This is a genomic window from Mannheimia haemolytica, assembly GCF_004342115.1.
Lineage (GTDB): Bacteria > Pseudomonadota > Gammaproteobacteria > Enterobacterales > Pasteurellaceae > Mannheimia > Mannheimia haemolytica.
In genome coordinates, this window is the sequence record NZ_SMAC01000023.1 from 1 (window position 1) to 48,768 (window position 48,768).

52 protein-coding genes and 1 other RNA gene are annotated in these 48,768 nt (G+C 40.5%); 42 read left to right on the forward strand and 11 right to left on the reverse strand.

Features of this window, described 5'->3' with window-relative positions; genetic code table 11:
• The first annotated feature begins 148 nt into the window (after positions 1-148).
• From EDC41_RS09095 to EDC41_RS09115, 5 genes are all read left to right on the forward strand, one after another.
• Positions 149-613 carry an enoyl-CoA hydratase gene (locus tag EDC41_RS09095; RefSeq protein ID WP_115262411.1) on the forward strand — a complete coding sequence of 155 codons (465 nt, stop codon included), beginning with the start codon at positions 149-151 and terminating at the stop codon, positions 611-613.
• 604 nt (positions 614-1,217) lie between these two features.
• Positions 1,218-1,596: RNase P RNA component class A (gene rnpB, locus EDC41_RS09100), an RNA gene on the forward strand.
• Positions 1,597-1,656: 60 nt separating this feature from the next.
• Positions 1,657-2,295 (forward strand): DUF1007 family protein, encoded by a 639-nt coding sequence (locus EDC41_RS09105; protein WP_020824099.1) that lies wholly within the window; start codon positions 1,657-1,659, stop codon positions 2,293-2,295.
• Positions 2,286-3,272 (forward strand): nickel/cobalt transporter, encoded by a 987-nt coding sequence (locus EDC41_RS09110; protein WP_006252847.1) that lies wholly within the window; start codon positions 2,286-2,288, stop codon positions 3,270-3,272. Before EDC41_RS09105 ends, EDC41_RS09110 begins: the two co-directional genes overlap by 10 nt.
• A gap of 104 nt (positions 3,273-3,376) precedes the next feature.
• Positions 3,377-4,822, forward strand: coding sequence for an alanine/glycine:cation symporter family protein (locus EDC41_RS09115; RefSeq protein WP_006250751.1), 1,446 nt, complete (start codon positions 3,377-3,379; stop codon positions 4,820-4,822).
• A 70-nt stretch (positions 4,823-4,892) separates the two neighbouring features.
• Here the strand turns inward: EDC41_RS09115 and sucD are convergent, their stop codons facing one another.
• The 5 genes from sucD to znuC all read right to left on the reverse strand — a co-directional run bounded on the left by sucD (position 4,893) and on the right by znuC (position 12,355).
• Positions 4,893-5,762: a succinate--CoA ligase subunit alpha gene (gene sucD, locus EDC41_RS09120; protein ID WP_006249166.1), complete on the reverse strand. Its 870-nt coding sequence runs from the start codon at positions 5,760-5,762 to the stop codon at positions 4,893-4,895.
• 8 nt (positions 5,763-5,770) lie between these two features.
• On the reverse strand, positions 5,771-6,928 hold the full coding sequence (gene sucC, locus EDC41_RS09125) for an ADP-forming succinate--CoA ligase subunit beta (protein WP_006250752.1): 1,158 nt from the start codon (positions 6,926-6,928) through the stop codon (positions 5,771-5,773).
• Between the two features lie 292 nt (positions 6,929-7,220).
• Positions 7,221-8,450 carry a 2-oxoglutarate dehydrogenase complex dihydrolipoyllysine-residue succinyltransferase gene (gene odhB, locus EDC41_RS09130; protein WP_006249164.1) on the reverse strand — a complete coding sequence of 410 codons (1,230 nt, stop codon included), beginning with the start codon at positions 8,448-8,450 and terminating at the stop codon, positions 7,221-7,223.
• A 102-nt stretch (positions 8,451-8,552) separates the two neighbouring features.
• The gene (gene sucA / locus EDC41_RS09135; protein ID WP_006250754.1) at positions 8,553-11,366 is read right to left on the reverse strand and encodes a 2-oxoglutarate dehydrogenase E1 component; all 2,814 of its coding nucleotides are present in this window, start codon (positions 11,364-11,366) and stop codon (positions 8,553-8,555) included.
• Between the two features lie 164 nt (positions 11,367-11,530).
• Positions 11,531-12,355 carry a zinc ABC transporter ATP-binding protein ZnuC gene (gene znuC, locus EDC41_RS09140; protein WP_006249162.1) on the reverse strand — a complete coding sequence of 275 codons (825 nt, stop codon included), beginning with the start codon at positions 12,353-12,355 and terminating at the stop codon, positions 11,531-11,533.
• 146 nt (positions 12,356-12,501) lie between these two features.
• On the opposite strand from znuC, the gene mepM reads away from it, so the two are divergent.
• The 10 genes from mepM (at position 12,502) to EDC41_RS09190 (ending at position 22,089) form a co-directional block, all read left to right on the forward strand.
• Positions 12,502-14,031, forward strand: coding sequence for a murein DD-endopeptidase MepM (gene mepM, locus EDC41_RS09145; protein WP_006250755.1), 1,530 nt, complete (start codon positions 12,502-12,504; stop codon positions 14,029-14,031).
• Between the two features lie 9 nt (positions 14,032-14,040).
• Positions 14,041-14,724 (forward strand): bifunctional protein-disulfide isomerase/oxidoreductase DsbC, encoded by a 684-nt coding sequence (gene dsbC, locus EDC41_RS09150; RefSeq protein WP_006249160.1) that lies wholly within the window; start codon positions 14,041-14,043, stop codon positions 14,722-14,724.
• An 84-nt stretch (positions 14,725-14,808) separates the two neighbouring features.
• On the forward strand, positions 14,809-16,530 hold the full coding sequence (gene recJ, locus EDC41_RS09155) for a single-stranded-DNA-specific exonuclease RecJ (protein ID WP_006250756.1): 1,722 nt from the start codon (positions 14,809-14,811) through the stop codon (positions 16,528-16,530).
• A gap of 168 nt (positions 16,531-16,698) precedes the next feature.
• The gene (locus tag EDC41_RS09160) at positions 16,699-17,505 is read left to right on the forward strand and encodes an OmpA family protein (protein ID WP_006250757.1); all 807 of its coding nucleotides are present in this window, start codon (positions 16,699-16,701) and stop codon (positions 17,503-17,505) included.
• 87 nt (positions 17,506-17,592) lie between these two features.
• Positions 17,593-18,411 carry a pyridoxal phosphatase gene (locus tag EDC41_RS09165; protein ID WP_006249157.1) on the forward strand — a complete coding sequence of 273 codons (819 nt, stop codon included), beginning with the start codon at positions 17,593-17,595 and terminating at the stop codon, positions 18,409-18,411.
• A gap of 2 nt (positions 18,412-18,413) precedes the next feature.
• A complete protein-coding gene (narQ, locus tag EDC41_RS09170; RefSeq protein ID WP_006250758.1) occupies positions 18,414-20,105 on the forward strand; it encodes a nitrate/nitrite two-component system sensor histidine kinase NarQ in 1,692 nt (563 codons plus the stop codon).
• Positions 20,106-20,155: 50 nt separating this feature from the next.
• A complete protein-coding gene (locus tag EDC41_RS09175; protein WP_006250759.1) occupies positions 20,156-20,674 on the forward strand; it encodes a GNAT family N-acetyltransferase in 519 nt (172 codons plus the stop codon).
• A 42-nt stretch (positions 20,675-20,716) separates the two neighbouring features.
• Positions 20,717-21,316 (forward strand): RdgB/HAM1 family non-canonical purine NTP pyrophosphatase, encoded by a 600-nt coding sequence (gene rdgB / locus EDC41_RS09180; protein WP_006250760.1) that lies wholly within the window; start codon positions 20,717-20,719, stop codon positions 21,314-21,316.
• On the forward strand, positions 21,313-21,633 hold the full coding sequence (locus EDC41_RS09185; RefSeq protein WP_006250761.1) for a YbjQ family protein: 321 nt from the start codon (positions 21,313-21,315) through the stop codon (positions 21,631-21,633). Before rdgB ends, EDC41_RS09185 begins: the two co-directional genes overlap by 4 nt.
• A gap of 3 nt (positions 21,634-21,636) precedes the next feature.
• Entirely contained in the window at positions 21,637-22,089 is a 453-nt protein-coding gene (locus EDC41_RS09190) for a YcgN family cysteine cluster protein (RefSeq protein WP_006249152.1), read from the forward strand.
• Between the two features lie 40 nt (positions 22,090-22,129).
• Here the strand turns inward: EDC41_RS09190 and lpcA are convergent, their stop codons facing one another.
• Positions 22,130-22,711, reverse strand: a complete 582-nt coding sequence (gene lpcA / locus EDC41_RS09195; protein WP_006249151.1) for a D-sedoheptulose 7-phosphate isomerase — start codon at positions 22,709-22,711, stop codon at positions 22,130-22,132.
• A gap of 308 nt (positions 22,712-23,019) precedes the next feature.
• Here lpcA and EDC41_RS09200 point away from each other — a divergent pair, with 308 nt between their 5' ends.
• The 5 genes from EDC41_RS09200 (at position 23,020) to EDC41_RS09220 (ending at position 28,727) form a co-directional block, all read left to right on the forward strand.
• On the forward strand, positions 23,020-23,979 hold the full coding sequence (locus EDC41_RS09200; protein ID WP_006248209.1) for a sigma 54-interacting transcriptional regulator: 960 nt from the start codon (positions 23,020-23,022) through the stop codon (positions 23,977-23,979).
• Positions 23,972-25,723, forward strand: a complete 1,752-nt coding sequence (locus EDC41_RS09205) for an ABC transporter substrate-binding protein (RefSeq protein WP_006252843.1) — start codon at positions 23,972-23,974, stop codon at positions 25,721-25,723. Before EDC41_RS09200 ends, EDC41_RS09205 begins: the two co-directional genes overlap by 8 nt.
• Before the next feature lie 2 nt (positions 25,724-25,725).
• Positions 25,726-26,691 (forward strand): ABC transporter permease, encoded by a 966-nt coding sequence (locus EDC41_RS09210; RefSeq protein WP_020824095.1) that lies wholly within the window; start codon positions 25,726-25,728, stop codon positions 26,689-26,691.
• On the forward strand, positions 26,678-27,571 hold the full coding sequence (locus EDC41_RS09215) for an ABC transporter permease subunit (protein WP_006250763.1): 894 nt from the start codon (positions 26,678-26,680) through the stop codon (positions 27,569-27,571). Before EDC41_RS09210 ends, EDC41_RS09215 begins: the two co-directional genes overlap by 14 nt.
• A gap of 70 nt (positions 27,572-27,641) precedes the next feature.
• Positions 27,642-28,727, forward strand: a complete 1,086-nt coding sequence (locus EDC41_RS09220) for a peptide ABC transporter ATP-binding protein (protein ID WP_020824094.1) — start codon at positions 27,642-27,644, stop codon at positions 28,725-28,727.
• An 8-nt stretch (positions 28,728-28,735) separates the two neighbouring features.
• Here EDC41_RS09220 and EDC41_RS09225 read toward each other — a convergent pair whose 3' ends face one another.
• Complete coding sequence (locus EDC41_RS09225) at positions 28,736-28,966, reverse strand: YceK/YidQ family lipoprotein (RefSeq protein ID WP_006248204.1); 231 nt, start codon at positions 28,964-28,966, stop codon at positions 28,736-28,738.
• A gap of 129 nt (positions 28,967-29,095) precedes the next feature.
• Between EDC41_RS09225 and leuB the strand changes: the two genes are divergently transcribed.
• The gene (gene leuB, locus EDC41_RS09230) at positions 29,096-30,178 is read left to right on the forward strand and encodes a 3-isopropylmalate dehydrogenase (RefSeq protein ID WP_006250766.1); all 1,083 of its coding nucleotides are present in this window, start codon (positions 29,096-29,098) and stop codon (positions 30,176-30,178) included.
• 86 nt (positions 30,179-30,264) lie between these two features.
• Here leuB and msrB read toward each other — a convergent pair whose 3' ends face one another.
• Complete coding sequence (gene msrB, locus EDC41_RS09235; RefSeq protein WP_006248202.1) at positions 30,265-30,660, reverse strand: peptide-methionine (R)-S-oxide reductase MsrB; 396 nt, start codon at positions 30,658-30,660, stop codon at positions 30,265-30,267.
• Between the two features lie 224 nt (positions 30,661-30,884).
• Here msrB and gap point away from each other — a divergent pair, with 224 nt between their 5' ends.
• Positions 30,885-31,889: a type I glyceraldehyde-3-phosphate dehydrogenase gene (gap, locus tag EDC41_RS09240; RefSeq protein ID WP_006248201.1), complete on the forward strand. Its 1,005-nt coding sequence runs from the start codon at positions 30,885-30,887 to the stop codon at positions 31,887-31,889.
• A 775-nt stretch (positions 31,890-32,664) separates the two neighbouring features.
• On the opposite strand, the gene EDC41_RS09245 is transcribed toward gap, so the two are convergent.
• Together EDC41_RS09245 and EDC41_RS09250 are read right to left on the reverse strand one after the other, a co-directional pair.
• A complete protein-coding gene (locus tag EDC41_RS09245) occupies positions 32,665-33,705 on the reverse strand; it encodes a phage portal protein (protein WP_061888613.1) in 1,041 nt (346 codons plus the stop codon).
• A gap of 8 nt (positions 33,706-33,713) precedes the next feature.
• Entirely contained in the window at positions 33,714-35,516 is a 1,803-nt protein-coding gene (locus EDC41_RS09250; protein WP_061888614.1) for a terminase ATPase subunit family protein, read from the reverse strand.
• Positions 35,517-35,665: 149 nt separating this feature from the next.
• Here EDC41_RS09250 and EDC41_RS09255 point away from each other — a divergent pair, with 149 nt between their 5' ends.
• The 12 genes from EDC41_RS09255 to EDC41_RS09305 all read left to right on the forward strand — a co-directional run bounded on the left by EDC41_RS09255 (position 35,666) and on the right by EDC41_RS09305 (position 41,596).
• Positions 35,666-36,493, forward strand: a complete 828-nt coding sequence (locus tag EDC41_RS09255; protein ID WP_006252839.1) for a GPO family capsid scaffolding protein — start codon at positions 35,666-35,668, stop codon at positions 36,491-36,493.
• A 13-nt stretch (positions 36,494-36,506) separates the two neighbouring features.
• Positions 36,507-37,535 (forward strand): phage major capsid protein, P2 family, encoded by a 1,029-nt coding sequence (locus tag EDC41_RS09260; RefSeq protein WP_006250769.1) that lies wholly within the window; start codon positions 36,507-36,509, stop codon positions 37,533-37,535.
• A gap of 9 nt (positions 37,536-37,544) precedes the next feature.
• On the forward strand, positions 37,545-38,234 hold the full coding sequence (locus EDC41_RS09265; RefSeq protein WP_061888615.1) for a phage terminase small subunit: 690 nt from the start codon (positions 37,545-37,547) through the stop codon (positions 38,232-38,234).
• 111 nt (positions 38,235-38,345) lie between these two features.
• Positions 38,346-38,861, forward strand: a complete 516-nt coding sequence (locus EDC41_RS09270; protein WP_006248195.1) for a head completion/stabilization protein — start codon at positions 38,346-38,348, stop codon at positions 38,859-38,861.
• Positions 38,858-39,070 carry a tail protein X gene (locus EDC41_RS09275; protein ID WP_006250771.1) on the forward strand — a complete coding sequence of 71 codons (213 nt, stop codon included), beginning with the start codon at positions 38,858-38,860 and terminating at the stop codon, positions 39,068-39,070. Before EDC41_RS09270 ends, EDC41_RS09275 begins: the two co-directional genes overlap by 4 nt.
• A gap of 5 nt (positions 39,071-39,075) precedes the next feature.
• Positions 39,076-39,282 (forward strand): HP1 family phage holin, encoded by a 207-nt coding sequence (locus tag EDC41_RS09280; RefSeq protein ID WP_006250772.1) that lies wholly within the window; start codon positions 39,076-39,078, stop codon positions 39,280-39,282.
• Positions 39,275-39,841: a lysozyme gene (locus EDC41_RS09285; protein WP_006252831.1), complete on the forward strand. Its 567-nt coding sequence runs from the start codon at positions 39,275-39,277 to the stop codon at positions 39,839-39,841. Before EDC41_RS09280 ends, EDC41_RS09285 begins: the two co-directional genes overlap by 8 nt.
• Positions 39,838-40,293 carry a hypothetical protein gene (locus EDC41_RS09290; protein WP_006248210.1) on the forward strand — a complete coding sequence of 152 codons (456 nt, stop codon included), beginning with the start codon at positions 39,838-39,840 and terminating at the stop codon, positions 40,291-40,293. The genes EDC41_RS09285 and EDC41_RS09290 overlap by 4 nt, the downstream gene beginning before the upstream one ends.
• On the forward strand, positions 40,187-40,417 hold the full coding sequence (gene lysC, locus EDC41_RS14135) for an Rz1-like lysis system protein LysC (RefSeq protein ID WP_353080625.1): 231 nt from the start codon (positions 40,187-40,189) through the stop codon (positions 40,415-40,417). The genes EDC41_RS09290 and lysC overlap by 107 nt, the downstream gene beginning before the upstream one ends.
• Before the next feature lie 24 nt (positions 40,418-40,441).
• Positions 40,442-40,663: a TraR/DksA family transcriptional regulator gene (locus EDC41_RS09295; protein ID WP_006248194.1), complete on the forward strand. Its 222-nt coding sequence runs from the start codon at positions 40,442-40,444 to the stop codon at positions 40,661-40,663.
• The gene (locus tag EDC41_RS09300; protein WP_061888616.1) at positions 40,660-41,145 is read left to right on the forward strand and encodes a phage tail protein; all 486 of its coding nucleotides are present in this window, start codon (positions 40,660-40,662) and stop codon (positions 41,143-41,145) included. The genes EDC41_RS09295 and EDC41_RS09300 overlap by 4 nt, the downstream gene beginning before the upstream one ends.
• On the forward strand, positions 41,138-41,596 hold the full coding sequence (locus tag EDC41_RS09305) for a phage virion morphogenesis protein (protein ID WP_061888617.1): 459 nt from the start codon (positions 41,138-41,140) through the stop codon (positions 41,594-41,596). The genes EDC41_RS09300 and EDC41_RS09305 overlap by 8 nt, the downstream gene beginning before the upstream one ends.
• Positions 41,597-41,646: 50 nt before the next feature.
• Here the strand turns inward: EDC41_RS09305 and EDC41_RS09310 are convergent, their stop codons facing one another.
• Positions 41,647-41,925, reverse strand: coding sequence for a hypothetical protein (locus EDC41_RS09310; RefSeq protein ID WP_006248191.1), 279 nt, complete (start codon positions 41,923-41,925; stop codon positions 41,647-41,649).
• 38 nt (positions 41,926-41,963) lie between these two features.
• On the opposite strand from EDC41_RS09310, the gene EDC41_RS09315 reads away from it, so the two are divergent.
• The 8 genes from EDC41_RS09315 to EDC41_RS09350 form a co-directional block, all read left to right on the forward strand.
• Positions 41,964-44,876 carry a tape measure protein gene (locus EDC41_RS09315; protein ID WP_115262406.1) on the forward strand — a complete coding sequence of 971 codons (2,913 nt, stop codon included), beginning with the start codon at positions 41,964-41,966 and terminating at the stop codon, positions 44,874-44,876.
• Positions 44,877-44,937: 61 nt separating this feature from the next.
• Positions 44,938-45,117 carry a hypothetical protein gene (locus EDC41_RS09320; protein WP_006250778.1) on the forward strand — a complete coding sequence of 60 codons (180 nt, stop codon included), beginning with the start codon at positions 44,938-44,940 and terminating at the stop codon, positions 45,115-45,117.
• Positions 45,110-45,397, forward strand: a complete 288-nt coding sequence (locus tag EDC41_RS09325) for a type II toxin-antitoxin system RelE/ParE family toxin (RefSeq protein ID WP_062627916.1) — start codon at positions 45,110-45,112, stop codon at positions 45,395-45,397. Before EDC41_RS09320 ends, EDC41_RS09325 begins: the two co-directional genes overlap by 8 nt.
• Before the next feature lie 128 nt (positions 45,398-45,525).
• Positions 45,526-46,131, forward strand: a complete 606-nt coding sequence (locus EDC41_RS09330) for a phage baseplate assembly protein V (protein WP_006248188.1) — start codon at positions 45,526-45,528, stop codon at positions 46,129-46,131.
• Entirely contained in the window at positions 46,131-46,466 is a 336-nt protein-coding gene (locus tag EDC41_RS09335) for a GPW/gp25 family protein (RefSeq protein WP_006250780.1), read from the forward strand. The genes EDC41_RS09330 and EDC41_RS09335 overlap by 1 nt, the downstream gene beginning before the upstream one ends.
• On the forward strand, positions 46,463-47,380 hold the full coding sequence (locus EDC41_RS09340; RefSeq protein WP_061888619.1) for a baseplate assembly protein: 918 nt from the start codon (positions 46,463-46,465) through the stop codon (positions 47,378-47,380). Before EDC41_RS09335 ends, EDC41_RS09340 begins: the two co-directional genes overlap by 4 nt.
• Positions 47,367-47,906, forward strand: a complete 540-nt coding sequence (locus EDC41_RS09345; protein WP_061888620.1) for a phage tail protein I — start codon at positions 47,367-47,369, stop codon at positions 47,904-47,906. The genes EDC41_RS09340 and EDC41_RS09345 overlap by 14 nt, the downstream gene beginning before the upstream one ends.
• Before the next feature lie 2 nt (positions 47,907-47,908).
• Positions 47,909-48,768 (forward strand): phage tail protein (locus tag EDC41_RS09350; RefSeq protein WP_165876902.1); only part of this gene is annotated, 860 nt, incomplete at its 3' end.

A 48,768-nucleotide genomic window follows, 5' to 3' on the forward strand; every position in this document is an offset into this window, starting at 1 on the left:
ATTGCTGCAATTCTGCAAGCCGAAAACCACAATCATACCATTGCTCGCCAGCACAAGGCGGCTTTAGAGCAAGCTGAAAATCCGCTTGAATATGATTATTCGGCGGGGTGGACGAAAACTTATGCTGATTATTTAGAGGAGCAAGCTAATGTATAAAGTCTATTTAGCACTTTACAAAGGCTCGGGTGGTAGCCTATATGACTATTTCACAGATTGGTTAATTCGCAAAGCCACTAAAGGCAAATATTCGCATTGCGAAATAGCAGTACAAAAGAGTGAGACTAAAGACCACTATCACAGAGAAGTGTGGTATGAGTGCTACAGCTCCAGTCCTCGTGACGGTGGAGTAAGACAAACTGTGATTAACCTTGACGATGGCAAATGGGATTTAATTGAGCTGCCAAACGTACACGAGCAACAAATTAAAGCCTATTTCGCCGGCACAAAAGGCAAGCCTTATGACTGGCGAGGCGTGTTTGGGATTGTATTGGGGATTAAACAAAAGCGGGATAAGTACTTTTGTTCGGAGTGGTGCTTTAACTTAATTAAGCAAAGCGATGAGGGATGGAGATTTAGCCCTAATCAGTTGGCAGCAATTTTCAAAAAGAGATAAAAAATGAAGAAAACTTTAGTGGCATTAGCTGTTGCTTTTTTGGCTTCAGCAACCCAAACTAAACAGCAAGTAAGCATTTGAGGGAGCAGAGCGAATAGTTGTTAATACCTACAAGTTATAGCGGTCAGTATGAGGATAATATGGTTTATAAATTCTAAAATTTAAACGCCCTTTAATGATGATTTAAAGGGCGTAAATTTTATTTATTTGTTTCGGTCATCTTACTTAAAATCAATGATAAGTTGGTTTGCTTAACTCTAACCAATTCAGCTAGGTTTCTGCGGCAACCATTTGGGCACCCAAATATTTTGGAGGGTAATTTGGAGGTCTAAAAAATAGGCTGGTTAAAATTTGAGTTTCGGAAAAATATAGGTGGTTTCGGAAAAATAAAATAAACTGATTAAATAACACATTGATTTTATTGGAAAATTTTAGGTGCTTTTTAATTGGTTCACTTAGACTTCAAACGTGCGTAATTTTTACGAGTGAATTAAAGCGAAGAGGATTAAGTTTTTAAATGAACTTAATCCTTTTTTATTTTGCCATAATAACTACAAGCGGTTATTTCCTTGCAATTTTTTGCGAAAGCATTATACTCTAGTGCTGAGTTGGTTAGGCAATCGCTGGTTTATTGAAGCCTCTAAATTCGTGAAAACGTAAACTGGGGGACAAGTAAACGAGAGGAAAGTCCGAGCTACACAGGGCAGAGTGCCGGATAACGTCCGGGGGGCGTGAGCCTACGACCAGTGCAACAGAGAGCAGACCGCCGGCTTTGTCGGTAAGGGTGAAAGGGTGCGGTAAGAGCGCACCGTGTGGGTGGTAACATTCCACAGCAGGGTAAACTCCACTCGTAGCAAGACCAAATAGGAACTCAATCGGTGGCCCGCTGAGAGTTCGGGTAGGTTGCTTGAGCGTATGTGTAAATGTACGTCTAGAGGAATGATTGTCCACGACAGAACTCGGCTTATCGACCAACTCACTAAATTCTTGAAATGCGAACAGGGGGAACTTGTTCGCTTTTTTATTTTATAGTGAAAGTAAATATGAAATTTATTAAGACGATTATCACGTTAATTGCATTATATTCAATGCCAGTTTTTTCTCACCCACATTCATTTGTTGATTTGAAAACGAATGTTATTGTGGAAGGCTCAATGTTGAAATCTTTCCAAATGGAATGGATGCTAGATGAAATTGCTTCTTCTGAGTTAATTTATGAAGTGAAAAATAGCCAAGATAAAGAAAAAACTCAGCAGAATATCACTGCAGAAATGGTGCAAACCGCATTGCAAAATCATTATTTTAGCACCTTATATGATAGTCAAAATCAGCCGATAAAATTTACGACAAAGCCCACAGCGACTCGCTTTGAAATCAAGAATAACAGAGTGATTTTTTATATTACTTTTCATTTAGCTAAACCTCACGAATTAAAGCAGAGTAAAGTGAGATTCTATACTTATGAACCGAGTTATTATATTGCGATGGAATATAATCGCCCTGCTGATGTCAATATCAGTAATGCAAGTTGTAAAGCAACATTGGTGCAACCTCAAGTAGATAGTAAGTTACGCTTATATGCTTCCGGTTTGGATAAAAACCAATCACCGGATATGCCTGAAAATGGAGATTACTCTCTTGGTGTCCAATTTGCTCAAAAAGTGGAGATTATATGCGATTAAAAGCAACATATTGGGGAATGATAGTGATAGGATTTTTGAGCCTATTTGCTCTTTATCAGCTTTATCCAATGATATTGTTTAAAGTGATGGAATGGCAAAAAAACTTTAATTTACAGCTTTCCGCTTCGCTCAATGAATTAGCTGAAAATCAAAGTAAAGCCGGTATTACCTTAGTATTTATTAGTTTTTTATATGGAGTATTTCACGCAGTTGGGCCTGGTCACGGAAAATTTATTCTGAGCAGTTATCTTTCTTTTGAAAAAACAAAATTAAATCAGGCGATGAAAATCACTTTTGCCTCAGCATTGGTGCAGGGCTTAGTGGCAATTTCATTGGTGACGGTGATTGTGGTGATTTTTACTCTCTCTCGCCAATATTTTAATTTAGCCCTAAAATGGGTTGAGCGGGGGAGCTTTGGTTTGATGATCTTGTTCGGCATTTACTGGTGTTACCAGGTGTATCGAACGGTGAACAGAGCGCGAAAGCCTATCATTAAATCCATTCGTATTTCGCAAAAAAAAGCTGGAAAATTACCGCTTGTCACGCAGAAAGGGCATATTCATACCGAAAATTGTAGCTGTAGGCATAAACATTTACCGACTTCAAATGAAATGCAACAAGTGAGAGATTGGAAAGCACAGCTGATGTTGGTATTAAGTATTGGCTCAAGGCCTTGCTCTGGCGCTATTCTTGTTTTATTTCTTTCTTATACGCTCAATCTCTATGCTTGGGGGGTTATTTCAGCATTAGCTATGGCAGTAGGAACAGGGCTGACTTTAAGCTTATTTGCTTATCTTGTTATCATTGCGAGAAATAAGGCAGTTAAGGTTAGCCAATGGTATTTTTCAGCTCAAATTAATCGAAATATCGTTTGGATATTAAAATTTACACTTGGACTCGCATTAATTCTATTTGGAATGGTATTATTTCACAGTAGTTTCATTGATGCTGGTACAGGCGTTTTTTTCAAACGCTAAATTAATAAGTTATTAAAAATTTTTATTAAAAGTATTAAAAAAACTTTTTAAAAATATTAAATCGGTTACAATGTGGAAGTTTTATTTTCAATTAAGAGGTCTTTATGGATTCAATTATTCTATTTTTTGAGAGTGTACTGACTTGGATTGTGAACACAATCGACGGTCCACTTTGGGATGTAACGATTATCCTATTGCTCGGTGCAGGGTTATTTTTCACTCTTACAACAGGTTTTGTCCAGCTGCGTCTTCTTCCGCAAAGTTTACGTGAAATGTGGGGAGGACGTTCTACGGAAGGGAAATCATTAACTCCGTTCCAAGCCTTTACTACTGGATTAGCCAGCCGTGTTGGGGTTGGTAATATTGGTGGGGTAGCTACTGCAATCGCTTTGGGTGGGCCGGGTGCGGTATTCTGGATGTGGATTACCGCCTTAATGGGAATGAGTTCCGCCTTTGCTGAGTCTTCACTGGCTCAGTTGTATAAAACCAAAGATCCAAACGGAATGTTTCGTGGTGGGCCAGCCTATTACATCACTCGTGGTTTAAAACTGCCTTCTCTTGCTATTGCTTTTGCAGTGACGCTTATCTTCACCTTTGGTTTTGCTTTTAATGCTGTGCAATCTAACTCTATTGTGGAAGCAACCAAAAATGCGTGGGATTGGAACCCAGTCTACGTAGGCATGACATTAGTGGTGATTACAGGGTTAATTATTTCTGGAGGGGTCAAGCGTATTGGTAAAGTTTCTGCTCAAGTTGTTCCAATGATGGCATTATTCTACTTGATTATTGCAGTAATTATTTTAGGTATGAATATTGAAAAAGTGCCAAGTATAATCTCTTTAATTATTGAAAGCGCCTTTGATTTTTCTGCTGCTGCAGGTGGAATGTTTGGAGCATTGGTATCCAAAACTATGCTAATGGGGATTAAACGTGGCTTGTTCTCAAACGAAGCTGGTATGGGATCTGCACCAAATTCTGCAGCGACTTCTGATGCGAAACACCCGGCAAGTCAAGGCTTAATTCAAATGTTGGGCGTATTTGTAGATACAATTGTAGTCTGTACTTGTACTGCAGTGATCATTCTTATGTCAAATAACTATGGTGGTGAAACTTTAAGAGGTATTTCACTTACTCAAAGTGCGTTACAATTCCATTTAGGTGAATTTGGTTTACACTTTTTAGCATTTGTGATTTTACTGTTTTGCTTCACATCCATTATCGGTAACTATGCTTATGCAGAAACTAATATCCGCTACATTAAAAACAGTCCGTGGTTTGTGTGGGGATTCCGTGCCATCGTTTTATTCTTTGTGTACTTCGGTGCAGTAAGAGACGGAGGGATTGTATGGGCATTTGCCGATACAGTGATGGCATCAATGGCGGTAATTAACTTGGTGGCTATCTTAATTCTTGCTCCGATTGTCTGGATTATTTTAAAAGACTATCTTCGCCAAGTGAAAAGTGGCAAAGAGCCAGTGTTTAGAATTGAAGAACATCAAGACCTTATCCATAAAGGTGTTGACCCATTAATTTGGAAATCGAAAGAGTAATTTAATAGCAAAAAAACAAGCGGTCATATTTACAAAAAAATGGGTAAATATGACCGCTTGAACTTTTAGTTTAGCCTAAAATTTTTCTAAGAGCTGAACCGATTTCGGCTAAACTTCTGACGGTTGTCACACCGGCATCTTCAAGGATTTTGAATTTTTCATCGGCGGTTCCTTTGCCGCCACTGATAATCGCACCGGCGTGTCCCATTCGTTTGCCTTTTGGTGCGGTGACACCGGCAATATAGCTGACTACAGGCTTGGTGACATTTTCTTTGATGAAAGCTGCCGCTTCTTCTTCGGCAGAGCCGCCGATTTCACCAATCATCACAATGGCTTCAGTTTCAGGATCGTCTTGGAACAGTTTTAAAATGTCAATAAAGTTAGATCCCGGAATCGGATCGCCACCGATACCGACACAAGTAGATTGACCAAAGCCTTCGTCAGTTGTTTGTTTAACTGCTTCATAGGTTAAAGTACCCGAACGAGAAACAATACCGATATTGCCTTTTTTGTGGATATTGCCCGGCATAATGCCGATTTTGCACTCATCAGGGGTAATCACACCCGGGCAGTTCGGACCGATCATTCGCACGCCGGTTTGGTTTAGACGTTGTTTAACTTGTAGCATATCCAAGGTTGGAATGCCTTCAGTAATACAGACAATTAGTTGGATGCCGGCATCAATGGCTTCTAAAATAGCATCTTTACAGCCGGGAGCCGGAACGTAGATAACGGTTGCAGTTGCACCGGTTGCTTCTACCGCTTCGCGTACGGTGTTGAAAACCGGTAAGCCTAAATGGGTTGTGCCACCTTTATTCGGCGAAACTCCGCCGACTAATTGTGTGCCATAAGCAAGGGCTTGTTCGCTGTGGAAAGTACCTTGTCCGCCGGTGAAACCTTGGCAAATTACTTTTGTGTTTTTATCAATTAAAATCGACATTTTTCCTCCTAATTTGCAGATTTTACCGCTAATTCAGCCGCTTGTTTTAATGATGATGCCGCTAGAATACTCAGCCCGCTATTGGCTAAAATCTCACGCCCCTGTGCGGCATTAGTGCCTTCTAAACGCACAATAACAGGCACATTCACGACTTCGTTTACAGCAGCAATGACGCCATCAGCAATCAAATCGCAGCGGACGATACCACCAAAAATATTGACTAACACGGCTTTCACATTCGGATCAGATAAAATCAATTTAAAAGCTGCTGCTACACGCTCTTTGGTTGCACCACCGCCAACGTCTAAGAAGTTAGCCGGTTTACCACCATAAAGTTTGACGATATCCATCGTCCCCATTGCCAGCCCCGCACCGTTTACCATACAGCCGATATTGCCATCTAGTGCAACGTAGTTGAGATTCCATTTTTCCGCTTCAGCTTCACGTTCGTCATCTTGCGATGGGTCTTGCAACTCTTTAAGTTCTGGGTGGCGGTAGAGAGCATTGCTGTCAATCGACATTTTTGCATCTAAGCAGAGTAGTTGCCCTTCTTTAGTGATGACAAGTGGATTTACCTCTAATAAAGCTAAATCTTTTTCAACAAATAGGTTAGCCAGTTTCACGAAAATATCCGCAAATTGTTTAACTTCATCACCTTTCAAGCCTAATTTAAATGCTAATTCACGCCCTTGATAACCCTGCCCACCGGTGAGTGGGTCAATTACCGCTTTGTGAATTAATTCAGGGGTTTTCTCCGCTACTTCTTCAATATTCATACCACCGGCACTTGATGCCATAAAAATCACTTTTTGAGCGGAGCGATCAACCACTGCACCTAAGTACAATTCACGGTCGATATTGCAGGTTTCTTCTAAATATAAGGTATTAACCGGTTGCCCATTAGCATCGGTTTGGAAGGTAACTAAGCGTTTGCCGAGCCATTTATCGGCAAATTCACGCACTTCGGCTTCATTGCGAACCAGTTTCACCCCGCCGGCTTTGCCACGCCCACCAGCGTGAACTTGGCACTTTATCGCCCATTGTTCACCTTGTAGTTGTTTAATTGCCTCAACGGCTTCCTCTGCCGTTTTGCAAGCAATCCCTTGGCTTACGGGAAGCCCGTATTGTTTGAATATTTGTTTTGCTTGATATTCGTGTAGATTCATAGAGTTTCCTCGTTTGGTTTTTTTTATGTTACTTTTCTTTGCTTGTGCAAAGAAAAGTAACCAAAAGAAAGCACACCCTGCTTCGCCACTTTCTTCGCTTAGTTTGAATTTGCTTGACGGAAAAATTTATAACTCGCTTGCCTTGTAAGCTCAAACACTAAATTTTTCCTACAAATTCAAAGTCGCTCAGGTGGCTCAGAAGGGAACTCAAATAGAGCGTTTATCGGATTTTGTCAAATTTTATTAAAAACAGACCGCTTGTAGCTAAAAGTACAAGCGGTCATATTTTCGATTAAATTTCCAAAAGAAGACGGGTTGGGTCTTCTAATAACTCTTTAACTGCCACTAAGAAACCGACAGATTCTTTACCGTCAATTAAACGGTGGTCATAGCTTAAGGCTAGGTACATCATCGGGCGGATCACTACTTGTCCGTCAATGGCGACAGGGCGGTCTTTAATAGCGTGCATACCCAAAATCGCACTTTGTGGCGGGTTGATAATTGGGGTGGACATTAATGAACCGAATACCCCGCCGTTGGTGATGGTAAAGTTACCGCCGGTTAAGTCTTCAACGGTTAATTTGCCGTCACGCCCTTTTTCGGCAAGTTCTTTAATTTTCTTCTCAATATCTGCCATACTCATTTTGTCGCAATCACGCAACACAGGTGTGACTAAGCCTCGTGGGGTAGAAACCGCAATGCTGATGTCGAAATAGTTATGATAAACCACATCATCGCCATCAATGGAGGCATTGATTTCAGGGTAGCGTTTTAATGCTTCAACCACGGCTTTAATGTAGAACGACATAAAGCCTAAACGCACACCGTGTTGTTTTTCGAATTTTTCGCCATAGGTTTTGCGTAAATTCATAATTGGTTGCATATCCAGCTCGTTAAAAGTAGTGAGCATTGCAGTGGTGTTTTTTGCCTCTAGTAAGCGTTCGGCAATACGTTTGCGGAGTCGTGTCATCGGCACACGTTTTTCGCTACGGCTGTTAAATGCTACAGTGCTAACGGTGTTTTGGCTGGTTGCAGACCCTTTTACTTGGTTGATTTGCACTCGTTTGGCAATCTCTTTTTCAATATCTTCGCGGGTGATTCTGCCGCCTACACCACTGCCTTGAATATCAGCGGCTTGTAAGTCGTGTTCGGCTAATAAACGGCGAATCGCAGGCCCTTGATCATCAGCGTTCGCGTGGCTGTTTTCAATTGCTGCGTGTTTGCGGTCTGATGGCGTGGATTCTGTTTTTTGCTCAATAGTTGCAGAGCTAATATCACCGGCTTTAGCTACTACTAATTTACCCAGAGATTGCTTGGATACAACAGTAGCACCTTGTTCTTGGGTAATTTCTGCAAGAATACCATCGCTTGAAGCCGGTACTTCTAAAACGACTTTGTCTGTTTCAATTTCGACTAAAATTTCATCACGTTTTACATTGTCGCCCACTTTTTTATGCCAAGTGGCAACGGTCGCATCGGCAACAGATTCGGGTAAATCGGGGGTTAAAATTTCAATGGTCATAACTTATTCCTTTTTTCGAGAGAGTTTTAAAACTCCGACAGCGTAAATTGTAAAATTTGGTTAAAAGTGAACCGCTTGTAGGGCGTATATACGCCCATTTTATTATTCAGCGATCGTTAAAGCATCTTCAACAAGTTGTTTTTGTTGTTTTGCGTGTAACGATGGATAACCCACCGCCGGTGAAGCAGAAGCCGGTCTGCCTGCGTAAGTTAATTTTGCATCTTCCGGCAGAGAAGCCTCAAAATTGTGCTTGCTGCAATACCACGCACCTTGGTTTAGTGGCTCTTCTTGACACCAGACAAAGTCTTTAACGTGAGCGTAAGGCTCGAGAATTTGTTGCATTTCTTCAAGTGGGAACGGGTAGAGCTGTTCGATACGAATAATGGCAACGTCCGTTTGGTTATTTTCACGGCGTTTTTCAATTAAGTCGTAGTACACTTTACCCGAACACATCACCACACGTTTGACTTGTTTAGGATCGATATTATCGAGCTCGCCAATCACATTTTGGAATGAACCGTTAATCAATTCATCAAGAGATGACACCGCAAGTGGGTGGCGTAGCAATGATTTTGGTGTGATTGCAACCAATGGGCGACGCATTTTGCGGATCGCTTGACGGCGTAACATATGGTAAACCTGTGCCGGTGTTGATGGCACGCAAACTTGAATATTTTGCTGAGCACAAAGCTGTAAATAGCGTTCCACTCGGGCAGAGGAGTGTTCCGGCCCTTGACCTTCATAGCCGTGTGGTAATAACATCACTAAACCGCACATTCTGCCCCATTTTTGTTCGCCTGAGCTGATAAATTGGTCGATAACAATTTGAGCTCCGTTAGCGAAATCTCCAAATTGAGCTTCCCAAATGGTCAGTGTTTTCGGGTCGGTAGTGGCAAAGCCATATTCAAAGGCGAGTACCGCTTCTTCAGAGAGTACGGAATCCCATACTTGGAAACGCCCTTGATTGGCGTGCAGTTGAGTAAGTGGCACATAGCCTGTTCCATCATTTTGGTTATGGATTACCGCATGGCGATGGAAGAAAGTGCCACGTCCGGCATCTTCTCCTGAAAGGCGAACATGTGTGCCTTCGTCTAACAAAGTAGCGTATGCCATTGTTTCAGCCATACCCCAGTCGAATAATTTCTTGCCTTCATACATCTCTTTGCGATCAGTGTAGATCTTTTCAACCCGAGAATGAGCTTTAAGCGAAGCCGGATATTCGCACACCCGTTTGGCAATGGTTAAGAATCGTTCTTCAGGGAATTTACTTTCGTATAGGGCAGTCCAGTCGTAATTGAGATATTGTAGCCAATCGACCGCTGCCATATCCATTTCACGCCATTCCGGCACAACGCATTCGCCGTTGTCTAAGGCATCACGATACAGGTTTAACATCTCGATTTCTTGCTCGTTGGTTAAAACACCTTCGGTAATTAAACGATCCGCATAGACTTTGCGAGGTGTCGGGTGTTTTTTGATGATGCTATACATCATCGGCTGAGTTGCTAAAGGCTCATCGGCTTCATTATGACCGTGACGACGGTAAGAGATTAAATCAATAAAAATATCACGTTTAAATTTAGTACGATATTCCACAGCCATTCTCGCTGCAAAGGCAACAGCTTCCGGATCATCACCATTAACGTGAATAATCGGTGCCTGAATCATTTTGGCAATGTCGGTACAAAATTCGGTGGAGCGGGTGTCATTTGGGTTAGAGGTGGTAAATCCGATTTGGTTGTTGATCACAATACGGATAGTGCCTCCTACTTTATAGCCACGAGCATTTGCCATATTTAAGGTTTCTTGCACTACACCTTGCCCTGCCACTGCAGAGTCACCGTGAACGGTCACCGCAAGCACCTTTTCGTGTTCGGTATCACGCATACGTTCTTGTCTTGCACGCACTGAGCCGATTACCACCGGGCTAACAATCTCTAAATGCGATGGGTTGAAAGCAAGGGTAAGGTGAACGTTTTTATCATCTACGGCAAAGTTTGAGGAGAAACCTTGGTGGTATTTCACATCGCCCGTGCGGCTTTCATCAGCGTGTTTGCCGGCAAATTCATCAAACAATTCTGCCGGGCGTTTACCAAATACGTTCACTAACATATTCAAACGACCACGGTGTGCCATACCTAAAACCACATCGGTCATACCTTGACGGGAAGCGTGGCGGATAATTTCTTTCATCATCGGAATAAAGGCATCACTGCCTTCCAATGAGAACCGTTTTGCCCCCGGGAATTTTGCCCCTAAGTAACGCTCTAAACCATCGGCAGCGGTCAATTCGCTTAATAAATTCAGTTTTTCTGCTTTGGTGAACAGCGGTTTGTTTAGCACGCTTTCCATTTTGGCTTGAAGCCAGTTGCGTTGTTCAATATCTTGAACGTGCATAAATTCTAAACCAATAGGCCCTAAATAAGTTTCTTTTAGGGCTTTATCCAGTTCGCTGAGCTTCATTGTGTCTTTATCATAGACATAGCGACCGACCGTAAAAGTTTCGTTGAGATCTTCATCGGTGAAGCCGTGATATTTGTAGTCCAATTCAGGCACGCTGGAGGTTTTCCAACGGTAATAGTTAATTGGGTCTAGTTTTGCCTCTAAATAGCCACGGAAACGGTGAGCGTTAATCCATTGCAGTAAGCGAACTTGTTTCGCCCCTGCTTCTGGGTCAATAATAGTGACGGATTGAGGTTGCTGTTCACGGGCTAATTTACGGAAATAGTCACGAATAGGGGTGTGAGCTTGTTCAAATTGGGGAGTTTTAGGAAATGAATCAAAGATGTTTCTCCAGCTTTCATCAACATTTGCTGGATTTTCTAGATACTGTTCATAAATTTCTTCTATATAAGATTGGTTTGCACCGCCTAATGCAGATGATGCAAGCCAATCATCAAAATGTGTATATTGCATAAAGACCTGACCTGTTTGTGGTATGAAATCACGCCCTTATTATACTCCAATTTAAGCAAATAAAATGTGAAGTAAGTCTGATTTTTAGATAAATCTTGTGCTGCAAGCGGTTATTTTTAGCATTATTTTTACAAATTTTAAACATTTGGTAAAAAGGACGCCTATCAGTGCTCACAACTACATTCACCAAGGCAGATATCGCCATGTAAATTATGGTGATGGTTATGTTTATGTGAATAAAATGCAACATTACGTGCAAATTGGTCGCCAAAAAAATGGATAAAGCTCGGATCGTGTGTAATGACTTCGGGGCTTCCGGCACAACAAATATGTTTATTGATGCAAAGCACTTCATCTGTATTCGCCATCACAATATTTAAGTCGTGTGAGACCATTAAAATAGCACAGTTAAGGAGATCCCTTGTTTTATTAAGTAATTGATAGAGTTCGGTTTGGCCTATAATATCAACGCCTTGCATTGGTTCATCTAACACTAAAAGTTGCGGACGATCTAAAATTGCCCGAGCCAGCAATACACGTTGAAGTTCACCACCCGATAATTTTTGCATACTATTTTCAGTGAGATGGGTAATAGAAAACAGATCTAGTGCTTGGTTAATCATTTCTTTGGTAGTATGTGGTTTTAGCGCAAGAAATCGATAAACAGTAATGGGCATCGAGGGTTCTAAATGCAATTTTTGTGGTACATAGCCAATTTTGAGTCCTTTTTGATGAATAACCTTTCCTTTATTTGGGCTAAGTAATTTTAGCAAAATTTTAAGCAGGGTAGATTTTCCTCCACCATTTGGCCCGACTATCGTCGTGATAGAGTTAGGATAAATAGATAAATTAATATTTTGTAATGCTTTTTGTCCATTGAAAGACACTTCAATATTCTCAAGAGAAACCAGTGATGTCGCGGATAAATTCTGTTTGAATAGTTCAAATGTAGTGGTATTTAGATTCGGTTTAAGATGATGGATTTTCATTGATATAAAAAAATTAGGGGTATTGAGTTAAAATTAGCTGATTTTTCGTGTTGTGACAATAGATTAAATGAATTTTTTCTTGGTAAAATAGTCTACTCAGAAAAATATGTAAATTTTAGTAAATTTTAAAAATAGCGGGATATATTTTGCAACATGTAATTTTAGCGAGAGATCGTAAGCGACATAAAAAACATTTTAAGATTGCGGTTTTCTTATTAGCGGTATTTAGTCTATTTGTTGGTATTGTTCTCGCACTAAAAGATCAATCCTCAATCAATAATACATCTTCACAGGAAGATATTATTGCCATTGATAAACAGGAAAAATATCAGAGTATCAACACTAATTTGGCGGAAAATAATACTCTCCATCAGGAGCAACATTCCAGTTTTATTAATTATGTGACTGATTTACTGACTCAGTCGGCATTAGTAATCGAACATGACGACGAAATTGTTGATGATCAAACAGCGACTTCTTATGAAGATGAATTAGTTGGGCAAGACGATGAAGTAGAAGAAGGGATTGAAACGGTTGAAAATCAAGTTCCTGGGGAAAAACTCCCAGAAGAAGCTGAAAAGGCATTAGAAGATTTACTTGATGTGGCTGATCAAGCACTACGAATTCAAAACCAATTCAGTTATACCGTAGCTCGAGGCGATAAACTTAAAGATGTATTAGAGCAATCAGGCTTAACTGCATCCGTTGCGAAAAATTTAATTAAGCAACATTCGGCATTAGCACAATTAGAACCGGGTCAACAATTTTATTGGGTATTAGATAATGACGGTGAATTAGAATATATGAACTGGCTGGTTTCCGAAAAAGAGGAACGGGTTTATGAGCGAAAAGAAAATGGTAAATTTTCTTTTCAAAGATTTGAGAAAAAAGGGGAATGGAAGTTAGATGTTGTAAGAGGAACTATTCAGAATAGTTTTGCGGTTAGCTTAAAAGCCGTTGGCTTATCAGACCGCCAAATTAACCAGCTAGCGGTTGGATTGCAGTCACAAATTGCGACGAATAAATTAAAAAAAGGGGATAGGTTTGCAATTCTGATTAAGCGGGAATATATTGACGGCAAAGTAACGGATTTAGGAAATGTGGAAGGAATCCATGTAATTAGCAGTAAAAAAAGTTATTATGCTATTCAAGCAGATAATGGACGCTATTATAGTCGATATGGTGAAACATTAAGTGGAGGATTTGCTCGTCATCCATTATTATTTGCAGCAAGAGTAACTTCTTCTTTCAACCCCAAACGCAGACACCCTATTACAGGGAGAATTAGTCCGCATAAAGGGGTTGACTATGGCGTGCCAATAGGTACTCCGATCATCGCACCAAGTGATGGTGTCGTAGAGCATGTGGCATATCAAGCCCGTGGAGCAGGACGTTATATTCGGATAAAACACGGACATATTACGACTGTTTATATGCACCTCAGCAAAACGTTGGTAAAACCAGGGCAGAGTGTTAAAAAAGGGGAGCGGATAGCATTATCGGGTAATACAGGCGGTTCAACCGGGCCTCATTTACACTATGAATTCCATATTAATGGTCGACCGGTCAACCCGATTACGGTAAAATTGCCTGGCTCAAATTCAGGTATGGGTAATAAAGAACGTCAAGCATTCTTAAATAAAGCGAAGAATGTAGAAAGTAGATTAAAAATGTAAGGATTCTCAATGAAAAAAAATCTAATCACTTTAGGATTAATGTGTTTATCAACCATCACGTTTGCTTCAGATGCAAAACTAAAAAGCCAGCTTGAAAAAATTGGAGCCACAGATGTTAAAATTTCAGATTCTCCATTAACAGGCTTTAAAATGGCGACTTCAAATGAAGGTGTTGTATATATCAGCCAAGACGGTCGTTATGTAATTCAAGGTAAAGTATTTGAGCTAAAAAATGGTAAAGCGATTGATATTACTAATCAAGGATTGTTGGCAGAATTGAATTCATACACTAATGAAATGATCGTATATCCAGCGAAAAATGAGAAACATGTGATTACGGTGTTTATGGATATTACTTGCCATTATTGCCATTTACTACATACTAAAATCAAAGAATATAATGATTTAGGTATTACCATTCGCTATTTGGCATTCCCGCGTGGTGGAATGAATACCCAAACAGCAAAACAAATGGAAGCTATTTGGACATCAGCAGACAAAGTAAAAGCACTGAATGATGCTGAAGATGGTAAATTACCAACCCAAATAAAAACGCCGGATATTGTGAAAAAACATTACCAATTAGGGATTAAATTTGGTGTGACAGGTACCCCAAATATGGTAACTTCAGAAGGTGAGTTGATTGGTGGTTATGTAGAGCCTAAAGAATTAGCGAAAATGTTAAGTGAGTAATTCATTAACTTGAATACAAGCGGTCTTTTTTTGTAAAATTTTTGCAAAAGAAGACCGCTTGTTGTTTCATTAAAGAAGAGTATTGTGGAAAAAATAATTAAAAGGCGCCCATTATTAACAACGGAAATAGTCTCTACAAACCCGTTATTAAATCGAATCTATCAAAGTCGAGGCATAAAGAATACGCAAGAACTAGAGCATAATTTAAAGAATTTGCATAGACCACAGCAACTTGCCAATATTGAGCAAGCCGTTGACTTGCTATTACAAGCCTTTCGTGAAAAAAGCCGGATCATTATTGTGGGTGATTTTGATGCAGATGGTGCAACCAGTACATCGCTTGCCCTTATTGCGTTACGCCAATTGGGTTTCGATAAGGTAGATTATTTAATTCCGGATCGTTTTTCTCAGGGGTACGGATTGAGTGTAGCGGTTGCTGAAATGGTATTAGCAAAAGGGGCGGATTTAGTCTTAACGGTAGATAATGGAATTTCTTCGACTGAAGGCATTGCTCTGCTAAAAAGCCATCAGATTCAAGTTTTGGTTACCGATCATCATTTACCGCCAGAGAGCCTACCCAATGCAGATGCACTGGTAAACCCCAATTTAGCTTTTTGTGAATTTCCGTCTAAATCTTTAGCCGGGGTAGGCGTGATCTTCTATGTAATGATGGCATTGCGTTCTCGTATGAGAGAACAACATTTATTTGAAAATAAACCAGAGCCAAATTTTGCTGAATTACTGGATTTAGTCGCTTTAGGCACAGTGGCTGATGTAGTGCCGTTAGATCAAAATAATCGGATATTGGTGCATCAAGGGTTACAGCGAATCCGTTCAGGGCATTGCCGTTTAGGGATAAAAGCTTTAGCGGAGGTGGGCAAGCGAGATCTTTCTACTTTGCAAGCAGCAGATTTGGGTTTTGCTATCGCACCACGTTTGAATGCAGCTGGTCGGTTAGAAAATATGTCTTTAGGGGTTGAGTTACTAATTTGTGAAAATATGGAATTAGCTCGCCGGCTTGCGCTTGATCTTGATTCTCTTAATCAAACCCGAAAAGAGTTTGAACAAGAAATGAAAGCAGAAGCACTGTCGATTTGTGCGAATTTGCCAAGTCTTGCGCAGTCTGAACAGGCACACGGAATAGTGTTATATCAAGCAGATTGGCACCAAGGTGTAATTGGGATCTTAGCTTCTCGCATTAAAGATCAATTTAACCGTCCTGTCATTGCTTTTGCACAAGAAAGTGAGGAAAGTGAATATCTAAAAGGTTCTGCTCGCTCGATCAACGGAGTACATATGCGAGATTTACTGGAACATATCGATATGCGACATCCAGACTTGATTGAAAAATTTGGTGGACACGCAATGGCGGCTGGTTTGACTATCCATCAATCAAAATTAGATTTATTTAAACAGATATTTGACCAATCTATTAATGCAATTATCGAGCCTGAGCAATTACAAGGCATCATTTATACCGATGGTGAGTTAAATGCACAAGAGTTTACTTTAGCCAATGCCGAGATGATTAGGCAAGGTGGGCCTTGGGGACAACATTTTCCAGAACCTAGTTTTGAAGGGGAGTTTAGCATTCTCCAACAAAAATTACTCGCAGGTAAGCATTTAAAATTAATGTTGCAATCAGAGAAAGGGCAACTATTTGATGCAATTTGGTTTAATGTGGATGTAAGGGCGTTTCCTGACTTATCGATCAAAAAGGCAAGATTAGTTTATAGGTTGGATATTAATGAATTTCGAGGAGAGAAATCTTTGCAATTAAAAGTGGAGTATCTTAAATATATTTGAAATGTTATTTTACGTAAATTTAATAGAATTAATTATATTTGTATTGTAGAATCCGTCCGAATGCGACTTTAATAGGTTGTGAAGCTATTTTTTTATATAGATTACTATAAGGAAACTTAATATGAAAATGGAAAAAAAGCCCTTTTCCGTGGATTTTTATTATCGACAGTGGCATTAGCAGTGGCTGCTTGTGGTAACTTAAGTAAAGTGAGTGATGAAGGAACAACTGAAAACCCGGTATTCCCGAAAATCTCAGAATCTGAATTTAACCACGATGGTTCACAATTTGGTTCATGGCCAAACTGGGAAAACGTTCGTCAAATTGAAAAAGGGATGAACAAAGATCAATTATATAATCTAATTGGTCGTCTTCATTTTGAAGAAGGCTTATATGGTGTTCGTGAATGGGACTATGCATTCAATTACCGTGAAAATGGCGTACATAAAATTTGCCAATTTAAAATTTTATTCGATAAAAATATGAATGCACAAAGTTTCTTCTGGTATCCAAATGGATGTAATGGAAACTCATCATTTACTTTAACTGGCGATTTCTTATTCGATTTCGATAAAGCGACTTTAACTACAAAAGGTAAAGAAGTTGTTGATAATGTTGCTCAACAATTAAAAGCATCTAAAGCACAACAAGTTAAAGTAGCAGGCTATACAGACCGTTTAGGCTCTGCTGCTTATAACTTAGACTTATCACAGCGTCGTTCTAATACAGTTAAAGCTCGTTTAGTACAACAAGGCGTTACAGCACAAATTGAAGCGGTAGGTTATGGTAAAGCGAATCAAGTAAAAGCTTGTGATGGTGAAACTGGTCAAGAATTAAAAGATTGTTTACGCCCTAACCGTCGTGTTGAAATTTCTGCAAATGGTGGTGTAATGAAACAAAATGAAGGTGGCAATGTTGCAGGTCCTAATGGTCCGGCTCCACTTTATCAAACACCAGCATATGATGGCAGTAAATAATTTCTAGTTTTGACTAACTTAGAGTAGAATATTAAGGCAACCAAATGGTTGCCTTTTCTTTTATCTATTTATTTATAGGGGAATACTATGAACTACCAAGCTATTGCATTTGATTTAGACGGAACACTACTTTCATCGAACGCAACAATTTTAGAATCCAGTAAAGAGGCTATTAAAAAGGTAAGAGAAAAGGGAATTAAAGTCTACTTTGTTACCGGTAGGCACCATACTGCGGTTCGCCCTTATTATGTAGAACTAGGGCTGGATACGCCAGTTGTGTGTTGCAATGGCACTTATGTGTATGATTTTAAAAATGAAAAAGTATTAAGCGGTAATCCGTTATCAGCAGAAATTGCTTCAAAATTAGTTAATGATGCACAAGCTCAAGGGATTCATACTGCGGTTTATTTTGAAGATGCAATGACTTATGAGTCTTTGAATATTCACTTCACTAAATTCCAAAAATGGGTTGAGTCTTGCGCACCAGAAGTTCGTCCGAATGTTTATCAGGTAGAAAATTTCCAACAAGAAATTGATAAAGGTGTAACCGTATGGAAAGTGCTTATTAGCGATCCAGATCTTGCCAAAATGCAAAAATTTGTTGAAAAATTACCGCCTGATCAAGTAAGCCCGGAATGGTCTTGGGTTGATAGGGTTGATATTACCAGTGTTGGTAACAGCAAAGGGGCAAGATTAGCGGAAGTATTAAAAACAGAAGGTATTGATTTACAAAAGGTGATTGCCTTTGGCGATAATTTCAATGATGTTTCTATGCTAGAAACCGTTGGATTAGGCATTGCAATGGGAAATTCAGAACCAGATATTCAGCAAAAAGCGAAGAAAACTATAGGTTCAAATAATGAAGATAGTATTGCTAATGAATTGAAAGCTCAATTTAATCTTTAATTATGATAAAAGCAAAATACTCTATTGCTAGGCGGATAGGACTCTATTTTTTAATTATGATCGGATTTGCTTCGATTATCAGTGGAATCTCACTTGGTATTATGTGGAGCAATAAATCTGATGCGAGCCTGATTAATGTTTCAGGCTCACTTCGTATGCAAAGTTATCGATTGTTATCAGAAATGGATTCAAAAAAAGCGCTGCTACCTGAGCGATTGTTGGAATATCATCGAACGCTACATGCTACAGAGCTTAGTTCATTAAAGCAAAGTGTTTTATTGTCAGATAGCGTGATAGAAAGCTATCAACAATTACTTAAAGATTGGTATGAAATGCAATCTTATGTCGCTCAGAGAGATAAAGTTAATTATGCTTCGCACATTGAAGATTATGTGCAGAGAGTTGATGATTTTGTTTTCCGCTTACAAGAGTTCGCTGAGTTAAAATTAAAGATTGCAACAGGCGTGATTGCGATTGCAATGTTACTGATTATTGCCCTTGCTTATATTGGCGTTTGGTATACTCGAAAAAAGATTATTGGACCTTTAAGGCAATTGGTAAAAGCGAGTTGGCAAATTCAAAATAAAGATTTTGACCACGTAAAATTAGCGGTTAATGAACCCAATGAATTAGGGCTACTTTCCTCTACTTTTACTGAGATGTCTAATGAATTATTAAAATTATATACTTCATTAGAAGATAAAGCTCAGGATAAAACACGTCGTTTATTGGCGGTAAATCGTTCTTTACTGGTATTATATCAATGCTCTCAATTATTAACTGCTAAGCCGATTAATAAAGAAGTGTTAAATCAAGTACTTAAAACGGTATTTGATAATGAACATTTGCTAGGGATTGATTTACAAGTATATGGGGCTGAATATTGGAATGTATCAATAGACAATAAACCAAGTTTAGATTGGGTTTCTGCTGAAATTGCAATAGAAAATGAAAAATTGGGTATCTTAAGCTGGAAACCCTCACTGGTTTGTCCTGATGGACGATTGATCCAAAATGTGTCGGAAATGATTGGTCGTAGCCTTTATGTAGTGCAGATGCAAAAGCAACAGCAACAATTGGTACTCATGGAGGAGCGTGCAATTATTGCTCGTGAGTTACACGATTCCTTAGCCCAGTCTCTTACGTTTTTCAAAATTCAGGTTAGCCTGCTTAAGCTTGCTAAAACAGATGAAAAGCGTAATGAAATTTTAACTGTATTTGAAAAAGCGTTAAATGATGCTTACAGCCAATTAAGGGAGCTGTTGACGACGTTTAGGCTAACGATTCAAGAAGCGAATTTACAACAAGCGTTAGAAAAAATTTTAGAAAGCTTAAGACCGAAAACCTCAGCACAGATTCGCTTAAGTTGCAAATTACCTTCGCATATGTTTAATGCTCAGCAGCAAGTTCACGTATTGCAAATTGTACGAGAAGCTGTGATTAATGCTATTAAGCATTCGCAAGCCACTGAAATTAATGTGATTGCTGAAACAAATGATGATGGTGAACATTGTTTGACTATTCAAGATAATGGCGTAGGGCTTGCTGCCCATACGCAACCAGAAGGGCATTATGGACTGACGATTATGCAAGAACGGGCGGCTGAACTCAAAGCCGAATTTTCGATTGAAAATGTGGAAAGTGGCGGAGTAAAAGTACAGGTTTTATTGCCGAGTATGATTAGCAAGCGGTAATAAAATATTAATTTTTTGCGTATTATTGGCAACGAATAAAAGGATAACAAATGCAATTCCGAAAAGCAGTAGAAGCGGATTTTGAGACAATATTGGCAATTTATAATCAAGCAATTCCCACTCACCAAATTACCGCCGATTTAGAACTAGCAACTACGCAAAATCGGCGGAAGTGGTTCGATTTTCACCTTGAAACAGCCCAATATCCTATTTGGGTGGTCGAAGATGAACAAGGCATTGCTGGCTGGTTTAGTTTTTCACCATTTTATGAAAGACCGGCATTTTTACATACTTCGGAAATCAGTATCTATTTAGACCGCTATTCCAAAGGAAAAGGCTATGGCTCAAAAATTATTGAGTTTATGCAAGCTGAAATGCTTAATCACAATATTCATACGTTGATGGCGTATGTGTTTGAATTAAATACAGTGAGCCAAAATCTAATGAGAAAACACGGCTTTGAACAATGGGGAAGATTTCCGAATATTGCTAATATGGGAAAAGATGAGAAAGGTGAGGATAAATGGCGAACGTTGCTGATGATGTCTTACCAAAAAGGTATCGAATAACAAGCGGTGATTTTTTAGAATATTTTTGCAAATAAGGACAATATGGAAAAGACAAAAATTGTACTTGCAACAAGTAATGCAGATAAAGTTAAAGAAATGGCAGATGTACTCTCACAATTTGGTTTTGAGGTGGTGGCTCAAAGTGAATTTGGGATTGAATCACCGGAAGAAACCGGTTTGACTTTTGTTGAAAATGCGCTGATTAAAGCACGATTTGCTGCTAAAATGACAAGTTTATCGGCGATTGCCGATGATTCAGGTTTATCGGTTATGGCACTTGGTGGTGAACCGGGGCTATATTCTGCACGTTATGCCGGAGAGCAGGCAACCGATGCCGATAATCGCCAAAAATTACTAGCCAAAATGCAAGGGCAAGAGAATCGTCTGGCGAAATTTGTCAGTTGTATCGTGTTTTTAAAACACGAAACTGACCCAACACCTTATATTGCGTCGGGTGAATGTTTCGGTGAAATTTTGACGGAAGAAAGAGGTGAAAATGGTTTCGGCTACGATTCCCTGTTTTTCTACCCACCGAAAGCTTGCACTTTTGCCGAATTAGAAACCAAAGAGAAAAAAGCGATTTCACACCGTGCAATCGCACTAGAGCAATTAAAACAGCAATTAGCAGGAGAGAATAAATGATTATTACAACTACACCTACGATAGAGGGTAAACAAATTGTAGAATACAAAGGGTTAGTATTTGGCGAAGTAGTTTCTGGGGCTAATTTTATCCGTGATTTCTTAGCCGGTATCACCGATATTATTGGCGGACGTTCAGGTGCTTATGAAAGCAAATTAAACGGTGCAAGAAAAGAGGCATTAGCTGAATTAGCTAAGGAGGCACAAAAAGTGGGGGCAAATGCGGTGGTTGGCGTTTCTATGGAGTATCAATCAATGGGCGGCGATAAAGGAATGTTCATCGTGGTAGCGATTGGTACTGCGGTTGTAATACGTTAATTTATGCAGTTTGAACAACACTTTGAAGCAAATTTCTGGCAGAACAAATCGCTACTTGAAATGAATGATGCTGAATGGGAAGCATTATGTGACGGTTGTGGTAAGTGCTGCTACCGGAAATATATTCAGGGAAGAGGGCGGCGTGAACGGCTTTACTATACCTCGGTTGCCTGTAATTTATTAGATGTGAATACAGGCCGTTGTATGAATTACTCGAACCGTTTTAAAATTGAGTCGGATTGTACAAAATTAACTAAAAAGAACTTACCTGATTTTGGCTGGTTGCCAAAAACCTGTGCTTATCGTTTACTTTATGAAGGAAAGCCTCTTTTTGATTGGCACCCTTTAATCTCTAAAGATCCTGATTCTGTAAAAAATGCCGGAATGCTGATTGCTAACGGTATTCACGAAAAAGATGTGATTGATTGGTTTGAGTTTGTTATTGATGAAGTATGAGAAAAAGGCGTTTGGTGCAAACGCCTTTTTGTTATAGAGATTAGGCTTTTTCCATCTCAAATTCAATTAACATCATCAAAATATGAATCACTTTAATGTGAATTTCTTGGATGCGGTCTGCGTAACGGAAATGAGGTACTCGGATTTCCACATCGGCTAATCCTGCCATTTGCCCGCCATCTTTGCCGGTCATTGCAATCACTTTCATGCCTTTTTCTTTGGCAACTTTGATCGCATTTAACACATTTTTAGAGTTACCAGAGGTTGATAGACCAAAGAGTACATCGCCTTTTTGCCCAACGGCCTCTAGATAACGAGAGAAGACATATTCATAACCGAAGTCATTACTTACACAGCTTAAATGGCTGACATCGGAAATAGCGATTGCCGGGTATCCGGGACGGTTTTCACGGTAACGACCTGTTAATTCTTCGGCAAAGTGCATCGCATCACAGTGCGAACCGCCATTACCGCAAGAAATCACCTTACCACCTTGCTTGAAACTATTTGCAATCAGCATGGCGGCATCTTGAATTAATTTAATATTTTTTTCATCAGACATAAATTTGTCTAATACATCTGCAGCTTCTTGAAGCTCAGCTTTAATTTGTTCTAAATACATCATTTGCTCCTTTGTTTGCAAAACGCTTACCTTTAAACATCGGCTTTACCAATGGGGGTAGCGAGTAAAAAATTCGTTTTTTATGACCGCTTGAGGCATAAAAAGTGCAATAAGTTTAGAAGATCTATGCTGTATTGTAAACCTAATAACTTAAATAATCTGAATAGGGTTGTAAACAAAAGTTTCCAAAAGAGAAAAATAGCGGTATGATCGCCTCACAATCCCTCTCGCATTGTTAACTCTAGTAGCTAATATCAGGCTTTAAGCGTATTAAACAATGCACAAATTTGCTATTTATAGGAGACTATATGGTCGTAAATCCAGAATCTTTTGAACAGATAATTGGACAATCTGTAAAGATAAAAGAGGTTGTTGAACAAGCAAAAAAATTTGCCAACCTTGATGCACCATTATTGATTCAAGGTGAGACGGGAACAGGAAAAGATTTATTTGCCAAATCTTGTCACCATTTTGGATCTCGTCGAATGCAAAAATTTATTGCCGTGAACTGTGCCGGTTTACCGGCTGAAGAAGCAGAATCGGAAATGTTCGGACATCGTGGCAATGGCGTTGAGTCCGTCGGTTTCTTTGAATATGCTCACGGTGGTACAGTATTATTAGACTCTATTTCTGAGTTATCGCTGGAAATGCAAGCCAAATTATTGCGCTTTTTAAATGATGGCTCTTTTCGTCGAGTGGGCGAAGATCAAGAGATTCAAGTCAATGTTAGGGTGATCTGTACTTCATTACAGCCTTTGTCATTATTAGTTGAAAAAGGCAAAGTAAGAGAAGATCTGTTTCATCGTTTAAATGTTCTCACTTTAAATTTACCACCTTTGCGAGATCGAAAAGAGGATATTCCATTATTAGCTGATTACTTTATCGCCCAAATTAGCAATCAGTTGGGGGTGAGCAAATTAGAGTATGATAATGTTTTTTTGCAAGCATTGCAGAATTATCACTGGCGAGGCAACTTAAGAGAGCTTTATAACGCACTTTATCGAGCTTGTACACTTTCGCATAGCTACCGTTTAGCGGTAAAAGATCTTCATTTACCCAGAGATATGGAGGCGATGATTGAAGTACGTGAGGAGGCGACACTTGAGGAAATGATGAGCCAGTATGAAGCCCAATTATTGCACCAATTTTATGCAGAATATCCGAGTACCCGAAAATTAGCACAACGGCTCGGACTTTCACATACTGCGGTGGCAAACAAATTGCGTCAATATGGGTTAACAAAAAATGGAAACAGTAAAGATGAATAAACTAGCGGTCATTTTTTCAGTATGTTTTGCAAATTTAGGGCTAAATTCGACCGCTTACGCAGCGCCAAGTATTCCTCAAGAGCTACTTGAAAATAGCCTTGTGTATTGCACTACTTCATCGGGATTCTCTTTTAACCCACAAAAATCTGATGTGAGTTCGAATATGAATGTGGTAACAGAGCAGATCTACGATAAATTAGTTGAGTTTAATCCGAAAAAAAATCGACTAGAGCCTGCTTTAGCTGAAAGTTATTCAATCAGCGACGATGGTTTAGTGATTACATTACGTTTAAGAAAAAATGTCGCTTTTCATACAACTCCATGGTTTACTCCGAGTCGTAAATTAAACGCAGAAGATGTGGTGTTTTCGCTAAAACGAATGATTGGTAAAGAAAGTGATTTACCTGAAGTGAAAAGTGAGCCTGAAAGTGTATTACACCACCAGCGACAAAGCTATATTTACCAAAAAACAGCGGGGCAGATTTATTTTCCTTATTTTGAAAGTGTTGATTTAGCGAATAAAATTGCCAGCATTCATTCTCCGTCAAATGACATTGTAAAAATTGAATTAGTCCGTCCTGATTCAGCATTGTTGGCGCATTTAGCCAGCCAATATGCAGTTATTATGTCTAAAGAATATGCTTTACAGCTCAATGCAGATGATAACTTAGTTCAACTGGATTTATTACCGGTAGGAACAGGCGTATATCAACTTGAAAGTTATGAAAATAATGATTATGTGCGTTTAAAACCAAATATGAATTACTGGGGCAAAAAAGCATATATTCAAAATATGGTCGTAGATTTTTCCACAGAAGCGACCGGCAGGATGGCAAAATTTTTAAATAATGAATGTGATGTGGTTGCTTTTCCGGAACCTAGCCAATTATCAGTGTTAAATAATCGGCAGCTTATTAGTAGTAAAGGTGCTAATTTGGTTTATTTAGCATTCAATATGCAACGGGGTATTGGGCAGGATTTGGCATTACGCCAACGTATTGCACGCGGCATAAATCGCAAACGTATTGCAGAGAAATTATTTTATGGTACAGGTGAAGTAGCGGATAACCTATTACCAACAGCTTTGTGGTCGAAAAAAAATAATGGAAGCTACCCTTATCAACCACACCAAAATTCAGGTGAGCAAGCGGTTGAAATGCATGACAGTATTATAAATCGGTCTTTAGATAGCAAAACAGAGACCGAAGAAGTAAACCAAAAACAGCGCTTAAAACTGTGGGTAATTGATGAAAAACGAGTTTATAATCAACACCCATTAAAAATGGCAGAAATGATACGTGCTGATTTAGCTACGCAAAATTTAGAGGTCGAAATTCGCGCAGTAAGTCGAGCTTATTTGGTGCAACAGCTTGCTAATAAAAGTGCGGATTATGATTTGATTTTAGGTGGTTGGTTAGCAAATAATCTTGATCCTAACAGTTTTTTGGAGGCCTTACTCAGTTGTAAAGCTGCGGAAACGGTGACTAATTTATCAAATTGGTGCAATGAAGATTTTGATTTTTGGTTACAAACAGCCCGTCTAAGTGATGATCCGGCATCAGCTAATTTATTGTATGAATTTGCACAAAAATTATTAGAAGAGCAATTGCCTATTCTCCCTTTAATGAATGCTAATCGTGTATTAGTCATAAAAGATGGAGTGAAACAGGCAGATATTTCCCCTTTCGGCCAGGTAAAATTATCAGAGTTACGTTTGGGCTTGGGGCATAAAAAAGGAAACTAATTATGCTGATTGTCTTTTTTCGAAAAATTTTTCTAACCTTGATTACGTTGATTTTTTTGTCACTTATCAGTTTTAATATTCTGTTACGAGATCCATTAAACCACTTAGCCGAGTTAGGCTGGTTTGAGGCTTATTGTTATTATGTAAAATCTCTGCTAAATGGTGATTTTGGTATTAGTTTCAGTAATGGAGAACCGCTCACAGCGCAAATTTTACAGGTGTTCCTGGCTACAATTACGCTTTGTTTATCGGCTCTCATTGTTTCTTTAATTATTGGTTTGCCTCTTGGTTTTTTTGCGGCTACTCAGCAAAAAAATATGGTTGGGCGATTATTAAATACACTAGGTTCATTGAGTTTAGCCGTGCCGGTATTTTGGCTGGCATTAGTGCTAATGTATTACGCTTCTCTCAATCAGTGGGAAGTGTCAGCAATTGGAGAAATCCATTCGCTTTATCCGAAACAGATGGTAACCGGCTTTTTGCTATTAGATATTTGGTTATCTGATGTACCTTATAAATTAAAAATGATGCAGAGTGCTTTACATCACTTAGCTTTGCCGACATTAGTCTTGGCTGTGCCAGCTACATTAGAAGTTATGCATATTACTCAAGCTAGAGCAGGTTATGTAATGAAACAAAATTACATTAAAATAGCGAAAACGCGTGGCTGGACACCGTTTAGAGTTTGGAGAACGCATATTATTTGTAATACTTTACCTGCATTATTACCTATGATTGCCCGTACCTTTATTTTAATTTTTGCCTTCGGTATGTTAATTGAGAACATATTTAGCTGGGGAGGAATTGGACGTTGGCTGATAAATGCCCTTGCTATTCAAGACTATAATGCGATTTCAGCGGGAGTAGTTGCAATCGGGGTGTTTGTGTTATTAGTAGATATGGTTACAGGCTTTGTGCGGGTGATGTTAGACCCATCAGATAAAAAGGATTGGTATGGCAGTTATTAAAGAACCCGAGCAATTTAGAGAAACCAACGCATTTAAGGCATTTTGGTTTCATTTCCGACAAGATAAACTTGCACTTGGCAGTTTTTATCTTTTTTTGCTATTACTGGCTCTCATTTTTGTTGGTAGTTTGCTTGCTCCTTACAATTATAATGAACAATTTGTTGGTTTAGAATTAATGCCTCCCTCTTGGGACGACAAAGGTCAAATCAGCCATTTTTTAGGCACTGACGATTTAGGACGGGATATTTTAAGCCGTATTATGTATGGTTTTTACTACACGCTTGGTTCCGCACTGATGATTACCTTATTAATTGCGATTATCGGCGGTATGATCGGGATTTATGCCGGGCTGAAAAAAGGACGTTCATTTTGGTTGATTAGCCATTTGTTCGATACCTTTTTATTTATGCCGATTTTATTGATTGCGATCATCATTGCAACCTTAATGGAAGCGAGTTTGGTCAATGCAATGTTGGCGATTTTCTTAGCGATGTTGCCGCATTTTATCCATAAAATTTATCAAGCAACCGAAAAACAACTCAAAAAAGAGTACATCATTACCTTAAAGCTAGACGGTGCAAGCCATTGGTATTTAATTCGAGAAGTGATTATTCCTAATCTTACCGGCGTGGCAATTAAAGCACTTTCACATATTTTTGTGATCGCCATATTAGATATTAGTGCGTTAAGTTTTATTATGCTGGGGGCTAAAAGCCCGACCCCTGAATGGGGAGCGATGATTCGTGAATCCATGGAACTGATTTATATAGCTCCTTGGACGGTGATATTACCTGGCTTAGCAATTATTTTTAGTATTTTTACCGTTACAATACTTGGTACACGCTTAAGCGTGATTTTTGAAAAATACCGTAAAGAATAGTATTTAAATAGGATACTGACACATAACAAGCGGTCATTTTTAAGTAAAATTTTACAGATTAAGGAATAGTATGGCATTACTTGATATTCGCCATTTAAGTATTGAAATTGATACGCCAAAAGGCAGAGTAAAAATGGTGGATAACATCAACCTGACTGTTGATGAGGGCGAAATTTGTGGCTTGGTGGGAGAATCTGGTTCGGGAAAAAGCCTCATAGCCAAAGTGATTTGCGGTATGATTAAAGATGAATGGATTGTGAGTGCAGATCGCTTTCGCTTTGACGATATTGAATTACTGAAACTTTCGCCAGCGGAACGCCGAAAATTGGTAGGCGATCATATTTCAATGGTATTCCAAGATCCGCTTACTAGCCTTGACCCAAGCCAGCAAATTGGTAAACAACTGATGCAAACCATTCAATTTAGAGGGAAGTGGTGGCAACGATTTGGGTGGAAAAAGAAAAAAGCAATCGAGCTACTACACCGTGTTGGTATTCGTGATCATCAAGATATTATGAAAAGTTACCCAAGCGATATTACCGAAGGCGAAGCTCAGAAAGTGATGATTGCAATGGCGGTGGCAAATCAGCCCCGATTATTGGTGGCAGATGAGCCGACTAATATTATGGAATCAACCACGCAGTTGCAGGTTTATCGCTTGCTTTCCAGTATGAATCAGAATTTGGGAACCTCAATCTTGCTGGTGAGTAATGACATGTGTAGCATTCAAAATTGGGTTGATTCTTACAATGTGCTTTATTGTGGACAAACCGTTGAAATTGCGGATAAAGAGAGCATTCTTGAATCGTCTTACCACCCCTATACTCGAGTGTTACTCAATAGTTCGCCGGACTTTTCTCAGCCTTTAGCCTTTAAAAGTAGCTTAAATACGCTACGAGGCTCAGTCCCGATGTTACAAGAAATGCCGATTGGTTGTCGTTTAGGCCCTCGTTGCCCTTTTGCACAAAAAAAATGTATCAACAAACCGCCATTAGTGAAAGTAAAACAGCACGAGTTTGCCTGCCATTTTCCGATTAACTTTAGAGAACAAAATTTGCTTAAAAATAAAACGGAAAATACGCCGTTTGTGGTGGCTGAAATAGCGGAAAATACGCCGTTTGTGGTGGCTGAAATAGCGGAAAAAGAGGCGTTTTAATGTGGTTATTATTGGCTAAGTGTAACGGGTAACATTAAAGTATCTAATACGAAACTCAAGGGTAAATCGATCACCGCAAGCACCGCGAATATACCGCCTTCTTGCATTACTTGGAAATCTTTTATTACGCCGGCATAAACACGGTAATCCTGTTCAACCAAGCTTAGTACTGTGCCACAAGCGGTGAGGTTAAACATCAAATAGAGTAGAAAAACGAGTTTACAAGCGGTCAATTTCATCAAAAAATCTCCAAATACGCTTTTATTTTACGCTATTTTTATCGGGTTGGCGTAAAATTCGTTTTAAAAACAGCTATTTTCAGGCAGAATGTAGCCGAATCGACATTAAATATACTAAGAGGATCTTATATGCAAACTTACAACATTGCAGTGCTTGCCGGTGACGGCATTGGGCCGGAAGTGATGGCAGAAGCTATCAAAGTGCTTGAAGCGACTCAACAAAAATTTGGCTTTAAACTAAATTTTAATCAATATAACATTGGTGGAGCAGCGATTGATGCTCAAGGTAAAGCGTTACCCGAAAATACCTTAAAAGGCTGTGAAGAGGCAGATGCGATTTTGTTTGGCTCGGTAGGTGGCCCGAAATGGACGCATTTACCACCTGATGAGCAACCTGAACGAGGTTCGCTATTACCACTGCGTAAACATTTCTCGCTATTCTGTAATTTACGCCCTGCTGCATTGTATCAAGGGCTGGAAAAATTCTGCCCATTACGTGCCGATATTGCTGCTAAAGGTTTTGATATGGTGGTGGTGCGTGAATTAACCGGCGGGATTTATTTTGGACAGCCGAAAGGCCGTGATGGTGAAGGTGCGCAAACGAGAGCGTTTGACACCGAAGTATACTACAAATATGAAATCGAGCGTATTACCCGTGTGGCGTTTGAATCTGCAATGAAACGTAAAAAACACGTAACCTCTGTGGATAAAGCCAATGTGTTACAAAGCTCAATTTTATGGCGTGAAACCGTCACGGAAGTAGCTAAAGAGTTCCCAGAAGTCACGCTTGAGCATATGTATATTGATAATGCGACAATGCAGCTAATCAAAGCACCTGAATCGTTCGATATTTTATTATGCTCAAACATCTTCGGCGATATTATTTCCGATGAGGCTGCAATGATTACAGGTTCTATGGGCATGTTGCCTTCAGCCAGCCTCAATGAGCAAGGTTTCGGCTTATATGAACCGGCAGGCGGTTCAGCACCGGATATTGCCGGTAAAAATATTGCGAATCCGATTGCGCAAATTTTATCAGCCGCAATGATGTTGCGTTATAGCTTTAACTTAGGTGATGCTGCTGATGCGATTGAAACAGCGATCCAAAAAGCCCTTGCTGATGGCTACCGTACCGCTGATTTAGCTGATGACAGCAAACCGCTTTCTACCTCAGAAATGGGCGATATTATTGCGAAAAATATTCTCGCTTAAGGCTAGAAGTTAAATAGCACAAGCGGTCATTATTCGCCAAATTTTTGCAAATTTTCCGCTAATAATGACCGCTTGTTTATTACTCGTTAGCCGTCAATCTCTTCGCCTGTTTCTTCCCACTTAAAATTCAATGCCGCAGAGTTGAGGCAAAAACGCAACCCTGTTGGTGGTGGGCCGTCCGGAAAAACGTGTCCCATATGCGAATCACAATTCCCACAACGAATTTCGATACGATGACGTCCTAAGCTGTAATCATCTAAGTAACGTAGTGACGATTCTGAAATCGTTTGGTAAAAACTTGGCCAGCCACAACCGGCATCAAATTTAGTATCTGAGTGAAATAAATCGTTATGGCATCTGGCACAACGATAAATTCCTACCCGATGTTCATTCAAAAATTTTCCGGTAAACGGACGTTCCGTACCGTGGTTGATTAAAATATCAACTTGTTGTTCTGTCAGGGCGTGAATAGGTTTAATCATCAGCAATTCTCCTAAGATAGTAGCGAAGTCATTGTAGCTTTTTTTGACCTGAAAATCGTTATAAATTTCAAAATTTGACATAGATCACAAAAAATTTATCTGTTATATTGGAAGGGTTCTTTTGGCTTGTCAGGAAAGTGAAAAGATGTGCTATAATTCAAGCATCTTTAGTGTAGTACATAAAGAACAAATTTTGTTTAACTTTAATATAGGTAGAAAAATCTATGGCAATTAAAATTGGTATTAACGGCTTTGGCCGTATCGGTCGTATCGTTTTCCGTGCAGCACAACACCGTGATGACATCGAAGTGGTAGGTATCAACGACTTAATCGATGTTGATTATATGGCTTATATGCTGAAATATGATTCAACTCACGGTCGTTTTGACGGTACTGTTGAAGTTAAAGACGGTCAATTAGTAGTTAACGGTAAAGCGATCCGCGTAACAGCTGAGCGTGACCCAGCTAACTTAAAATGGAATGAGATCGGTGTTGATATCGCAGTTGAAGCAACAGGTTTATTCTTAGATGATGAAACTGCTCGCAAACACATCACCGCAGGTGCGAAGAAAGTTGTTTTAACCGGTCCGTCTAAAGATGCAACACCTATGTTCGTAAACGGTGTAAACTTCGATACTTATGCAGGTCAAGACATCGTATCCAACGCTTCTTGTACAACGAACTGTTTAGCACCATTAGCTAAAGTTATTCACGAAAAATTCGGCATTAAAGAAGGTTTAATGACAACTGTTCACGCAACTACTGCAACGCAAAAAACAGTAGATGGTCCATCAGCGAAAGACTGGCGTGGTGGTCGTGGCGCATCACAAAATATCATTCCTTCATCAACAGGTGCAGCGAAAGCAGTAGGTAAAGTATTACCTGCATTAAACGGCAAATTAACCGGTATGGCTTTCCGTGTTCCAACCACTAACGTTTCTGTTGTTGATTTAACTGTAAACTTAGAAAAACCAGCAACTTATGCAGAAATCTGTGCTGAAATCAAACGTGCTTCAGAAAACGAAATGAAAGGCGTATTAGGCTACACAGAAGATGCAGTTGTTTCAACAGACTTCAATGGTGCAACTGAAACTTCAGTATTTGATGCAGCAGCAGGTATCGCATTAACTGATACTTTCGTTAAATTAGTATCTTGGTACGATAACGAAGTTGGCTACTCAAACAAAGTATTAGACTTAGTTGCTCACGTATATAACTACAAAGGTTAATTGCTAAGTTATATTTTAAATATAGAGCCAAATTCTGAACGGAATTTGGCTCTTTTGCTGCGAACAATAAATTGAATATAGTCGCGTTTTCCCATAAAATCAATTTCCTACAAACAGGAACTAAGCACAGTAAGGCAGATTTTCTTGCTCTTTGCAGTTTATTTTGTGTAAATAAATATTATTAGAGACTACAAACGATTAATAAATATCAAGTTTCCTATGAAAAATGATGTTTTTATTAATGCTATATTGCTTTTTGAGAGATGATTTAAATTATTGATTATAAGTATGGTAAGATTAAAGCCTGAATCGGGATATTCAGGCTTAAAAATAATGGTGCGACTAGCTCGCACCAATAATCATTATTTATCAATAAGTTAAAATCTATAATGTGCAGTATATGTATATGCAATTAAAGAATAACGATTTTTCCTGACAAGCAATATTTTTGCGTTGAGGTGCGTAAAATTGCGTAAAAAGATCGAGTTTTTAAGATCGCTTTGCGATTATATGGGGCTTGTAGGGATCGCCTTTTTGCATTTGCGTATAAATCGACAAATTAAGTGTGCGGGCGAGGTGAGGGATAGACCGCGCGGGGTTGGAGGTGGTGAAGTCGTTGAAAAATAAAGGAAAAATTATTTTTTAAGTGTATTTTATTTGTTGTTTTGATATAATAAATTGCCGAAATATATAATCTAATCAGGCAAAACTTTTGCTTTATATATTAAAAAAGCCCCAATCTAGGAGCTGTATTGTCAGTTTGTAAAGATCTGTTTTATTGTGTCCGCTGTAACAATTTAGACGGTTTAAATTTGATAACCTCTTGACCTAACCACTGATTAAACTCTTTCAATCGCTCTTGCAATGGCTCAATCTCGGTGATAAAAAACACCTCGGCAGCATCAGCCACGTTGCCAAAACCGCCGGTGTTGTTTGGGATAATACCCATCAGTTGTGGTGGCACACGGTGAGCTGCTAACACATCATCACGGCTTACGTTTTTAATATTAAAAAATTCGTCTTTTGCCGATACATCAGCAATCGGAATTATTTGAATGCCGTCTTTGTTACCACCTGGAGAATGTACAAATAGATTTTTGAAATTCCCCACCCCTTTTGATTTCCGCAGTTGCTCTCTGATATTATCCACATCTCCCTGTTTTGCGGAGTTTTCCGTCATATAAAACACAAAGCCGGCGTGAGCTCCATTTAAAAAATACTTACGGCGAAACAGAGTAGCACTCTCATTTAACCAAGCGGATTGCAACGCCGAAAGATATTGTGGCAAGCCGTAAATATCTTGATTAATATCAGGCTCAAGCAAGTGATAGATTGAGCCTTTGGCAAATTCGTGTTCTTGGTGATCGAATCGTTGTGGCACATAGTAAAATTGACCAGCCTCTACACCCTTTCGCACATATTTTGCCAAAGGTGATTCGATTCGCTGTACCTGCCCAAGGCGATTTCGCACCACCTCAAAATAGGCGTTGCCAAATACTAAATAATCTTTAACAAACGATGACAAATCACGGCGTGATAAATAACGGCTATCAACCTCGCAAGTGGAAAGCAAAATATTTGCTTTGGTGATGATCGCACTTTCGTGGTGTGTTGATGACCTTAACGATTTCGCCAAGCCATCAAAGCTCATTGGTGGGTTATACCATTTCTCATACATCGCCGAACACTCCAAATAATTGAGAATATCGGCACGGTCTAACACCGGAATCGGGTCACCAAAACTGAAAATTTCGGTTTGTGCTTGCGGTTGTAAGCGGTCATTTTGGGTTAAATTTTTGCGCAATTGTTTTTTCATTTTTTGTCCTAATCATCTAAAAAATCTACTGTGCCGGTCGTTTCTTCCAGTTTCCCATCAAACGGCTCATTAATAAATACCTGCAAGCAAGCCCACGCAAGGTCGGCGTGGCTTGCCTCTTCCGAACGGTCTGCCACATAAGTCACTTGCCGTCCGCTGTTGGTGATCTGTTTTTTAATTGCCATAAAACTTGCACCAACCTCAACAGCGTGCATTGAGTCAAATTCAAATCGTCCTTTGCTGATAATATCCAAGCCTTTTAATACCATTTTGGATTTCAGCTCTACGTTGTAAGTAAGAGCCACCGCATCAGGCCGTTCTTTTTTCACGATTTCATACACGCCGACACCAAGCCCTGTGGTATCAATCGCCAGTCTGGTCACGTTATATTTTGCACAAATAGCGATAATTTCTGCCGCTTGTTCGGCAAAATCAGCCCCTTTAAAAGTGCGATATTCCAACAAACGGAACTTGCCCCCATCGACTTTCGGTGGAGCAATCACCACCAATGCCGAGCGGTCGCCGGTGTAAGAAGGATCATAGCCTACCCACACTTCTTTATTGCCAAACGGTCGCATATAGCCATCGGTGAAAACGTAGTCTTTCCAAATTTCCATTGAATCGACCAAGCAACGCTGAATCATTGTAAATTTAAAGACGGATTGGTTATCATCAATAAACTCACACATAAAGAGCTGCTCGAACTCATCAGGCGAGTTTTCCAGTTTGAGTTGCTCAATATCAAACAGGTTACAGCCACCTGCCTCGGCATCGTAGATATTCACGATTTGTCGCCATTGGCCGTCTCCGCATTTTTTGCCGTTTTTCAAATTAGCGTGCGAAATATCAATTTCCACTTGCTCCGCTTTCGGTCGTTTGCGGTTAAACAGCTTGCCCGACCAAAGCAGATAGGCGGAATGGGTAATGCTCGAAGGGGTAGAAAAATAAGTAATCCGATATTGTTTTTGGCTTGCCATACCCGCAGCAACTTTGCGGATTTCTTCAAAGCGGTTTACCCAAAAGATTTCATCAAAATAGAGATTGCCGTGGTAAGACTGTGCCGTTTTCGAGTTTGTACCCAAGAAAATTAGTTGAGACTCGTTCGGCAAGGTAATGGTTTCGCCTTTTAGCTCCACATCGGCAACCCGTTTGGCGTATGCCACAATATAGGCTCTAAATTGCAATGCCTGTTTTTTCGAGGCGGAAATAAAAATCTGATTTCTACCGGTTACTAACGCATCAACTAACGCCTCGTGAGCAAAATAATAAGTCGCTCCAATTTGACGACTTTTAAGAATATTGCGGATTCGATGAGTCAGCCCAGCTTCGTGCCATTTTTTCTGATAATGGAACATTCCGTCTAAAAAGCCATTAATCAGTAATTCCGCTTGCTCTTCAGAAATAGCGTTTTGTTCAGGCTTTTTGCGGTCGCCTTTATTTCGGCTTTTGATGTTCGGGTTTAAATCCGCCTCATTGCCTCCGCCGTTAGCGTATTTCTTCACTCGAGCCACACGCTCAAGCTGCCGACCAAGCAAATCAATCTCTTTATAGTCTGAACCTGTTTTTACCTCTTTCATAATTAAAAGGTTTAAACGAGCCTCAAGCGTTGCCTCAACTCGTCCAACGGGGCTGATTTCGTCCCATTTCTCTCGCTTTTTCCAACTTGCAATGGTAGAGACGGGAATATTTAGCTGACGAGAAATTTCGGTCACGGTGTAACCTGCCCAATACTTTGATTGAGCCTCTCGTTTATCGTGTAGAGGGTTGGCAGCCAACACCTCGTATTCAGTGATTGTATTTTCATTTTCCATAGGTGGGATTATCAAAAATCCACCTTGTTTAAGCATTTGCTTAAGGCTGTGAAACCCGATTTAACACGTACCACACATTGAAACCGCCGGCACAAAACAAGATCATAAATCCGATTTTTACCCCTCCCCTTTAGAGCAAGGAAAAACAGATGACAACAAAATCCAAATGGTTTGTGGTAGCAACGGAAGGAGCAACTACAGATGGACGCGAAATTAGTCGTGAATGGCTCACGCAGATTGAAGAAAATTACGACCCGAAAAATAACTATGGTGCTCGTATTAACCTTGAGCATTTCCGCTGGCGTTGGTTTGAGAAAGATGACCCGCATTCTTACAGCTATGGCGATGTGTTAGCGGTTAAAACAGAAGAACGTGAAGACGGCAAATTACAGTTACTGGCAGAAATCGCCCCAACCGAAGCCTTAGTGAAGTTAGTCAAAGACAAGCAGAAAGTTTATACCTCTGTGGAAATTGACCTTAATTTTGCGGACACAGGCGAGGCGTATTTAGTTGGTTTAGCGGTGACTGATACACCGGCAAGCCTCGGCACGGAATACCTTACATTTTGTGCCGGTGCAACCCATAACCCACTAGCAGACCGCAAGCAAAAGCCGGAAAACCTTGTGAGTGAGGCAGTAGAGGCGAATTTAGAATTTACTGCTGAACCTGAAAAAGGTGCGTGGCTGGAGAAATTTAAGGCGATGTTTACCAAAGCCAAAACCGACAATGACGGCAAATTTGCCGAACACGAAAAGGCAATGGAATTGTTAGCGGAGCAATTTAGCAAAGTTTCGACAGAAAACGACCGCTTGCAAACCGAGCTAAGCACATTGCAAACCGAATTTACCGAATTGCAAAAACAAGCGGGCGAATTTGCCGAAAAATTTGCAAAACTGGAACAAGAACCGTCTGCCAATTACACCCCACGCCCAAAAGCCACTGGTGCGAAAGCAGGTGATGTACAAACCGATTTTTAATTGAGGATCACGAATGAAAGATTTAACCCTTGAAAAATATAACGCCTACCTTGCACGCCAAGCTGAATTAAACAACTTGCCGTTTAATGCATTGGCAACCGGCATTAAATTCACAGTGCAACCATCGGTACAGCAAAAGCTGTATGAAAAGGTGCGTGAAAGCTCTGATTTCTTAAAATCTATCAGCTTTGTGTTTGTTGATGAGCAAACCGGTGAAACCTTAGGTTTAGATTCAGCTCACACCGTGGCCAGCACCACCGATACCAGCGGTGACGGTGAACGCAAAACCACCTCTATTGCGAAGTTGGTAAAACAAACCTACCACTGCCAACAAATCAATTTTGACACCCATATCAATTATAAACAGTTGGATATGTGGGCGAAATTCCCTGATTTTCAGCAAAAAGTGGCGAATGTTGCGGCAAAACAACGCAAGCGTGATTTGATTATGATCGGCTTTAACGGCACAAGTCGTGCGGCAACCAGTGATCGCAACAGCAACCCGTTATTGCAAGATGTGGCAAAAGGCTGGTTGCAGAAAATGCGTGAAGATGCCAAAGAGCGTGTAATGAATGGCGAAAGCACAGACAACCAAGTTTTAGTCGGCAAAGGTCAAGAGTATGCCAATCTTGACGCACTCGTAATGGACGCCACCGAAGAACTTATTGATGAATGGCATCGTGATGACACCGATTTAGTGGTGATTACCGGTCGCAAGTTGCTTGCGGATAAATATTTCCCGATTGTGAATCAGCAAAACGCACCAACCGAACAACTTGCCGCTGATATTGTGATCTCACAAAAACGCATTGGGGGCTTAAAAGCGGTGCGTGTGCCGTTCTTCCCGGCGAATGCGATTTTAATCACTAAGCTGGAAAATTTAGCCATCTATGTGCAAGAGGGGACAACCCGCAAGCATATTGAGAACGTGCCGAAAAAAGACCGTATTGAAACCTACGAATCAGAAAATATCGACTACGTTGTCGAAGATTATGGCTGTGCGGCATTAATCGAAAACATTACACTCAAAGATAAAGAGTAAGGTGGAACTATGCGAATGAGTCCGGCTCGGGCTCATTTTTTGCGGAAAACCGCAGAAAGTGAGTCTGCAACCCCAAACCGAGAAAACCTTGAAGGCTTACAAGGCTATGACTTAGTTTTAGCCCAACTTAAAGCCCATCAACGCCAATTAAAGCAAACCCAGTCGATTGAGCGAAAGATTGAGTTTAAACGCAACAATTTTGAGCAATACCGACCTTGGGTGGAAGGCTCCCTTGCCAAAGGCTCCGGTGTGCAAGACACGGTTATCACCACAATGCTGATTTGGTCGATTGATATTGGCGATTACCCAACCGCCCTTGCGATTGCTCAATACGTTTTAATGCACGATTTGGCAATGCCGGAGCAGTTTGAACGCACACCGGCAACCGCCTTGGTTGAAGAGCTTGCAGAGGCGGCAAAGAAAGCCCGAGACCAAAAACAGCCGTTTGAGGCAGCCGTGCTGAAACAGGCAAACGACCTCACCGCTGAATTTGATATGCCCGACCCAGTGCGAGCCAAATTACTGCGTGAGCTAGGCGAGCTAATCCAAGAGGCAGAGCCACAAACCGCCCTTGAACACTATCAAAGAGCGATAGCCCTCGACCCTCAATGCGGTGCAAAAGGCTTGCGAGACAAGTTAGAAAAGCAACTTGCCAAACAAGCCGAAGAGCCGAAACCAGCAGAAGAACAGAATGAGTAGGTGAAAGCCGAAATAGAGCGTATCCACGCCAGCCAAGGGGCGGATTTTAAAGGGTGATTTATTCATTTTGCACCCTTTTAAAATCCCCACCCCTTACCTTACGGAAACCTTATGGAACAACGCAATCACGTTATTAGTATCCCGAAAGTGAATGGCTATGAATCCAGCAAAAATGCGATCAAGCCCACCGCAGAATCTGATGAAACTATCACCAATAATGGCTTTTTTCCGAACATTGAGCTACTGGAGGTGCGAAATGCAATGCGGATTGATGGCACGGTCATTAATGAGCGGCTAAAACAAGCGGTGATTGAGGCAATGGCAACAGTCAATGCCGACTTAAAAGCCTATCGCCTCAATGCAGAGCAAGCACAAAAAGCGAACTTGCAAGCCTGTGATGATGAGCAAATCAACGGCGAAAGCGTGCTGGTTTACAAATATAAACGAGCGGTCTATTGCCTTGCAGTAGCGAACCTTTACGAACGATACCGCAGTTATGACAGCACCAAAGACGGCCACGACAAAGCCGAAGAGCTAGAAAGTACCGCTGGTGATTTAAAGCGGGATTACCACTTTGCCGTGCGGGATATTTTGGGCGAAAACCGAATGATTAGTGAATTAATATGAACACCTTGATTGCACGCCAAGACGACACCTTAGATGAGCTGATCTTTCGGCACTACGGGCAAACGGCAGGCTTAGTCGAGCAAGCCTTAGAATATAACCCCGAACTGGCTCATTTGCCACGTTTGCCGATCGGCACTGTAGTTACAATGCCGGATATTGAGAGCCGTTTTGCAACGGTGGCGAAATCCAGCGTGCAACTTTGGGATTAAAAAATATGCACAAAACTGAACAAGCCTCCTATTTTGGGGCAATTTTTGGCTTTTTTGGTAGCCTCACCCTATCTGATTGGGGGGTGGTAGTGAGTATTCTGGTAGCTATTTTAACCTTATTACTTAATTGGGCATACCGAGCCAAAGAATACAAACTGAAAGAGCGAGAATTTGAGCTAAAGCTACAAAACCAAGGGAAAAAGAATGAGTAAAAGTGTAAAAATTGGCGTATTTGTCTGCTCCGTTGCAGCTATTATCGGGACGGTAAAGCAATATTACAGCTCCGAAATCCGCACCAGCGAAACAGGCTTAGCCATTATCGGCAATGCGGAGGGTTGCAGACGTGATCCGTATAAATGCCCTGCCGATGTAATCACGGTTGGCATTGGCTCAACCGAGGCAAGCGGTGAGAAAATTAATGTCAATCACAAATACACCGATAAAGAGATTGCCGAGCGTTGGATAAAAGATCTTAAAATAGCTGAAAGGTGTATCAATCGTTATTTTAATGGCGACAAAATGAACGAAAATCAGTTTTCGGCGATGGTATCAGCAGCATTTAATATGGGATGTTACAACCTTAGATTTTATCCAAATGAAAATGGTAAATACATTCAGACAACAATCCATAAATATGCTATGGCTAAGGATTTTAAAGCGATGTGTAATAGGATACCTGATTTTAACCGCTCGGGAGGTAAAGTGCTAAGAGGTTTGAAAATCCGCCGAGAAAAAGAAAAAGCCCTGTGTCTCGGGCAGGAGGTTAAATGATTGTCAAACTCTGCCAAATGACCAATAAGCATTTCAGCCCGCTAATGATTGTGCTGGTGCTAGTTGGCGTATTAGCCAATTTCGTGCAGTTTCGCCAAAACGAAAGCCTGAAAGCAGACTTACAGGCACGCACCACGCAAAACCAACTGATTCAAGCCGATAACCGCAATTTAGCCAATCAGCTTGAAAACAGCCAAATACAGCTTGAGGCGTATCAAAAACAGGTGGATGACCTCAATCAGAAAGTGTTAGCCAAAATGAAACAAGCGGAGCAACGAAGTAATGAAATCCTTAACGAACTGGAAAAGCATAAAAAGTGGGCTGATTCTGCCGTGCCTCCTAGCGTTGGCAAGCTGCTCAACCAACGAAAGCGTGCGGTATCACACCCTCAAATCGAACCCGATAATCTGTCCGAAAAGGCTGGAGTGCCAAACACCGGCAACCGAGATTAACACCAACGGTGATCTTGTCAAAGCACTAGACAAAAGACTCAACACCATTGAGGTATGCCAAGTCATCATCGAATCGTTCGAGCATTGCATCGAGCAATACAACAAAATCAACCAAGGCGAGTAATCGCCTTTTTTAATAAGGACGACTATGTCAGACCAAATCGACCGAGCCAACGAATTAGCCGAAAAAGCCAGAGAGGCAGCACTTGCAAAAATTTTGCAAAATCAGACCGCTTGCACCAGCCTCTTTGAGTGTGAGGACTGTGGCGAGCCAATCCCCGAAAAACGCCGAGAAATGGTTATTGGCTGCACCCGTTGCATTGAGTGCCAAACCATTTACGAGCATAAGCAAAAAGGCTACCGCAGATGATTAAACCTGATCGCTTGCGAGCCTTGCTCACGCAAACCATTGATATATTCCAAACCAACTCCGAAAATCTGATTTTGCAATATGACAAAGGCAAAATTAAAAGCAAAGGGAGCCAAAGCCATTCGTTTGAATACCACTACGATTTAGAGCTAATCGTGGTGGATTTTCCGTATCACCCCGACGTGTTGTTTGTGCCGGTGCTAAATTTTGTGCGAAATGAACAATGGGAGCTACTGCAAAACCCGGAACTACAAGACAAAATCGAATTTGAAATCGACCACAACAATCACGAAAGCTACGATATTTATATCCGCATTCCGCTCACGGAACGGGTGATCGTGAAAGAGCAAGACGGACACCTAATCGCAACCCACGCCGATGAACCGAACCTTGCCGATGTTTCGCCATTTACCCGTTTAACCGAATATGAGGTTTACCTCAAAGACGAACTGATTTATCAGTGGACAGAGCCAAATGAGTGAACCGATTGAACAAGTAAAAACCGCCTTTGACCACTTGCTAAATAATATCAGCAAACCTCGCAGACGGTTGATGTATCAACAAATCGGGCGAGAGCTTGCCCGAAGCCAACGCAGACGGATTAAAGCACAACAAAACCCAGACGGCTCGGCATACGAGCCACGCAAAAAGCCGAAGAAAGGGGTAAAAAGCAAAATTAAATCGGGCAAGATGTTTGACAAAATTACCCAGCCACGTTTTATGCGGCTACGCCTTGAAAGCGAAGGTGTCAGCTTAGGTTATGAGGGTGGTGATGCGGTCATCGCCCGAATCCACCAACAAGGCTTAATCGGACGAGTGCGGAAAGATTGGGATTTAAAAGTGAAATATGCCAGCCGTGAGTTGCTAGGTTTTACTGATGACGATCTGCAGATGATTGAGGATTATATGATTAATATTTTGGCTGGTAGCTAAATGATGAATAGAAACTTTTGCAAAAAAGCGGTCAATTTTGACCGCTTGAGTTATTGATTAACGCTTTGTCTATCTGAATGATACCAACAAAGAAACCCTAAAATAGCTGAAAAAATCAATGCTATCAAAATAAAAGTATTGAGTGGTAACAATACATAAAGTGAGATCAGAATAACGATAATAGAAAGCCCAACCATATTTGCCAATAATGAAAGCAGGCTTAAAAATACTGTTGTAACTACACCAAAAATGGCAGCAAAGGTTGTAAAACCTATTGCCAATAATGCACCGAAACCAATTAACCCAAGTAAGATAAATAAGATTTCCATAGATTTTCCCTTAGCCATACTACAATTAAGGTTATAATATGAGCAATAATTTAAAAATTCAAGTAGTTCTTTCTGCGTTAGATAAATTAACCGCACCATTTAAGAGTGTGGTAAAACAGACGGAGAAATTATCTCAATCTTTAAAAGTACAGAGAGATGAATTAAAAGCATTGGAAAAAACACAAAGTAAAATGCAATCATTTAAAAAAATGGACGATAGCATTAAGAAATCCAATGAAACTATACTCAAACAGACAAAGCATTTAGATAATCTCAAAAATAAAATCAGCCAAATGAAAAATGAACGAATTGAGCTGAAAGTGAAAATGGATGCGAAAAAAAGGGAATTTCAACAAATTACGAAAGGTGGTTCAGCTTGGAGTGCAAGAGCCGCATTTTTAGATAAAGATTTTGAAAAAATGCAAAGAGAATATGAAAAACTCGGTGCATCTATTTCAAGTGTCAGCCGAAAAAGAACAGAAGAAAATCGGGCATTAAAGGATTCTCGCCATCAACAAGCTAAGCAACTTTTATATTTTCGTAGTTTAAGACGTGAATTGAGAGCAAGCGGCATTAATATTAAAGATTTTGCTCAAAGCGAAACCAACTTAACAGACAAGATTGCAAAAGCAAATCAATTAATCGACCAACAAAAAGCAAAATTAGAAAAACTAAATGCGGTTAAAGCTCGAAATGAAAAATATTGGGCAACTGTCGAAAAGGTAAAAAATACCAGCGAACGTTTGCATAATTTAGGACAACGCTCAATGATTAGTGGTGCGGCAATTTCTGCCCCTGTTGTTGGGCTAGGGAAAGGGGTTGTCGGAATGGCTCAAACAGCGGGTAAATTTGAACAATTTAATGCTATTTTAGAGGTAACCGAGGGAAGTGCTGAAAAAGCCAAGCAAAGTTTTGATTGGGTTAAACAATTTGCAGTAGATACCCCCTCAAACCTTGATGAAGCAATGGAAGCCTTTGTAAAGTTAAGAGCATACGGTCTTGATCCTACCAATGGCTTACTACAAACATTAGGTGATACAGGTGCTGCAATGGGTAAGCCTGTAATGCAAGCAGTTGAGGCAATAGCAGATGCTTTAACGGGTGAGAATGAACGCTTAAAAGAATTTGGTATTAAAGGAAGTGTAGTTAAAGGTACAAATATTATTGAGTATGCCTACACTGATAAATTAGGCAAACAACAAGTCGCAAAAGTAAACAAAAATAACCGAAAAGAAATTGAGCAAACCCTAACCCGTATTTTTAACGAAAAATATGCTGGAGCAATGGAAAAACAAGCTAAAACGCTAGTTGGTATTTGGGGAAAAATTGAAGATTATTGGACAAATTTCCAAATGCAAGTGATGGAATCGGGAGCATTTGACTGGATTAAAAATAAATTGCAATGGGTGTTAGACAGTTTAGATAAAATGGCTGAAAATGGCGAGTTGCAAAAATGGGCTGAAGATGTCGGAGCCGTTATTCAAGAAACAGTACAAGGCTTATGGGCTTTTGGTGAAAAAATTATTGAAGTGGTTAAATGGTTAGCGAGCTTGGCACGGGAGAATAAAGGGCTAATTGCAACATTCGTTAAATGGTCTGCTATTCTTGGCTCTAGTTTAACGGTGCTAGGAGCTTTTGCAGTGGTGGCAAGTTTTGCATTATATCCTGTAGCAAGATTGGCTCTTGGTATCGGCAAATTTACAGGTGCAAGCACCTTATTAAATAAGGCATTATTTGATAGTAATGATAAATTCCGATTATTCAATAAATCACTTTATTCATCAGGCACTACGGCTGCTTTTGTTAAATCAAAATTTAATCAGTTAGCAACTTTACCAAATGTGCTGGGAAGTAGTTTTAATAAATTAGGCGGTGGCATCAAAATGCTAATTCCACAGCTTAAAACAAAAGTATTTTGGCTCAATATGCTAAAAGGTATTTTAGGCAAGTTGTGGAGTGCAATCCGTTTTATTTTCTCACCGTTGAAATTATTACTTGGTATTTTCTCGCCGATTGGCTTAGCGATTACAGCTATTTCGGTAGCAGGGGTAGCGTTATATAGAAATTGGGAGAAGGTCAGAGCCTTTTTTGGAGGCTTTTTGCAAGGATTATCTAAAGGTCTTGCACCAGTATTAGAGAGATTTAAACCTTTAGGAAAACTATTTGAAACTATATCAAACTGGGTTAAATCTACGTTTAAGTGGTTATCCGATTTATTAACCCCAGCGGATAAAACATCGGAAAGTTTAGATAAAGCGAGTTCTGCAGGAGAAAAATTCGGGCTTGCATTGGCTGGTGCAATAGACTTGGTAACATCACCTGTTCAGTGGCTAGTCGATCAGTTTAAGTGGATTTCTGAAAATATGCCGAGTTGGGACACTATTGGTGAGGGTGTAAAAAAGGCAGCTACTGCAATTGTTCCCACCGAGCACGCTAAGCAGATTAGTCAAACGGCAGAAATGTCAAATAATATGTATGACCCGAATTATACTCCACCACAACTTGAGCAAAAATGGATTGGTGGCTTGGTTGGTAACGGTAAAGGAAGAGGCTTTGCCACAGGCGGCTACACCGGCAACGGTGGCAAATACGAGCCCGCCGGTATTGTGCATAAGGGCGAGTATGTAATGACCAAAGAGGCAACTGCACGCTTGGGTGTGGCAAATCTTAACCGGCTAAACTATGGCAAAGTTGCTGGGCTAACTGCACTTGCGTCAAGTGTTGCGTTTGCTCAACCAATGCCTGCGGTCAAAATCGACAGCAGACCACCGCTGACGGCAAGCCAACCAAGCCCAACAGTTGCACCGGTGTCGCAAAATATCCATATCACCATCAACGCCACCGGTGGGCAAGACCCACAAGCAATCGCCCGACTGGTTGCAATGGAGTTGGAAAAACAACAACGCCAAGCACAAGCAAGAGCAAGATCGTCTTTGAGAGACAGGGGCTAATTTGACAAAGTAGAATGAAAAGCGGACAATGCTCTAAATTGTCCGCTTTTTATAGGAGCAAATGATGTTTAAAGAAAAAGGATATGATGAATTTGTGAATGAATGTGTGCGAAAAGGTAGAGAAGAACACAAAGCTGGTTTAGGATTTACGCTAGAGCAATCTCGCTTACATATCAAAAAAACCATTGAGCAAAAATCACAAGAGCTAAACGAATTTCAGCGTGAAGTGGTTTATGGCTAAAATTACCATTAAACCACAAGCATTGAGTCAATTTGACGAGATTGTAAAAAGTGTTATCGAATTTACCGGTTTTGAAACGAGTGGTATTCGATTACAAAGTGATATTTTTGACAAAATAGAGCAAATTGCATTTATGCCACTCTCTGGAAGAGCAAGAGAAGATGGGACAAGAGAAACTTTCGTAAGACGTTATCGGATTGTGTACGATTACGATAGGCAGGCAGATGAAGTGATCATCTTAGCTATCATTCACAGTAGCCGACTTTACCCACGCCTATAATCAGCAAGCGACCTAATCGGTCGCTTTTTCTTTGCCTGTTAAACCCCATTTCACACCTTGCATTTATACCCAAAGCCTTTCGCCTTTTGCAAAATATCCTCATTTTTTAACCGCTTGTAATTGTAAAAATGAGTGAGCCAAACCACGCCGAACAAATCCGCCGTTTAGACAATATTATCCGCCTTGGCACTATTGCCGAGGTGGATTTAACCACAGCCACCGCACGGGTCAATTCGGGCGGTATTACGACCGATTTCTTACCGTGGCTGACTTTTCGTGCCGGCACATCGCAAACGTGGTCAGCTCCAACAGTTGGCGAGCAATGCGTGGTGTTAAGCGTGAGTGGTGAATTTACCACAGGCGTGATCTTATTTGGGATTTACACCCAAAACGCCCCGAGCCAATCCGCCGATGAGCATCTATTCCGCTTTTCGGACGGTGCAGAAATCAGCTACAACACCGCAAGCGGTCAATTAACCGTAAAAAATTGCAAAGTGGTGATTGTGCAGGCGACAGAATCTATCACGCTCGACACGCCCACGGTTAAGGCCACAAAAAATGTCGTGATTGGGGGCAACCTCTCCGTGAAAGGCACAACCTCATCGCAAGGTGCAATCAGCACACAGGGGGCGGTAACAGCAAAAGGCGATGTATCAGGGGCGGGAATCAGTTTAGGCAGCCACCATCACATTGAGCAAGGTGACGGCAGACCAACTAGCGGAGCAAAACCATAATGAACCGAGAAACAGGCGAACAGCTTGAAGACGAAGTAGAGCATATCAAGCAGTCTATCAAAGATATTTTGCTGACGGCAAAAGGCAGTCGGGTAATGCGGCGAACCTATGGCAGTAATCTCTACAAGCTAACTGATAAACCGATTGCCGCAAGTCTGATTATGCAACTCTCCGCTGCGTGCGTGATGGCGTTGCAGCAATGGGAGCCACGTATAGCGATCACCCGATTTAAAGTGGAATTTGCCGAAGATAACCACAATAAGCTGATTTGCACCTTAGATTTTACCCTTAAGCACCGAAAAATCAGCATCAAAGGAATGCGTTTTAAACTATGAGCGAAATTGTCGATTTATCCAAACTCCCCGCCCCAAAAGTGCTGGAAGAATTGGACTATGAAACCTTATTAGCAGAGCGGAAAGCCAAGTTTTTATCGCTTTACCCCGAAAGCGAAAGATCGGTAATGGCTGCACGGTTAGCGTTGGAGTCTGAGCCTATCACAAAGTTACTAGAGGAGAATTGCTATCTGCAATTAATGGAACGCCAACGCATTAACAGTGCAGCACAGGCAACAATGTTAGCCTATGCCACCGGTACAGATTTAGATGTGATTGGGGGGAATTACAATGTTAAAAGATTAGTGGTACAGCCTGAAGATTTAACTAAAAACCCCCCGATACAGGAAGAGCTAGAGCCAGACGATGATTTTAGGCAACGTGTGCAACTCAAACTTGAAAGCATTTCAGGTGCAGGCCCTAGAAAAGCTTATACCTATCACGCATTATCATCACACGGCAGAATTGCCGATGTGTCGGTTATATCACCTAAGCCTGCTTATGTGACTGTGACAGTTACCTCTAGGGTAGGCACGGGACAAGCAGATGATGAAATTATTAATGCGGTTACCGCAGCACTTAACGATGAAGATGTGAGACCGATTGCAGATAGAGTAACAGTACAAGGTGCGGAGATCGTGGAATATACGATTGAGGCAGTGCTTAAAATTTATAAAGGACCGGAAAAAGAGCCTATCCTGAAAGCGGCTCAAGCAAATCTTGAATCCTATATCCAGCATACAAAGCGAATTGGTAGAGATGTGACTCATTCCGGTATTTATGCTGCTTTGCACGTTGCCGGTGTGCAGAATGTACAAATCAAAGCACCAAAAAACGATTTAGTCTTAACTCCATATCAAGCAGGATATTGCACCGGCACAGTATTAAGCATTGAGGCAAGCGATGAATACAGTTAAGCCATTGTTACCATCAGGCTCAAGCCTACTCGAAAAACGAGCAGCAGAATGTTTACAAGAAGCAGTAACAAACCGAATTGATTTTGAAAATTTAATAAACCCTCACAAATGCCCCGTAAAGTTGTTGCCTTATCTAGCGTGGGCATTGTCGGTTGATTACTGGGAGGAATACTGGAGCGAGCAACAAAAACGACAAGCTATTATTGATTCTTACCATAACCACCAACGGAAAGGGACGGTAGGAGCAGTAAGAAGAATTGTTGAATCTCTCGGTTATGATTTTGAAATTAGAGAGTGGTTTAAAGAAAAGCGAGAAAGACAAGCCGGAACTTTTAGAATTTTTGTTGAATTAAAAGATAAGGGCATTAGCGAGAAAATCTACCAAGAATTAGAACGGTTACTTGAAGATGCGAAACCAGTATCACGCCATATTACTGAGTTAGCTGTATCAGCTACCTCAAGAGGAAAAGCGAATATTTTTAGTGCGGCACATAGTGGCGAAATCATTTTAATTAAACCGAGATAGATATGACAACACAGTTTTATAGCTTAATCACAAAATATGGCGAGAGCGTTATTGCTCAAGCTGTTGCGAATAATACACCAGTGCCATTGAAAACAATGGCGATTGGTGATGGTAACGGTACACCAACTACGCCAAGTGAGAGTCAAACTACACTCATTAATGAGGTTTACCGAGCTGAAATCACGGATTTGTTGCAAGATAGCGAAACACCTAATCAGGTAATTGCAGAATTACTTGTGCCGGAAACAGTAGGCGGCTTTACCGTCCGAGAGGTCGGTATTTATGATGACCAAAACAAACTTGTTGCGGTTGCCAACTGCCCTGAAAATTATAAGCCGGTGTTAGAGCAAGGTAGTGGCAAAGTGCAATACTACCGTATTGTGCTAAGAGTTAGCAGTAGTGATTCGGTTACGTTGTCACTAAATAATAATATTGTTTACGCCACAAGGCTTGAGTTTAATCGATTTGTGAATGACCTTAGCAAGCCAGATGGTTTCAAGTTAGTTGGTGAATGTGAATCTATTACTCAACTACGCACCATCGAGCCAACAGAAGACCAGCAACGTATTTTGGTTAAATCCTACCACGCCCGAAAGAACCTTGGTGGTGGGGTGTTTTATGCTGATTTTGCGGATACCACAACCGCAGACAATGCTGGGACGGTGATTGTGACGGCCGGTGGCAAACGATGGAAACGAGTTTATTCAACACTCAATATCTTTGACTTTGGAGTCAGCTTAGACAGCGTGAATAACGATGCCATCAAGCGCTTGCAAGCGTGGCAAGAGCCGGTTTTAGGGTTGGGGAATGTGATTCCGGCAAGTTCAAGAATTGTGCCGGCTAGCCATATCTCACAAGTAGC

Excerpts from the sequence above, each read along its gene's own strand:
- EDC41_RS09095 (WP_115262411.1), top strand. The coding sequence starts at position 149 with ATGTATAAAGTCTATTTAGCACTTTACAAAGGCTCGGGTGGTAGCCTA.
- EDC41_RS09105 (WP_020824099.1), top strand. The coding sequence starts at position 1,657 with ATGAAATTTATTAAGACGATTATCACGTTAATTGCATTATATTCAATG.
- EDC41_RS09110 (WP_006252847.1), top strand. The coding sequence starts at position 2,286 with ATGCGATTAAAAGCAACATATTGGGGAATGATAGTGATAGGATTTTTG.
- EDC41_RS09115 (WP_006250751.1), top strand. The coding sequence starts at position 3,377 with ATGGATTCAATTATTCTATTTTTTGAGAGTGTACTGACTTGGATTGTG.
- sucD (WP_006249166.1), bottom strand. The coding sequence starts at position 5,762 with ATGTCGATTTTAATTGATAAAAACACAAAAGTAATTTGCCAAGGTTTC.
- sucC (WP_006250752.1), bottom strand. The coding sequence starts at position 6,928 with ATGAATCTACACGAATATCAAGCAAAACAAATATTCAAACAATACGGG.
- odhB (WP_006249164.1), bottom strand. The coding sequence starts at position 8,450 with ATGACCATTGAAATTTTAACCCCCGATTTACCCGAATCTGTTGCCGAT.
- sucA (WP_006250754.1), bottom strand. The coding sequence starts at position 11,366 with ATGCAATATACACATTTTGATGATTGGCTTGCATCATCTGCATTAGGC.
- znuC (WP_006249162.1), bottom strand. The coding sequence starts at position 12,355 with ATGAAAATCCATCATCTTAAACCGAATCTAAATACCACTACATTTGAA.
- dsbC (WP_006249160.1), top strand. The coding sequence starts at position 14,041 with ATGAAAAAAAATCTAATCACTTTAGGATTAATGTGTTTATCAACCATC.
- EDC41_RS09165 (WP_006249157.1), top strand. The coding sequence starts at position 17,593 with ATGAACTACCAAGCTATTGCATTTGATTTAGACGGAACACTACTTTCA.
- narQ (WP_006250758.1), top strand. The coding sequence starts at position 18,414 with ATGATAAAAGCAAAATACTCTATTGCTAGGCGGATAGGACTCTATTTT.
- EDC41_RS09175 (WP_006250759.1), top strand. The coding sequence starts at position 20,156 with ATGCAATTCCGAAAAGCAGTAGAAGCGGATTTTGAGACAATATTGGCA.
- rdgB (WP_006250760.1), top strand. The coding sequence starts at position 20,717 with ATGGAAAAGACAAAAATTGTACTTGCAACAAGTAATGCAGATAAAGTT.
- EDC41_RS09185 (WP_006250761.1), top strand. The coding sequence starts at position 21,313 with ATGATTATTACAACTACACCTACGATAGAGGGTAAACAAATTGTAGAA.
- EDC41_RS09190 (WP_006249152.1), top strand. The coding sequence starts at position 21,637 with ATGCAGTTTGAACAACACTTTGAAGCAAATTTCTGGCAGAACAAATCG.
- lpcA (WP_006249151.1), bottom strand. The coding sequence starts at position 22,711 with ATGTATTTAGAACAAATTAAAGCTGAGCTTCAAGAAGCTGCAGATGTA.
- EDC41_RS09200 (WP_006248209.1), top strand. The coding sequence starts at position 23,020 with ATGGTCGTAAATCCAGAATCTTTTGAACAGATAATTGGACAATCTGTA.
- EDC41_RS09205 (WP_006252843.1), top strand. The coding sequence starts at position 23,972 with ATGAATAAACTAGCGGTCATTTTTTCAGTATGTTTTGCAAATTTAGGG.
- EDC41_RS09210 (WP_020824095.1), top strand. The coding sequence starts at position 25,726 with ATGCTGATTGTCTTTTTTCGAAAAATTTTTCTAACCTTGATTACGTTG.
- EDC41_RS09215 (WP_006250763.1), top strand. The coding sequence starts at position 26,678 with ATGGCAGTTATTAAAGAACCCGAGCAATTTAGAGAAACCAACGCATTT.
- EDC41_RS09220 (WP_020824094.1), top strand. The coding sequence starts at position 27,642 with ATGGCATTACTTGATATTCGCCATTTAAGTATTGAAATTGATACGCCA.
- EDC41_RS09225 (WP_006248204.1), bottom strand. The coding sequence starts at position 28,966 with ATGAAATTGACCGCTTGTAAACTCGTTTTTCTACTCTATTTGATGTTT.
- leuB (WP_006250766.1), top strand. The coding sequence starts at position 29,096 with ATGCAAACTTACAACATTGCAGTGCTTGCCGGTGACGGCATTGGGCCG.
- msrB (WP_006248202.1), bottom strand. The coding sequence starts at position 30,660 with ATGATTAAACCTATTCACGCCCTGACAGAACAACAAGTTGATATTTTA.
- gap (WP_006248201.1), top strand. The coding sequence starts at position 30,885 with ATGGCAATTAAAATTGGTATTAACGGCTTTGGCCGTATCGGTCGTATC.
- EDC41_RS09245 (WP_061888613.1), bottom strand. The coding sequence starts at position 33,705 with ATGAAAAAACAATTGCGCAAAAATTTAACCCAAAATGACCGCTTACAA.
- EDC41_RS09250 (WP_061888614.1), bottom strand. The coding sequence starts at position 35,516 with ATGGAAAATGAAAATACAATCACTGAATACGAGGTGTTGGCTGCCAAC.
- EDC41_RS09255 (WP_006252839.1), top strand. The coding sequence starts at position 35,666 with ATGACAACAAAATCCAAATGGTTTGTGGTAGCAACGGAAGGAGCAACT.
- EDC41_RS09260 (WP_006250769.1), top strand. The coding sequence starts at position 36,507 with ATGAAAGATTTAACCCTTGAAAAATATAACGCCTACCTTGCACGCCAA.
- EDC41_RS09265 (WP_061888615.1), top strand. The coding sequence starts at position 37,545 with ATGCGAATGAGTCCGGCTCGGGCTCATTTTTTGCGGAAAACCGCAGAA.
- EDC41_RS09270 (WP_006248195.1), top strand. The coding sequence starts at position 38,346 with ATGGAACAACGCAATCACGTTATTAGTATCCCGAAAGTGAATGGCTAT.
- EDC41_RS09275 (WP_006250771.1), top strand. The coding sequence starts at position 38,858 with ATGAACACCTTGATTGCACGCCAAGACGACACCTTAGATGAGCTGATC.
- EDC41_RS09280 (WP_006250772.1), top strand. The coding sequence starts at position 39,076 with ATGCACAAAACTGAACAAGCCTCCTATTTTGGGGCAATTTTTGGCTTT.
- EDC41_RS09285 (WP_006252831.1), top strand. The coding sequence starts at position 39,275 with ATGAGTAAAAGTGTAAAAATTGGCGTATTTGTCTGCTCCGTTGCAGCT.
- EDC41_RS09290 (WP_006248210.1), top strand. The coding sequence starts at position 39,838 with ATGATTGTCAAACTCTGCCAAATGACCAATAAGCATTTCAGCCCGCTA.
- EDC41_RS09295 (WP_006248194.1), top strand. The coding sequence starts at position 40,442 with ATGTCAGACCAAATCGACCGAGCCAACGAATTAGCCGAAAAAGCCAGA.
- EDC41_RS09300 (WP_061888616.1), top strand. The coding sequence starts at position 40,660 with ATGATTAAACCTGATCGCTTGCGAGCCTTGCTCACGCAAACCATTGAT.
- EDC41_RS09305 (WP_061888617.1), top strand. The coding sequence starts at position 41,138 with ATGAGTGAACCGATTGAACAAGTAAAAACCGCCTTTGACCACTTGCTA.
- EDC41_RS09310 (WP_006248191.1), bottom strand. The coding sequence starts at position 41,925 with ATGGAAATCTTATTTATCTTACTTGGGTTAATTGGTTTCGGTGCATTA.
- EDC41_RS09315 (WP_115262406.1), top strand. The coding sequence starts at position 41,964 with ATGAGCAATAATTTAAAAATTCAAGTAGTTCTTTCTGCGTTAGATAAA.
- EDC41_RS09320 (WP_006250778.1), top strand. The coding sequence starts at position 44,938 with ATGATGTTTAAAGAAAAAGGATATGATGAATTTGTGAATGAATGTGTG.
- EDC41_RS09325 (WP_062627916.1), top strand. The coding sequence starts at position 45,110 with ATGGCTAAAATTACCATTAAACCACAAGCATTGAGTCAATTTGACGAG.
- EDC41_RS09330 (WP_006248188.1), top strand. The coding sequence starts at position 45,526 with ATGAGTGAGCCAAACCACGCCGAACAAATCCGCCGTTTAGACAATATT.
- EDC41_RS09335 (WP_006250780.1), top strand. The coding sequence starts at position 46,131 with ATGAACCGAGAAACAGGCGAACAGCTTGAAGACGAAGTAGAGCATATC.
- EDC41_RS09340 (WP_061888619.1), top strand. The coding sequence starts at position 46,463 with ATGAGCGAAATTGTCGATTTATCCAAACTCCCCGCCCCAAAAGTGCTG.
- EDC41_RS09345 (WP_061888620.1), top strand. The coding sequence starts at position 47,367 with ATGAATACAGTTAAGCCATTGTTACCATCAGGCTCAAGCCTACTCGAA.